A 56804-nucleotide genomic window follows, 5' to 3' on the forward strand; every position below is an offset into this window, starting at 1 on the left:
CAAAAAGGTGGGCAGGATAATAGCTTCGGTGTATTCGATAGTGTCCGGGTCGGCCAGCAAGCGGACCATTTCGTCATATTTCTCCTCTCCGTAGGCCATGATAACCTGCTGCTTGCGCTCATCCGTGAGCATGTAGCGGAGCATGCCTTCGCCGTCCGCTTCGGGATGGAACTGAGTTCCCAACACTTCCGGCGTGAAGCGAATGGCCATCACGGCCCGCGCCAGTGGTACGTGCGGACGTTCTTTTTCCAGGCACAGCACTTCCGCGCCCAGCTCGGCGAGGCGGTCATTATTGAGATGCGCCAGCTGATAATCGCGCGAATCGACCACGTAAAATGGCTCGGGCAGGTCCTGCAGCACGGGCTCGGCCATGCCGGCAGCCGTGAGGTGTACGGGCAGCACGCCAAACGACGTGGATTTGCGGCGGCTCACTTCACCAATGCCCAGGTGCCGGCTCACCAGCTGAAACGAGTGGCAAATCAGGAGCAGGTGTTTCTTTTGGTCGTGGGTCTGGTTGTAGGCCAGCAGCGAATCAATAAACGCAAAATACTGCGTTTCCCATTCTTCAGCCGAAGCCAGTGGGCTGCCGGGGCCGCCCGTGGAAATATAGATATCGTAGTTCAGGCCGGGCACTTCATTCTCAGCCCGAACATTGAACGTGTCGACGCTGAATGCCAGCCCATGCTCAATTGCCCCACGGCCGAGCAGCTGCCGAATGCAGCGCATGCCTTCGTTGGGAGCGTTGTTGTACATATCGAGGATGGCGATGCGAATAGCAGACATAGAAATAAGGAATCAAGTAGCCGGGCGATGCGGGCTACTAGTGAAGAGGGAAGTGGCTAGTGCCACGTAAAACGATGAATAATATTGAGTTAATGAACCAGATGCGTGACGATAACATGCCCGGAGGGCTGGCTGAAACAGATAACGCCAACCGGAAGGTTGGCGTTGCCCCGAACAAAGATAATTGTCTTACAGCCCGTAGGCTGTTTCGGTTAAAATATAGTCCACTACTTTATGCAGGTCGTTGGTTTCGCGGAATACCTTCAGCTGCCGGTCGGCTCCGGTGCCCATCTCCATCATTTTCAGCACGTATTCAACTTCGTGGCGGCTGCCGAGCTCATCCACGACGTCGTCGATGAAATCGAGCAGTTCCAGAATGAGGTTGCGGGTTGGGACTTCTTCCTGCTTGCCAAAATCAATCATCCGGCCATCGATGCCGTAGCGGGCGGCCCGCCACTTATTTTCCTTAATAAGGGCACTACGGTAGATGCGAAAATTGAGATTCTGGGTTTTGAGCTTGTAGATTTTGGCCACCAGGGCCTGCATAATGGCAGCCACGGCAATGGTTTCATCGGCGCGCATCATCATATCGCAAATGCGATATTCGATAGTATCGAAGAAGGGGTGCAGGCGCAAATCCCACCAAATTTTCTTGCCGTTGTCGATGCAGCCGGTCTTCACCAGCAGGGTAATAAACTCGTCGTAGTCGCTGGCGCTGTGAAAATAACCGGGGATGCCCGTGCGCGGAAACCGCTCGAAAACCTTGGTACGGAAGGACTTGTAGCCGGTTTCACGCCCTTCCCAGAACGGGGAGTTGGTGCTGAGGGCGAACAAATGCGGCAGGAAATAGCGCAGCGCATTCATCATATACACGCCAATATCCCGGTTTTCGATGCCGATATGCACGTGCATGCCAAACACGAGATTGGAGCGGGCAGCTTCCTGCAGCTCCTCCACAATCTTGTCGTAGCGCACATCGGGCGTGATGGGCTGGTCCTGCCACCGCGAGAAAGGGTGCGTACCGGCGGCCCCGATTTTGAGGCCCTGCTTATCGGCGAGCTCAATAACGTGGCGACGGAGCAGCAACACTTGGTCGCGCGCTTCCTCGATATTATTGCAGATGGTGGTGCCCACTTCCACCACGGCCTGGTGCATTTCGGCCTTCACCTGCTCATGCAGCGTCATCTGGCCGCCCTCCACTATTTGCGAGAGGTGCGAGCGCAGCTCCCGGGTGGTGGGGTCGATGGTTTGAAATTCTTCTTCGATTCCGAGCGTGAACTTGGGCAGAGACATAAGCGACAGGAATTACAGGACCGGGCCTGTGGAATCAGGACTGGCCGGAAATGAAGCTATTACGAAAAATAACAGGGAAAACGAGCAACCCCGGCCCAAAATCCCTAGCTGGCGCTTTTGGTCGATTTCTTTGCCGGAGCCGATTCTTTAGCGGCTGCTTTGGGGGTAGCGGCTTTCTTAGCGGCCGGAGCTTTGGCCGCTGCTGGTTTGGCCGCGGCTTTGGGCCGGGCGGCTGCCGTGCTGGGATGCACGAAGGTGCCCCAGGTCAGGTTATCCTGGCCGGGTTTCTGCGCTTTAGCCCGCGCGATAGCCAGGTTGGCGGCAGCTTCTACTACCCACTCGAAGTTTTGCTGGCCCACGGAATTGATATCAGCATCGGGCGCGGGGTTGCCGAAGTCAATGGCCAGCGGAATGCCATCGCGCACGGCAAACTCCACGGTGTTAAAGTCATAGCCCAGGCCTTTGTTCAGCTTGAGCACGTAGTCCTTCATCGTGGCTAGCAGCTTGCGGCCGGCCTCACCGGTCGTCTTCATCTCGGTGGCGTAGCGCAGGTGGGGCTCGTTGCGGGGCTCGTAAGGCATGATGAGGACGTCTTTGCCCCCAATGCAGTAGCAGCGGAAATAATCGGTGAAGTCCACGGCTTCCTGCAGCAGCATGACCAGTTGGCCGGTTTCGGCGTAGGCGCGGTGGAAATCATCAGATGATTCCAGCTTGTACACACTCTTCCAGCCGCCGCCGGAATGGGGCTTCATGTAGGCCGGGAAGCCAATGTGCTGGAAGGCCGCGTCCCAATCCATCATGCCCAGGTTGCGGAAACTACGCTCGCTGGTGTCGGTGGGCCGCTCTTTGCTGGGTAGCAGCAGGGTTTTGGGCACGGGCACGCCGAGGCGCACGGCCAGGGCATTGTTAAAGAATTTTTCATCGGCCGACCACCAGAAGGGGTTGTTAATCACGGCCGTACCCATGAGGGCAGCGTTCTTGAGGAAGGCGCGGTAGAAGGGCACATCCTGCGAAATCCGGTCGATGATGACGGCGTAGTCCGACGCGACGTGCTGTTCAACCTGGTGAATATGCACGAATTCGGCGCGAATGTCGGCCGGAGCCTTCTCGTTCACGCGGTCGACGAATGCCTGGGGAAAGGTGTTTTCCTGGCCGAAAAGAATGCCGATTTTTTTCATAACTGTGGGGTATTGAAGCGGGAGGGTCTGAATGGAAAAACGCGAAAAAGGGGTGGCTTACAGCGGTTTCCAAGTCCATGGACAGAGTTAAAAGTTGAGAGTTAAAAGTTAAAAATCAGACGTAGTAGGTTTTAACTTTTAGCTCTCAACTTTTAACTGTTTTCAAAAATGTACACTGACTCGGAAACTGCTCTAGCCGATGGTGTTGAGATATTGCGGGAACATTTCGCGCCACACCGGCCAGTCGTGGTCGCCGAAAGGCTTCACATCCAGGGTGTAGTGAATGCCTTTCTGACTGAGCAGGCGGGCCATTTGAAAATTCGCCTCCTTGCAGAAATCGTGCTCTGCCGTGCCCAGGATGATGTTCATCCACTGAAAATGCTCGCTCTGTGCGCCGGGCAGGTACTCGGGCGGGTTGTTGAAGTACACGTTGTCGTCGTGGTAGCCATCCACAAACTGGCGAATGTCGAAAGCGGCTCCCATGGTGAAGAGGTGGGCCACCAGATTGGGATGGCGAAAAGCAAAATTCAGCGCCTGATAGCCGCCGAAGCTGCTGCCGGCTACACCAATCTTATCGACGTGGCATTCCTGCTGAAGCATCGGCACCAACTCCTCGCTCAGGAACTGGTCGTAGAAAACGTGATTTTGCACGCGCACGGCCGGGGGCAGGTGCTTGGCGTACCACGAATGCTGGTCGATGCTGTCGATGCAGTAGAGTTTCACGCGGCCGGCGTCAATCAGCGGGCGGGCCGCCTCGATGAGCTTGAAGTCGCGGGCTTCGTATTCGCGGCCGCCGGAAGTGGGAAAAAGTAGAACCGGGTACCCCCATGTACCAAAAACCAGCATGTCGATGTCTTGGCCGAGGTGGTGCGAGTAAAAGCGGCGATGTTGTTCCTGCACGATGATGGGGGATAAGGGCGGAGGGCTTTCTCTAGCGGTGCGGCAAACTAGCACAGAAATAATGGACTGCCAGTGGGCTGCGCCAAATAAATTCCACGCGGCGGCTAACTGCGACCGGCGGCGTTACTTTGCCTGATGCTTTCAGAAATCCTCAGCCCCCATACGGCAACTTCCGGCCCCCGGCTGGTTCGGGCGATACTTTCTTCCCAATTTTTGGGACGTGAAGTAGAGCTGAGCGTGCTGCTGCCTCCGCTGCCGGGAGGCACGGCTCCCTATCCGGTTTTGTACCTCAACGACGGCCAGGACCTGGAGCAGCTCCAGCTGCCGGCCACGCTCGCGGCCCTGTACTCCCGCCAGGCGGTGCGGCCCTTCGTGCTGGTGGCCATTCACGCCAATGAGCAGCGCGTGCAGGAATATGGTACGGCCGGTTACCCCGATTTCAACGGCCGGGGCAGTCAGGCAGCTACTTATTCCGATTTTATTTTGCGAGAGCTATTGCCCTATTGTCAAGGTAATTACGAGGTTTCTGCCGCGCCGGAAGACGCGGTGATGGCGGGCTTCTCATTGGGCGGGCTCTCGGCCTTCGACCTGGTGTGGCACCACCCGGAAGCATTTACCAGAGCCGGGGCTTTCTCGGGCTCGTTTTGGTGGCGGCGGCGTGCCGTGGGGGCTGGCTACACGCCCGCCGACCGCATTATGCACGGCCTGGTGCGGGCGGGCCGGCCGCATCCGGCGCATAGCTTCTGGTTCCAGACCGGTAGCCTCGACGAGCGCAACGACCGCAACGAAAACGGAGTCATCGACTCGATTGAGGACTGTCTGGATTTGATGGAAGCCCTGATTCACAGTGGCCTCAACGCCCGGCAATCCATCCGCTACGTGCAGGTGGAGGGTGGCCACCACCACCCCGATACCTGGGGCCGCGTCCTACCCGATTTTTTGCTCTGGGCTTTTGGGCAGGCGGAAGCTTCGGCCACGCTGCCCCAACCGCTGCCCGTGGTGCGGCTGCAGCTCGACCCGACTCTGGCGCCCGCTATTCTGCCCCCTACGGCCACTGTTGCGCCAGAACCGGCCGCAGTTCCGCTGGTTTTGTCCCCGCCCGCCAGCCCGGCAGCGCAAATTTTGCCGGCCGATGCCATCTTTGCGTCTCATCTAATAACGTCCGTTATGCCCATTACCCGCCCCGTCGAAGGTGATTTTTTGCCGTATTCTGCCGGCTACATCAACCTGGTGCCGCTCGACGCGGACCCACGCCAAACTCTCCGTACCCAGCCTCAGGAAATTCACGCTGCATTTGCTGGTCTGAGCGAGGAGCAAGCGGAAAAAACCTATGCTCCCGGCAAATGGACCCTCAAGGAAATGCTGCTGCATCAGATTGATTCTGAGCGGGTATTCGCCTACCGGGCCATGCGCTTTGCCCGGGGCGACAGCCAGGATTTGCTCGGTTTCGAGCAGGATGAATATGTGGTCCACAGCGCGGCCAATGCCCGCACCGTGGCCAGCCTGCTGGCCGAGTACGATGCTACCCGCGCCGCCACGGTGGCCCTGTTTGACAGCTTCACCGAGGAACAGCTGAACCGGCGCGGCACGGCCAACGGCGGCCCCGCCACCGTGCGGGCCTTGCTCTACATCGTGCCCGGCCACGAGCGGCATCATCTCAATATCATTCGGGAGCGTTATCAGCCCATCTTGTAGGTATTTTCAGTAAAGTTTCTACCTTCGCCCGGTACAACACCACGGCTCGGCCGTGCGTTGAAATACTCAGAATAGTACTTTCACCTTCATACACCTTTCAATCATGGCCAAAGCGCAGGACGCCCGCAAAGAAAAAAAGAAAGAACCCGTTAAAACCACCAAAGAGAAAAAGGCAGACAAAGACGAGAAGAAAGTGGCCCGCGCCCGCAAGCAGGAGTAGTTTGAACCGCGGATTCATCGGATTTTCCGGATTTTGTGGCTGGCATCGTTCTCAATCAGCCGCGAAATCCAACCGCAAAAGAAAAGCCTGCTCAACGAGCAGGCTTTTCTTTTGCCCCTCGGCACCAAGTCTGGCGGCCACAAAATCCGAGTAATCCGAGTAATCCGAGTAATCCGATAAATCCGCGGTTCAGACAAAGGTCTAGAGCGTGTAATACGGCTCCTTTTCCTTGTCGTGATGGCGGAGGTAGCCATGCAGCACCAGTTTAATCAGGGTCTGGTAAGCGCGGCGCTTGCCAAAGTTCACCAGCTTCATATACTGGGCCAGGGTGATGCGCGGATGGGTTTTTAAGTAGTCCAGCACCGTCAGCTCCTGTTTGCTGAGGGGAATTTGTTCGAAGCGGGACTCCTCCGGCTGTTGGCGGGCCAGTAGTTTTTCGGTGAGGCCGCTGGTTTGCACGCTGGCGTCGCGCACGCGCACGTAGCCGCGCCAGTCGCCGGGGGCTACCTGGGCCCGGTGCGGCTTGTCGGGACTTTCGGGCACGGTCACGACCAGCACGGTGCGGCCATCTTCCTCCAGCTCGCGGTAGTGCAGGGTGGTCAGCGGCGGCTCGATATAGTGCTGGGCGGCATCGCGCAGCACAAATAATTCTTCCTCGGCGTCGCGCACGCCCACCACGCGGCCGGCGTCGTCGACTCCGACCAGCACGTGCCCGCCCCGGGTATTGGCCAACGACACCAGGGTCCGGGAAATTCGGTGGGGATGCGTGGTTTTCTGCTTGAATTCCAGCTCCTCGCTCTCGCCCCGCGCTATTAGCTCCAGTAGATTCATGCGCTGGTTTACGAAGTATCGGCCAATAAAAATGCCGTCTCTTCTTACAGAGACGGCATTTTTAGTCAGGATGCCGGGCCGCGAAACGGACCGAACGGGTGACGCGCCTTAGAAGGGCAGGTCGTTGTCGTCGTCGCCCGCGATGGGAGCGGCCGAAGGCTGGGCGCGCAGCGTGGGGTTCTGGTTCTGAGCGGCCGGGCGGGGAGCCGCCTGCTGCTGCTGACCACCGCCGTAGCTGGCACCACCGGCACCGGCAGTCTCAATCTTCCAGGCTTCGAGGTTGGTGAAGTACAGCATCTGGCCGTTTTTGTTGAAGCCACGGCCGCGGAGGTTGAAGGTCACCTTCACTTCGTCGCCCATTTTGAACGGGTCGATGAGGCTGGTTTTATCCTGAACCATCTGAAACTTAATATGCTCGGGATACTGGCCGTCCTGGACTTCCAGCACGAACTCACGCTTGCGAAATTTCTCGCTTACCTGCTGTTCGTCAAAGATTTCGTGCAGCCGGCCGGTTACGTCGTATGCCATAAAAATGGGGTGTTTTTTGATTTGTAGACTTGAACATCAAACCTACGAAAAAAAACGTAAGCGGCCCGCCTGCCGTTCCCTGCGGCTACCTTTGAAACTTCATTTCTTCGCTTTTTCACTCCTTATTATATGTTCGCACTCGCCATCCACGGCGGAGCCGGCACTATTGCCCGCGCCTCGCTTTCGCCCGACGACGAAAAGCGCTACCGCACCGCCCTCGAAGCCGCCCTCGCCACGGGCTACGACTTGCTGCGTGACGGAGCCGCTGCCCTCGATGCCGTGGAAGCCGCCGTGCGCAGCCTCGAAGACTGCCCGCTGTTCAATGCCGGCCGCGGGGCCGTGTTCACCCACGAGGGCCATCATGAAATGGATGCCGCCCTCATGAGCGGGCACAACCGACTGGCCGGGGCCGTGGCCGGCGTGCGCCGGGTGCAGAACCCCATTAGGGCTGCCCGGCTGGTGATGGAGCAGACCGAGCACGTACTGCTCAGCTACCCTGGAGCCGATGAGCTGGCCCGCGAACACGGCCTGCCCCTGCAGCCCGTGGAATATTTTTTCACTCAAAAGCGCTATGACCAATTGCAGGATGCCCTTGCGGTAGGTAAAATGCAGCTCGACCACGCCGCTGACCCCAACTGGAAAAAAGGGACCGTGGGGGCCGTGGCCCGCGACCAGCACGGCCACCTGGCCGCCGCCACCAGCACCGGCGGCATGACCAACAAGCGCTATTCCCGCATCGGCGACACGCCGCTCATCGGGGCCGGTACTTGGGCCGACGAGCGTTGCGCCATCAGCTGCACCGGCAACGGGGAGTATTTTATTCGGGCCGTGGCGGCCTACGACGTGGCCTGCCTGATGGAGTACAAAGGCCTGTCGCTGGAAGAAGCGGCCCGTATTGTGGTGCAGGACAAGCTGGCGCCGGTGGGCGGCGAGGGCGGCCTGATTGCCGTGGACGCGGCCGGCAACGTGATGCTGCCGTTCAACTCGGAAGGCATGTACCGCGCCAGCCGGGTAGAAGGTGGTGCGTCAACGGTGGCTATCTATAAGGAGTAGAAGGTCGCAAAAAAAGGTGAGCGGCTGAATCAGCCGCTCACCTTTTTTTGCGAGTTATTGCGGTAGCTCGTGGATTGGTTACGCCACGGGCGAGCTGGGGGCAGCGGCTACCGGCTGCGCCGAATGAGTGACCTGCGCTTCTTTGCTGACGTAGAATTTCCGCTCGCGCATATCGTACACATTGCCTTTGGCCAACACGTGCATCGTCACGTTCTCGATGGAAAGCACCGTACCCTTCTTGGCGGCCGCGGCGTTGTTGTGCTGGATATGATGGCCGTCGAGGATGATAACGAGGTTAGAGCCAATGGTTTCTACCAGGTTTCCTTCGGTGATGAGCACCCCGGTGTCTTCGCCCAGACCAATGCCGATGAGCTTGGGATGCAGCGCCACCGACTCGATGAGCCGGCCGAAGCGGCCGCGCTTCACAAAGTGCGAGTCGATGATGGCGGCGGGCAGCAGGCCCAGTCCGGTGCCCATTTTCACGGCTCCTTTGAGAAGGGCATCGGGCACGGAACCGCCGCGAATCATGAGCTGCGACATGGCCATGGCCCCAGCGCTGGTGCCGGCAATCACGAAGTTGGGCTCGGCGAAGTAGCGCCGGGTCATGTTGGTGAGGAACTCCGTGTCGCCGAACATCTCGCGCAGGCGCGACTGGTTGCCGCCCGAAAACATGACCACATCGGCGGCCAGCAGCCGCTCCAGGTACTCGGGCTGCCGGGCATCTGCGGGCGTGCGAATGTCCATGATGCCCACGTTCAGGCAGTTGAGCATGGCGTAGGAGCCCGTGTAAACCGGGCCGACTTCCTCGGGAATCATCGAAGCCGTGGTGATGACTTCGATACGGGGGTCGAGCTTGCCCGTTTCGAGCACGATACGCTTGAGAATGCCCAACTCAAAAAAGTTGAGGTAGTATTTGCGGCGGGTCCGGGGGTTGGGGTACGTGCCCTTGTCCTCGTTGCCGCCGATGGCGATGAGCTTGCCGAGCGGGATGATGGTTTTCAACGGATAGCGGAAATTACTGAAAGATGCGGAACAGGTGGCGCTCACTAGCAGCCGGTGGGAGTGGAGTGCCGGGCAAAGTTCGGGCCGGATGACCAAACGGCCACGCTAGCTAGGGCCGGGCCGCCAGCAACGCATCGAGCGTGCCGGTCGCTACGGAGTGATAGTTGGGGCGGGCTTCCTTGTAGATAGCCCAGGCGCGGGCCGCCCCATCGGGCCGGGCAATCAGCGCCCGGTAGAGCGGCACCAAAAACTTGCGTCGCCCCACGTGCCGCAGAAATTTTTCCAGGGCTGGGGCCGCGGCAGCGTACTCCGCCCGGATGGTATGCGGAAACCAGGCCGTCAGGATTTCGGCATTGCCAGAAGTCGTAAAGTGGAATGCCGTCTCCAGCGTCTCCAGTTGCCCGGCCGTCAGGGTAGGCGGGAGGCCTTGGAGGAAATACACCCACTCGTGGCTGCTCCATTCGGCCGTGTCGGCCCGGAGGGTGATGGGGGAGGTGCCGCTTTTCAGGCGGGCCAAGGCGTCATCTACCAGCTCGAAGCGGTGCGACGTAACGGCCGGCGCATTGGGCGGCAGGCCGGGGCCATCGACCCAGGCGGCCAGCTGCAGCCGGTCTTCCAGGCCGGGCTCCTTGTCCAATAGCTCGGCCCGGAGGTAGTGCAGAAAGGTAGCCGTATCCATGGCCTGAAAGCTGAAGCGGGCGAAGTACTCCTTAATAAAGGTGTCGAGGCGCGGCCGGCCGATAAGGGCTTCCAGCGTCAGCAGGAGGGAGCAGCCTTTCTCATAGGCTATTTCGGTAAGGCCCTCATCGGGGTCACGGCCGGCCAGCGCCAGGTGCAGGTGGGTGTCGGGGCTGGCCACCCCAATTTCTGCGATGGTGTGGTGCAGGGCTGCCCGCCCCAGCACCTGCAGCATGTCGGCATACTCGCGGCCATACAAATGTTCCATGATGCGCCGCTCGAAATACACCGTGAATCCTTCATTCAGCCAGAAATCATTCCACGTTGTATTTGTAACCAGGTTGCCCGACCACGAATGCGCCAGCTCGTGCGCCACCAAACTGGTGAGGCTGCGGTCACCGGCCAGAATAGTCGGTGTTACAAATGTTAATCGAGGGTTTTCCATGCCGCCGAATGGAAAGCTGGGTGGCAGCACCAGCAAATCGTAGCGCTCCCAGCGGTAGGGGCCGTACAGCTCTTCGGCCGCCGCCACCATGTGTTCGAGGTCGGCAAACTCGTGGGTGGCTACCGGCAGCGTGGCCGGCTCGGCGTAGATGCCGGTGCGGTTGCTCAGCGGCGCGAACACGAGGTCGCCCACGGCCAGCGCCATGAGGTAGGCCGGAATGGGCTGGCTCATCCGGAAATGATACGCGCCAGTTGCGTTCAGCTGCTGCGGGTTCTCGGCGCTCATCAGGGCCAGCAGGTGGGCCGGCACCCGCACCCGGGCCTCGTAGGTGAAGCGGATGCCCGGCGAGTCCTGACACGGCAGCCAGGTGCGCGCCAGAATAGCCTGCGACTGCGTGAACAGGAAGGGCTGGCTACCGGCCGTCTGGGCGGGGAGCAGCCATTGCAGGGCCGCCGCCGTGGGTGCCGTGTGGTAGTGAACGCGGAGGGCGGTGGTGCCGGGGGCCAGCGGCACCCGGAGCGCCTGCCCCAGGGTGGGGTCGGGAGCGTCGAGCGAGAAAGCCGTTTCGAGGGCCTGACCGGTTTCGTCGATGTGCTCCACCTTCTCAATGGTCAGGTCGCGGGTGTCGAACACCACCTCCGTGGCTGCGACCGATGGGGCGAGGTGCCAGGTAGCGCTGCCCGCCAGGGTGCGGCTTTCAAAATCAACCGTCAGGTCGAGGGCCAGGTGGTGGGCCCGGATTGGGCTACTGCCGGCATAGCTGTGCGGGTCGGTGGGCAGGCTGATGGGGAGCGAAGCGGGAGTTGACATAAACTGAGGGGATGAGCGAACAGAGGTGGCAGCCAAAAAAAGGGGCATAGGCCGCCAAAGTAAGCAGCCGCTAGTTATCAGTGTTTGAAAACCTGAATGCGTCGGCCGCTTTAACGTCTCATTTTTTGGTGATTAACCCATAGCCATGCCATGCCTTGCCTGGTGATTTAGAGCCGTTCGCAATTACTCCTGATTCGGTTAACTCACTGACCCAAGGGCTCGCAGCCCGAAGTTGGCATGATTACGGCCCTGGCATGGGCGGGCTGTGCACCATAGTGACGTACTTTGTGACCGGACTACTGACGAAGCAGTCCGGCGCAACCCCACGTTTGGCTTGGCAGTACAATGCCCGGCTTACGGCGAATGCCGGAGCTTCTTTTCGTTCGCTTTATTTTACTCAATGTCCCTGTTCCTTCGTTTTACTTCCCTGCTGTGGGTGCTGCTGCTGGCGGCCATTGGCAGCGCCACCTTGCAAGCCTGTGGCTCCGGCTCCGATGGGGGCCAGTCGGCCTCCGGTGCCAGTGCCGGCAACTCATCCGGAACGGCCGGTGCGCAGCCACTCATGGATAGCACCTACCTCATCAAGACCTTTCGGGCCGAGCCAGCTTTTAAGGCCCAACTCCTGCCTGCCCTCCGCTTTTACCGGGAGCGGGGTTTCCGTCTTGGGTGGTTCAAAGACCACAAGCCCGTGCCGAAGGCCCAAACCCTGCAGGATATTATAGCTAAAGCGGCCGATGAAGGCCTTAATGCTAAAGACTACCAGGTTAAGGATTTAAAGCAGCTTTTTTCAGAATTGGCCAAGGTCAGTGACGACTCTGCGCGTCGTACTGCCCTGGAACGCCAGATTGATGTAGCCCTGACCGGGACGTACATGAAGTGGGCAAACGACTATTACCGGGGCATCGCCAACCCCCGCGATACCAAGAGCACGGCCTGGCAGGTGAAGCCCAATAAAATTAAGCTCAACAAAGCCCTGCTGACGTTTCTGGGCGACCGCAAAAGCCGCTACAACTACTACGAGTTTGCCCCGCTGCACCCCGAATACGACCAGCTGAAAAAAGCCCTGGCGGCCTACCGCGCCCAGGAGCGGGCCGGTGGCTGGCCCACGCTGCCCCCCACGCTTGCCCTAAAGCCCGGCGATACTTCGCCGGCCGTTGCCTCCCTGCGCAAGCGCTTGCTCAATAGCGCTGGCGGCTCCGAAGCCAGTACGTCAGCCGCGCCCGCTACGGCCCCAGCGACCGGAGTGGCCCCAGCGACCGCAGCTGTTCCGCCTGCCCAGACGTACGACCCCGAACTGGTAGGTGCCGTGAAGCAGTTTCAGCAGGATGCCGGCCTGAAGGCCGATGGCATCGTGCGGGGCGAAACCCTGCGCCAGCTCAACGTGCCCATCGGCTCGCGCATCGACCAGCTTATCCTCAACATGGAGCGCTGGCGCTGGCTTCCCAAGCGCTTCGAGCCGAGCTACCTTTTGGTCAATATTCCGGAGTACACGCTGCACGTAATCGAGGACAACAAGGAAGCCTTCAACATGCGCGTGATTGTGGGCAAGGTGCTGCACGAGACGCCCGTATTCAGCGACATGCTGGAGTATGTGGTGCTGGCCCCGTACTGGAATGTGCCCTTCAGCATCATCGACAAGGAGCTGCGCGGCAAGCTGACGGCCAACCCCAACTACCTCGACCGCCTCGATATGGAAGTGGTGAAGGGCTACGGTCGCAAGGCCGAAGCCATTGACCCCAGCTCCGTCGACTGGGCCAACGTCACGCAGGAGACGTTCAAATACACCCTACGTCGGCGGCCTGGGCCTAAGAATGACCTAGGTGACGTGAAGTTTATCTTCCCGAACTCCAACGATATCTACCTGCACGACACGCCCCACGACGAGCTGTTTTCGCAGAGCAGCCGCAGCTTCAGCCACGGCTGTGTGCGCGTGGCCGAGCCGATGAAACTGGCCAGCTACCTGCTTCGCAACCGCCCCGAGTGGGACCAGCAAACCATCATGGACACCATCGCCACGCGCCGTGAAAAGTACATTACCCTCAAGGAGAAGCTGCCCGTGTATTTAGTCTATTTCACCGCCTGGGCAGATGAAGCCGGCCATCCCCGCTTCCGTGATGATATCTACGGTCTGGATAAAAAGCTTGCCCGCGAATATTTTGATTAATCGATAAACTGCGCTCCATCGACTGCTGCCAATGGGGTTGCGGTCGGGGGTGAGTTACCTGAAGAGCCCGGCAACTGTGAAGTTGCCGGGCTTTTTTGTTCCCGCGACTGAGCCGAAGTACTTCCTGCGTGAGTGCGCGGAACTCACCTTGCCGGGCCTTCGGGATAATCGTTGCCAAGCCGATTTACAGCGCTTTTCTGGTGGTAACAAATGTATCATTCGTGGCTTATATCAGCTGTTTACATTTATGCCAATGTATATGTGTTCTGTTTATGGTATCAAATGTAAATTATTATTGGTGGCAGCAATCCGTGCTGCCAATGATTTTAAGCTCTACATTTGTAATCTAACAGATTGAAATGGTTGAGCGAATCAGAACCTTGCTGGAAACCCGGCAGCTAACTCCTACCCAGTTTGCCGACCTCATCGGCATTGCCCGGCCCATCGTGAGCCATATTCTATCGGGTCGGAACAAGCCCAGCCTGGAGGTAGTGCAGCGTATTCTGGCAGCCTTGCCCGAACTATCGATGCCCTGGCTGCTCAATGGTACCGGCTCCATGTATGGCGTGAGTGCGGGCACGCCCCCAAGTGTGCCCCAAAAGCCGGAAATAAAGGCTGTTGCAGTAGCGGACGAGGCTCTTGGTGCAGCATCAGTTACCGTGCTCCCCGCGCCTGCCGTTGTCTCCCCACCGGTTTTGCCGCTCCCAAATCGCGAAAAGCAATTTAATGCCTCATTATCAGCTGGTAGCCCTGCCTCAGGCCGGGTGGGAGAAGGAGCCGGAACTCCGAAGCGTTTCACTCGCAAAGCCGTTTCGCCCCCATCAGCACCGGCAGGTATTATCACTGAGCCATCGCAAGCCGCGCCGGTTCCAACTGTTCAAGCTCAGCCTTCCACCCAATCACAAGCCACTTCGCCGGTAGTGCCTGTCGGTGCTCCCACGCCTGCTGCCGAAGCGTCCCCTGCACTGGTGGCTAATTCAGAATCCATTGCTACAGCGCTGTTTGCCGGGGCTGAAAAGCCTATTCGGAGGATTGTGATTTTCTACCGCGACGGTTCCTTCGCCGACTACCAGCCCGAATAAGGCCGCCATTTTTCAGGCTTGAGCCAGACGCTATTTATAGCTGAAGGAATATGGCTGTGTGGTAACCTTTCCGCAGCCCCTGGAGCGCCAAGCTGCCCTGAAAAAACGGATTATTCACCGGGGGATTTAGCCTGGCGCGATGAGGCAACTCATGTCTGCTGGCAATGATAAGCGGAGTATTATGCTCTGCCAGTTGAACTCATGGCAGCTGGTAGAGTCTTCATGTCCGAGGCCGAAATCACGGGCCTTGGTCGGGGAAAGTATAAGTTGTCATGGTATGTTGGCAGCGTCTGGGAAAAGATTTTCTGGTTTCGTTTTTCATCCTAAAATTACTAATAAATACTATATGTAGTTGCATAGTTTGCTAACGCTTGAGGCCTTATTTTAGGGAATGAATATTTTTTAATAAAAATTTCATAACTACTTAATCGTGAATTATTTCGTGTATACTAATAAAATGCTTGGTTTAATAGTAAATCAATCAAATGCCGGATTTTAGCTGGCTGGAATCAGAGGTAGAATCATCATGTTATTAGTAGGCTTGCCACTGTTGGGACAGGCTTAGCCTAAAATTCTGTGCTAAGCTTATTGACATATTGCTGCATGATAAAAGTCATAAATGCATCTGGGGTAGTGACGACCCAATGCTAATGAGCTGAGCCCACTCTCCTGCATAAAGGCCTGCCACAAAACCCTTCGTTGAATTGGAAGCAGAGAATATGCGTTGTTCAGGCTCCTCTGTCTGAATCTACCGGTGATATGCCGCACCCATACCAGTTGAATTCCTTGGTTGACAATTGTAAATGGCAGGTAAAGCACCGGAATTCTTTACCCTTCGTAGCACTGTAGGCAGGTGCTCACGGCAGCGAGTGGTTGTTCGTTTGGCGACGAGAGGTTACCTTCGTGGTATGAAACTGACCCGCACGAATCTCTGGTTGGCCGCCGCCGCGGCAATGCTCCTGACGGCCTCTTGCTCCCAGGCCCCCGATGCCGCTGAGGCCGAGAAAGACCCCAGCGCCGACGCCGCTTACAAGCGCGCCCACCGGGCCGAGGGCTACCGCGAAGCCCAGCGCTCCAACGTTACCCGTAACTAAACTATCCATCCGGTCGGCATCTGCTCAGTCGATGCTGTTCGGTGCGACATGAAAAAGCCCCCGCCAAAATCTGGCGGGGGCTTTTTCATGTTTTCTCTATTTGGTTTTTTCTAGCTGGCAGCCACCAGAGCCGGAGTGGGTACCGGAGCCTCATCGAAGCTGGGCAGGCTAATTCCCGCGAGAAGGTCGTGCTCCAGCAAGTCGGCCCAGGTGCGGAGGTAGAGCACCACGTCGTCGCGCTGGTTGTGGCGCAGAGCGTCACGGCGCTCAAAGGGGATAGCGGCTCGGATAGTGGGGTCGGATATGCGTTCGAGGTGGGTTAGGTCGGCGCGGGAAAAGCCGAGGGCCAGCATCTCGTCAATGGTCTGGTCGATGGGCAGGCCGCTGGTGGGGCAATAGTCAATAATCTGACGCTCCCAGTCGCCGTAGCGCTGCATGGCGCGGGCATGGATTTCGGCCTTGGTGAGCCGGGTGATGGTCTGGGCGAGATGGCCGCAGTTGCAGCTGCCCATGTGGCCCCACTGGTAGGGAGCAGTAGCGAGGCGGTGGGCCGTGGCGCGCAGGGCCTGGATAACGGGAAGCGTGGACTGAGCCATAAGGAACGACGGGGGATGAATCAGGAGCGAATTAGCACGTAATCTGCCCTAAAAAGCAACACGGCCCGGAAAAAGTTTTCCGGGCCGTGTTGCTTTTTTATCAGTCATTGGGGGCATCGTTCATGCCTGGCTCAGCATGGCCAGCGAGCTTCCTTAGAAGGAGCCCCGGCGCGTGCCGCCCGCATCGCCGCGACGACGGCCGCCCTGGTCGCCACCTTCGCGGCTGCCGCCCACGTTCACGCGGGCCCCGCCGCTACCGAAGCGGCGGGCAGTATCCGACTGGCCACCGCCGGCCGGAGCCGCCGGTCGGCTACGCTCGCCGCCGCCGCTGGGCCGACCGCCACCCTGGCCGCCACTCGGGCGCCCGCCGCCCTGGCCACCGCCCGAACGACCGCCGCCGCCCTGGCCGCCTTCGCGGGGGCCGGAGCGGGCCGGACGACCAGCCGGGCCCTTGGGCCGGATGATGCGCTCGTTGCCGTGCAGCATAACGGGCTTGACGCGGCCCGTCACGAACGGATGCTCGGCCTCGATGTCAATCTGGCGGCTGATGAGCTTCTGGATATCCTGGAGATAGGCGCGCTCCTCATCCTCCACGAAAGAGAAGGCGGTGCCGAAGGCCCCGGCCCGGCCAGTGCGGCCGATGCGGTGCACGTAGGTTTCGGGCTCGTTAGGGATTTCGTAGTTGATAACGTGGGTCAGCTCGTCCACGTCGATGCCGCGGGCGGCGATGTCGGTAGCCACCAGCACGCGGGTGCTGCCGGCTTTGAAGTTGGAGAGGGCGCGCTGGCGGTGGTTCTGGCTCTTGTTGCCGTGGATGGCTTCGGCCGGAATCTGGTTGGCGGCCAGGGCTTTCACCACTTTATCGGCCCCGTGCTTGGTGCGGGTGAAGACGAGCACGCGCTTGATTTCCTTGTCCTGCAGGATGTGGCGGAGCAGGGCGGGCTTGTCGTTGTTCTCAACGAGGTACACCGATTGCGTCACCGTATCGGCGGTGCTGCTGACGGGCGTCACGGCCACGCGCACCGGGTTGGGGCGCAGGATGGTACCGGCAAGCTCCTGAATCTGGCCGGGCATGGTGGCCGAGAAGAACAGGGTCTGGCGCTTGGTGGGCAGCTTGGGCAGAATACGCTTGATGTCGTTGATGAAGCCCATGTCGAGCATGCGGTCGGCTTCATCAAGCACGAAAACTTCCACTTGGCGCAGGTCCACGAAGCCTTGGTTCATGAGGTCGAGCAGGCGGCCGGGAGTGGCGATGAGTACCTCTACGCCGCGCTTGAGCTGCGCAACCTGCGAGCCCTGGCTCACGCCGCCGAAAATAACGGTGTGGCGAATCTGGCTCAAGTGGCGGCCGTAGGCGCCGAAGCTTTCGTTGATTTGGATGGCCAGCTCACGGGTAGGCGTGAGCACGAGGCAGCGGATGGCGCGCTGGGCGTGGTTCGAAACCTGGGCCGTGCGGTGCAGCACCTGCAGGATGGGCACGGTGAAGGCCGCCGTTTTGCCGGTGCCGGTCTGGGCCACGCCGAGGAGGTCTTTGCCTTCCAGAACGTGGGGAATGGCCTGCTCCTGGATAGGAGTAGGGGTGGTGTAGCCTTCTTCTTTGAGGGCTTTAAGAATGGGGTCAATCAGGTTTAAATCGTCAAACGTCATGTTGAGGGGGTAATTGGGCGCACTACAAACCGTTTCTTCCGGCACGTCATGCTGAGCGGAGTCGAAACATCTCGCGTGTGGCAGCAATCCTTTTCTTGCGATTGAATTACTGCCCCGAGCGAGATGCTTCGGCTTCGCTCAGCATGACGTGCCTTTGGCTACAGGCGCTTCGTGCTGAAATAAATTGTTGGTGGACAGTCGTCCACAAAATGGGGGTTGAGCCTGCGCGGTTGCACAGGCGGGCATGGCCACGCCGGACGAAGCCAGGCGTGGGCGGGGTGGGGCGGCTCGTCGGAGGCCGACCGATTCCCTGAATGAAGAGGAATTGGAGTGAGGTGCGCTTACTTCGCGGAGACAGCCGAGGCGCGGGGCTTTGCCCGACGCGGCCGGGCAGCGGGCTGCTCCGACGGCGGCCCTGGTGTCGACAAAGGTACAACACAGTAATCCGAACATGCAGATTATCGAGCGCAGCCGGGTCTTCAATGGCCACTACAAAGTCAACCAGCTAATCGTTCAGGACGGCGAGCACCAGCTCCGGCGCGAGCAATTCGCGCCCGGCAAAGCCGTGGCCGCGCTGGTTTACGACACCGCCCGGCAGGTGTACGTGCTCACCCGCCAGTTCCGCATCGGCCCGGAAGCCGACATCCTGGAAATCGCCGCCGGCATGATTGACGGCGAAGAAGCCCCCGAAACCGCCGTGCGCCGCGAGATTCACGAGGAGCTGGGCTACGAAATTGATAAGCTGGAAGAAATCGTGTGCATCTGGCCCTCGCCGGGCACCAGCTCCGAGGAAATCACCGTGTACTACGCCGAAGTGAGCCACCGCACCGGCGAAGGTGGCGGGCTGGCCGAGGAACACGAGCACATCGAAATGGTGGAGCTGAGCTGGGAAGCTTTGGTAGCGGAGCCGCTGCGCGATGCGAAGACGGTAATTGCGGTGCAGTGGGTGCGGCTGCGGGGGTAGCAGGAAGGCAGCCTCTTTTTGGCTGGCCTGCTTTAAGGGGAAGCTTACAAATAGGCTGTATGAACCGACTTACGGCCAAGTGTACCTCGACCGTCAGCGGAAAGCCCAGAACCAGGAAAATAGTAAAACTGCCACTTCTGAATACGTGAAATGATACAAAACAAACTTTGGAAAAAAGTGGTGGCCGCATACCTGCCTGTGGTAGTATTCTTACCAATTTATGTTTTTTATTTAGATATATATTATACATATGTTGAAGATGTGCCCCTCGAAAACAAAAATTTTGGCTTTGTGCTACTTGCCGTTTTATTCATTGTTAGAAGCATAAATTTATCAAAGCTTCCAAAATCTAATTCTTATATGGATTTATATAATTTGAATAAAGTGTTCTTTAATATGGTTTGCCTTTTAGCGTCTTGGTTGCTGATTGGTAACATTATGGCCCTAATGGAGTTAATTGCTCCATTCAGAGATAATATGATTGTTCACATATTTATAATATTTTTTGTATCATTTATCTTGTCAGGCTTCGCTTCATCAACTCTTATGCGTGGAAGTGATTGAGCAACGTACGGTCTGTAAGCTTCCCCAAAAGCAGGCCAGCCGAAACCAGAGGTTCTTGGAGCAGAAGCTCTCGACAACCTCACTACTGCGCAGCGGGCAAATTCAGCAGGTACTCAAACGTCTGGTACAGCTTGGCGTCACAACTGTTCGCCTCCCGCTCCTGCAGGTCCATTTTGGGCTAAGGAGCAGGCACTGGGCTTGGTAGAGGTCGCGGCGCTGGTGCCAGTGGCACGGCGGCGGGGGCAGTGGCTCAACTAATGGGCTGGCGCAAAGTGCCGCCACGGCGTCATCGTCTACGCGTGAAGTAGCAACGCCTTGGGAAGGGGGCTGAACCTGGAGGGCAGCCAGCATTCACTGGGCATTGAGCACAGCATATATTTATAGAAGCTAAGCCAAAAAATATAGTAGTAATCAGTTTTATCGCAAATGTGGCTATAGCCTCTCTAGCAATCATAATCGACTTCTATATAAATTAAAATAATGTTCCATTTTTATATTTTGCAGCTATCACCATGAGAATGAAGCCAATGACTAGTAGGATTATAAAAGTGCGCTGCCCCCGTTGAATTATATTTTGGTTTTCATCATCTGATACGAAAAACTCTACCTCATCAATTTTCCAAGTGAGGAGATTCACAGGCAAATAAATAATTGCTAAAACAAGAACATAATATATTCTAGAATTAGGGATATCTACCATCAACTCATACTTACCAGAAATACCAATGTATACGCTAACTACAGTCAGAAGGTATATCCAAAGCACTACACAAAATGTTGCTTTAGCAATAAACAATACAGCACTATTGCCTGAGTAAATCATTGTTACTCTAGAACGAACGTATAGTGAAGCGATAAGGATATTAATTTGTCTCATTGTAAATTAACTCTATTAGGGTCTACGCGCAAAGTGTCTAATACCCGGTTTGACTGGAAAGTATCAATTTCTTGATCCAATTTACGAAACATTGCATCCTTGGCTCCGGAAACGTCGAGGAACCCAGCCGCCACTCCAATTAATGGATTAACCTTTGCGGCTACAAGTGTTATGTCAAGGGTTGCTTTTAAGATATTTCCTGTGGTAGGATTCTGAACAGCTTCATAAGTCGATTTTATAACAGATACAATTCCAGTCGCCTTACCTACTTTATCAATCACTTTACCAACAGTCTCAAATCCTTTAGCACCTTCACTGGCTTTATCCAGAGCTTTAGCAGCCCCCATAATGACAGCTTGAGTATCATTCGAAAGACCAAGAGTGTAAGCTTCCCCATAAAGTGGGCCAGTCAAAAGTAGAGGTCCTGCGCAAGCATTGCTGCGCGGCTGGCAGCGTCAGCTTGTAATCGAACGTCTGAAAAGCTTCGAGTCGCGGATGCTCACGGTTAGCTCCTGCGGGTCTATTACGGAAAAGGGGATGAGGGCTTTGGCCTGATTGAGTTCGCGGCCGAAGAAACTGTTGGCACCGAGAAGTAGATTCTTAGTCACTTGGAAACGGTAAAGCCTCAATTTTGGTAGTCAATGCCTACCTCAGATGAATAACTTTGTATTGCAGATGGTTGGCTTTATACGAGCCCGTTTTTTGGAAACTAGCGGCAGTTTTACTGCTACACCCAAAACAGATACTCAAAACACGTACCACAGCACCGCGCAATGTGCTGAAATTGAACCACCCACCACCACCTAGAAGTAATGACCAAAATCAAAGTAGCTAACCCCGTAGTGGAGCTTGATGGCGACGAAATGACGCGCATCATCTGGAAATTCATTAAGGACAAGCTGATTACCCCGTACCTGGAGCTGGATATCAAGTACTACGATTTGGGGATTGAGTACCGCGACGAAACCAACGACCAGGTGACCATCGACGCCGCCAATGCCATTAAGCAATACGGCGTGGGTATCAAGTGCGCCACCATCACGCCAGACGAGGAGCGGGTGAAGGAGTTCAACCTCAAGCAGATGTGGAAGTCGCCCAACGGCACCATCCGCAATATTCTGGACGGCACCGTATTCCGCGAGCCGATTGTGATGAGCAACGTGCCCCGCCTGGTGCCGAACTGGACCGCGCCCATCTGCATCGGTCGCCACGCGTTCGGCGACCAGTACCGCGCCACCGATTTCGTGACCAAAGGCAAGGGCAAGCTCACCATCACCTTCACGCCCGAGGACGGCGGCGAAGTGCAGTCGTTCAACGTCTTCGACTTCCAGAGCGACGGCGTGGCCCTGGCCATGTACAACACCGACGAGTCCATCCGGGGCTTTGCCCACGCCTGCTTCAACCAGGCGCTGAGCAAAGGCTGGCCGCTGTACCTGAGCACCAAAAACACCATTCTGAAGAAGTACGATGGCCGCTTCAAGGACATCTTTCAGGAGATTTACGAGCAGGACTACCTCGCCAAGTTCAAGGCCGCTGGCATCATTTACGAGCACCGGCTGATTGACGACATGGTGGCCTCGGCCCTGAAATGGAACGGCAACTTCGTGTGGGCCTGCAAAAACTACGACGGCGACGTGCAGAGCGACACCGTGGCCCAGGGCTTTGGCTCGCTCGGCCTGATGACCTCCGTGCTGGTGACGCCCGACGGCGGCACCATGGAAGCCGAAGCCGCCCACGGCACCGTGACCCGCCACTTCCGCGACCACCAGAAAGGCAAACCCACTTCCACGAACCCCATCGCCAGTATCTTCGCCTGGACGCGGGGCCTGGAGTTCCGCGGCAAGCTGGACGATAACCAGCCGCTCATCGACTTCTGCCACGCGCTGGAAGCGGTGTGCATCGAAACCGTGGAAAGCGGCAAAATGACCAAGGACCTCGCGGTCTGCATCCACGGCAACAAGGTGGAGCACGGCCGCGACTATCTCTACACTGAGGAATTCCTGGCTGCGCTGGATGAGAATCTGAAAGCCAAGCTAAGCAAATAGTACTTCCGGTTTATTGCGAAAAAGCCCGTCTGGAGAACCAGGCGGGCTTTTTTGGTTTATGAGTAAGCCGTTGGAACGCTCCGGTCTGACCGCCCTAGGCGGTCCGACCGGTCGTCGTTGTTTACCGGAACGTGCTTACGACAACCGGTCGGACCGCCCAGGGCGGTCCGACCGGCGCAACGCCTTGTTACTGCGCGGCGGGCAGCGCCAGCGTGTAATCATAGGTTTGGTAGAGCTTCGCGTCGCGGATGCTCACGTTGAGTTCCTGCGGGTCCATTTTTGGGAAGGGGATGACGGCTTTACCCTGGTAGAGGTCGCGGCCGAAGAAGCGGCCGGTGGCGGGAGCCAGGGTTTGGGCGAAAACCTCCTTACCGGCTTTATCGGTGGCGGTGAGGGTGAGGTTGGACATCTCCACGCCTTTGGGACCCTGGCGGTGGACGATGACGATGAGCGCGCCGCCGGCCGGAATAGCGGTTACGCGGCGCTGGTAGGTGGTATCGGCCCAGTCGTGCAGCTTTTTGAGGGCCGTAATTTCGGTGAGCATGTCATTGTAGGAGCGGTAGCCGAGGCGGGTGAAGGAGCCGTCGACGTCCTGCTCCTCATCGGTGTTTTTAGTTACGTTTTGCACGTAGGGCGACTCGGCGTCCCGCTGGGCGAAGGCGTAGCGCTTGCGGCCTTTGGCGGCTTTGCCAGTGGGCTGGGCCAGGGCAACGGTACCGGCGCAGAGCGTGAGCAGGCCCACAGTAAGAATATGGCGGGCCAGGCGGGGTAAAAACTGCATAATGTGAGGTAAAATGAGGAATGAAATAAGGGGATAGCCGACCTACGAATAATCGGGCCAACAAAGAAACGGAAACCTGGCTAAAATCTGGTGCCTCACCGCTGCTATAAAATTGGACTGCGGGCCTGGCGAGCAGTGTTACTTAACGTTAATATGGCCGTAATGAGGGCTTCACACTAGCCATCGAACTTTGAAAGCAGGATTATCACCGGTTTTTAAACTTCCTGCTATGTACTTCCCGGCTTTGATTTCGGGGCTGCGCCGTCTGGGGCGCTGGCTCGTGTACGAGTTGTTTCATGTGGCACTGTGGGTGGCCTTCGTGCTCCACACTTTGGGCAGCCTGCGCTCGGCCTTTGGGGGCGGGGGCGCGCTGGCTCCGGCCGGTCGGCGGGGGCCCGCCATCCGGCCGCGCCGTTCGGTGGGTCCGGCCCGCGGGGGGCGTTTCACTCAGCCGGCCGCCGCATGAGCGTAGTGTCTGTCGCGATGCCCGATACTATTCTGATTATTCCCGCCGAACCCGCTAAGCCCAAGGCCCGCCGCAAGCGCCGGGTGCAGGTGGCCGTCATCAGCGACGTGCACCTGGGCACCTACGGCTGCCACGCCACGGAGCTGCTGCGCTACCTCAAGAGCATCCGGCCGCAGGTGCTGGTGCTCAACGGCGACATTGTCGACATCTGGCAGTTCAGCAAAAACTACTGGCCGCCGGCCCACATGCGGGTGGTGCGCTACCTGGCCGGTCTGGCCGCCAAGGGCGTCAAAATTCATTACCTGACCGGCAACCACGACGAGCTGCTGCGCAAGTTCGCGGGCCTGAAGCTGGGTAATTTCCGCCTCGCTAACAAGCTGGTGCTCGACCTGCCCCACGGCCGCACCTGGCTGTTTCACGGCGATGTGTTCGACGTGACCATGCGGCACTCGCGCTGGCTGGCCAGGCTCGGCGGCCACGGCTACGATTTGCTGATTCTGATAGACCGCTTCGTGAATTACCTGCTGGCCAAGCTGGGTCGGTCCCGCGTGGCCCTGAGCAAGCTGGTGAAGGAACGGGTGAAATCGGCCGTATCGGCGGTGAGCAAATTCGAGGAAACCGCGGCCGCCATCGCGGCCGATGAAGGCTACCGCTACGTGGCCTGCGGGCACATTCACCAGCCCGAAATCATGACGCTGCACACGGAGAAAGGGGAGGTGATTTACCTGAACTCCGGCGACTGGGTCGAAAACCTGACGTCGCTGGAGTACACGGCCGAGGCCGGCTGGCAGCTCTATTATTACAGCGATGACCCGGCCATGCAGCAAGCCGCGGAGGCGGAAGTCGCGGATGCGGCGGAGGAGCTGGCCAACGCGAATCCGGCGCAATTGCTGGAAGGGTTGTTGGCCGAGTTTAAGATTAGGGCGTAAAGGCAGATGTTCGCCTGTAAAGAGAACGTCATGCTGAGCGCAGGCGAAGCATCTCTACCGCTTCGTTGTGAAAGCAATTAATTACTCTCGCGGTAGAGATGCTTCGGCTACGCTCAGCATGACGTTCTGAAAAAAAACCCCTTTAAATGTCCCGAATACTCTACGCCATCCAGGGCACCGGCAATGGCCACCTTAGCCGCGCGCTCGATGTGGTGCCGCTGCTGCAAGCCCGCTGCGAGCAGCTTGATATACTGGTGAGCGGCCCGCCCGCCGATTTGCCACTGCCTTTTGAGGTGAAATACAAGGCCCAGGGCATGGGCTTCGTTTTTGGTAAAAAGGGCGGCATCAACTTCGTGAAAACCTTTCTGCAATTCAACTCGGCTAAGTTTCTGCACGAAATAAGGCACCTGCCGGTAGAAAGCTACGATTTGGTAATCAGCGACTTTGAGCCGGTGAGCAGCTGGGCCTGCAAGCTGCGCGAAGTGCCCTGCGTGGCCCTCAGCCACCAGAGCGCGGTGCTCAACCCCGCCGCCCCCCGCCCCGACAGCGAGGACCCCGCCGGCCGCGCCGTGCTGAAGCACTACGCGCCCAGTACGGCGCAGTACGGCTTTCATTTCCAGCGGTATGCGCCGGAGATTTCCACGCCCGTTATCCGCCAGCAGGTGCGCGAGCTGAGCCCTGTCAACGATGGCCATTACACGGTGTACCTGCCGGCCTACGAGGAAGAAATTCTGGTGGAGCGCCTGCAGTACCTGAGCCGCAGCGTGCGCTGGGAGGTGTTCAGCAAGCACAGCCACACGCCCGCCGAATACGGCAACGTGCGGGTGTGGCCGGTGAGCGGCACGGATTTTCTCGACAGCCTGGCCCGCTCGGCCGGCGTGCTCTGCGGGGCCGGTTTCGAAACCCCGGCCGAAGCGCTGTTTCTCGGTAAAAAGCTGCTGGTGATGCCCATGAAGCAACAGTACGAGCAGCAGTGCAACGCGGCGGCGCTGGCCAAAATGGGCGTGCCCGTCATCAAACACTTCAAAGACAAAAACCTGGATAAAGTGGACCAGTGGCTGCACCAGGACGATACTATTCCGGTTGACTACCCCGACCAGACCGCCGCCGTGCTCGACCAGCTGCTGCGGGAGCAATTGCAGCGGAAGGGTGTTGGGACGTCTATGCGTTCTTGAAGAGCGAAAATGAACGTCATGACGTTCGGGCTATTCTACTTATTTCTAATTGCTCCGCGCCCCGCGCATGATTAAACTACCCGCCAACTACCACGAGCCGCTACCGGCGGCCTTTTATCCCGCTTCAACTCCACTGCCGTTTTCCCGCTCCGATTTCGGTCTCGATTTTCACTGGGGTGCGGCGGCGGCGGCGTACCAAACGGAGGGCGCGTGGCAGCATCAGGGCAAAGGCCCGAGTATCTGGGACGATTTTACGCGCCGCAAGGGCACCATCCGACGCAATGAGCACGGGCGCGTGGCCGCCGATTTCTACAACCGCTACGAAACCGACCTGGACCTGGCACGCGGCCTGGGCCTGACTGATTTTCGCTTTTCGGCGGCCTGGGCGCGGGTGCTGCCCGAAGGCCTGGGGGCCGTGAACCGCCGCGGTCTCGACTACTACGACCGGCTGGTGGATGCCTGCCTGGAGCGCGACCTGCGGCCCTGGCTCACGCTCTACCACTGGGACTTGCCCAGTGCCCTGCAAGCGCGGGGCGGCTGGACCAACCGCAGCATCGTGGGGTGGTTTTCAGATTATGCCCAGGTCATGGCCCGCCGCCTCGGCGACCGGGTGCAGCACTGGGCCGTGCTCAATGAGCCCATGGTATTTGTAGGGGCCGGACACCTGCTGGGCGTGCATGCGCCGGGCCGGCGGCATCTGGGGGCCTTTTTGGCAGCGGCCCACCACGCCACGCTGGCCCAGGCCGAAGGCGGCCGCGCCCTCCGCGCCATGCTGCCCGACTCGGCCCGGATTGGCACCACGTTTTCCTGCTCGCACCTCACGCCGCACCGCCCCGGCAACGCCCTCGACGAGGCCGCCACCCGCCGCGCCGATGCCCTGCTAAACCGCTTTTTTGTGGAGCCCACACTCGGCCTGGGCTACCCCGTAGCCGAGCTGCCCGCCCTGCGCTGGCTGCTGGAACGGTACGTAAAGCCCGGCGACGACCAGCGCATGAAGTTCAGCTTCGACTTTTGGGGCGTGCAGAACTACACCCGCGAAGTAGTAAAATTCTCGCCCTGGCTGCCCCTGCAATGGGCCACGCTGGTGCCCGCCAAGCAGCGCGGCGTGCCCTACACGGATATGGGCTGGGAGGTTTACCCCGAGTCGATTTACCACATGCTGAAGCAGTTTGCCGCTTACCCCGATGCCCCAAAGCTGCTGGTAACCGAAAGCGGCTCAACGTTTCCGGACGTGGTGCAGGATGGCCGCGTGCCCGACGCCGCCCGCCGCGCCTACCTGCAAGCGGCCATCGGCCAGGTGCTGCGGGCCCAGCGCGAGGGAGTGGACGTAGGCGGCTATTTTGCCTGGAGCCTGACCGATAATTTTGAATGGGCCGAGGGCTACGGCCCGCGCTTTGGCCTGATTCATGTCGATTATGAAACCCAGGAGCGGACGGTGAAGGACTCGGGGCGCTGGTATCAGGCGTTTCTGGGCGGGGCAGGGATGAACCAGGAGCGGACTGCGGATAATGCGGCCCGTACCGGCAATCAGTCTCATGCACAATGAGTTTGCTGTAGAAACACGATGCGGCGCAGCGCTACAGCAGCATAGCGCGGCTGCTCAGGAAATGTTCAATCAGCTGCTCCGGCTGCTGCTCATCAAACTCGCCGAAACCCAGCACGAAAGCCGGCGCGGGCTGCACAAATTTGATGGCCTCGTGCACCGCTTTCAGGTAGGGACTGATTCGGGCTTTATCACCTTCGGCGGCGACAAACTCCTTGTCCCAGCGCAGCAGCTCGGGGTCTTTGCGCACCAGGAACGGGATGACGAAGGGAATAAACCGGCTGAAAATCGGGTTTTCGTCGCTGGTCAGCCGAGTATCGGGCCAGACGTGAAACTCCGCGAACGAAGCCGGTGGCACCAGCACGAATTGCGCTTTTTCGAGCGTCATTTCCGCGAACAGCTCGAAGCGGTTAGGCTGGGCGTAGAACTGCGCATAGGCCGTGTACCACACCGAAATGCCGACCGGATTCACCAGTTGGTAGGGATGGAAAGTGCTGGCCACGCCCAGCCCCCCGTGATTCCCGATAATAAGGCTGAACAGTTCCCCAAACTTATCTAAATCAGTCGATTGCCGGTACGGCTGGTTGGTGAGGCCGTAGAGGTAGAAGCAGGCAAAGTCGGCAAGAGCAGGGCCGGTGGGCGGAGTGGCAGGAGTGGAGTCGGGCACGGGAAGCAACGGTAATAAGAGGGGAGAAACGGGCCGAAAAAAGGCTTTGCAGCTCACAAACCTACTTCCCATCCTGCAACCCCGCTGCACGCTGGCCGGGGCCGTGCTACATTCGGGCTCCCGCTTTTCCGGCTTGAACTCATGCTGCTCACCATCACCACCACCTACCAGCCCGCCACCGACCTGGGCTACCTGCTCCATAAGAATCCGGCCCGCCTGCAAAGCGTGGAGGTAGCCGGCGGCCAGGCCCACGTTTTCTACCCCGAGGCCACGGCCGAGCGCTGCACCGCCGCCCTGCTGCTCGACCTCGACCCCATCGGCCTGGTGCGCGGCCGGGGCGGCGCGCCCGGCGAAGGCTTCGCCCTGGAACAATACGTGAACGACCGGCCCTACGTGGCCTCGTCCTTCCTGAGCGCAGCCCTGAGTAAAGCCTTCGGCACGGCCATGAATGGCACCTGCAAAGACCGCCCGAACCTGCCCGCCGAGGCCCTGCCGCTGGCCGTGAAAGTAGCGGTAGTCTCCGCGCCCGGGCCCGACTGGCCCCGCCGCCTCTTCGAGCCGCTGGGCTACGAGGTGGAAATCGAAACCACCCCGCTCGACCCCACCGTGCCGGAGTGGGGCGATAGCCGCTACTACACCCTGCACCTGCGCCACGCCGGCCTGCGCGTGCAGGACGTGCTCACCCACCTCTACGTCCTGCTCCCGGTGCTCGACAACGACAAGCACTACTACATCGGCGAAAACGAGGCGGAGAAACTGCTGCATCGCGGCGGCGACTGGCTGCCTCAGCATCCGGAGCGTGGGTTTATCACGCGGCGGTATCTGCGGTACCTGGCGGCGTATGTGAACCCGACGCTGGAGCGGCTGATGGAAGGGGATGAAGTCGAAATCCCCAACGAAACCTCACCCCCTGACCCCCTCTCCAAAAAAGAGGGGGCACCGGTTCGTGAGGATGATTCTGCTGCTGAACCCGTCAAAGGCATTTCTGGTGCCCCCTCTTTTTTGGAGAGGGGGTCAGGGGGTGAGGTTGACGCGGGGGAGCGCCTGAGCCTCCACGACCAGCGCCTCCAGCAAGTGGCCCACGAAATCTACCAGCTCGCGCCCAAGCGCGTACTCGACCTGGGCTGCGGCGAAGGCAAGCTGCTGCGCCTGCTCCTGCGCCAGTCCAAAATCGAGTACATCCTCGGCATGGACGTATCGCACCAGGCCCTCACCCGCGCCGCCCAACGGCTGCACCTCGACGAGATGCCCCCGCGCCAGCGCGCCCGTATCGACCTCATCCAGGGCTCGCTGCTCTATCGCGACGAGCGCCTCGCCGGCTTCGATGCGGCGGCCCTGGTCGAAGTCATCGAGCACCTGGACGAAAACCGCCTCGCCGCCCTCGAAGCCGTGGTGTTTGGCCAGGCCCGCCCGGCGCATGTCTTCGTCACCACCCCCAACGCCGACTACAACCAGCTCTTCGAAAAGCTCAACGCCGGCGAATTCCGCCACACCGACCACCGCTTCGAGTGGTCCCGCGCCGAGTTTGCCGCCTGGGCCGTCGGCGTGGCCGGGCGGCACGGCTATCAGCTGCGGCTGGTGGGCATGGGGGAGGAGGTGGCAGGCGTCGGCGCGCCTTCGCAGATGGCGGTATTTGGGTTGGATGCGAGCTAGAGAATGCCGATGACTTCCCAGCCGCGTATGCAGGAACTGCGGGTGGTTGAAGGATTGTTTTTAACTTGCTACCTCAAGCCAGAAATTATGAAAGTTGCTCAGACCTCAACCAGTAAAGCAGCCAAACGCCAGGCAATAGCCGAAGCCATGCGCGCTTCCTTTCGCATCGAGGGCATCACAATTTCGGCGGAGCAAGCCCGTGCCACACTGCGCAAGGTGGAGGCTAGCCTGGGTAAAGCGAGCGAATAAGCGTTTGCATAGGCGCGTAATTGCCCAGGCCGCTTTGCTGCACCGCCGCCACGTAGCGCGGAAAAGCAGTTTCGTCAATTATTTCCCAGCGCAGCCGCTCATGCCCTTGCTGTTCCAGCATCAGGTTGGCCAGCAGGCGGGCGGTACGGCCGTTGCCTTCGCGGAAGGGGTGAATAAACAGGAGCTCGCCGTGAATTGCCCCCACCAAGTCCAGTAAATCGTTTTGGTCAGTTGGCAAAGGCTTATGTAGCCATTCCTGCTCAAACTGTTGCATTGAAGCCGGTAAGAACCGGGCCGCTGGAAAAGCAAATCCGCCTTTGGAAATATTTACTTCGCGGTAGCGGCCTGCAAAGGTATAGAGGTGGTCCAGCGCCAGCCGGTGCATATCCAACAGGTATTTCAGGGTGAATTTAGTAGCAGGAGTGAGGTCTTCCGTCAGTAAGATATCGGCCCGCAGAAAACCTTCAAACTCGGCCAGGCCAATGGCCGCGGCATCGGTTAGTCCTAGCAGGTTCGGCAGGATTTCGCTTTCGTGAGCAGAGGCGCGGTATTTATCCATACCGGAAATTATTCCTCCAAAATTCTTTGAGTCATAATTTGATGCTCAGATTTTCTGTCTCGTTTATGTCGCTTAGCTTTTAATTCCCTAGACCAGCTACAATTATCCGAACCGAAGCCCATTCCTCCGCTACCATAATAAGCTAGGGTAGAGCCCTGTTTAGTCATCAGTCCATGCATATAGCAAGTATCAAGACCGCAATCATGCTTGGAGTACGTGCCAAAATTCCGATGGCTCAGCCGTTTGCTCTCTAGAATTTTCTGCTGGTTATGCCGGATATCATCCCAAGCCTGATTCTTATCAGCTACCGTCAAGTTCTCACCCAAATTAGTCACTTGAAAATAGGGCGGTGGTCCAAAGAAGGGTGAAATGTTAATTTAAGCAGGTTATACTTAGCTGTTAATTACTATTGGTCAATAACTTGCAAAGAAATTTAATTTGTTTGACCAATTGTTTGTCACCCTACTTTGGACCACCGCCGAAAATAGGTCTGCGGGTCTTTCAATTGCAGAAATTCAAACGTCTTCGCAAACGCCGCAATAGCAACTTTGCGCAGCTCCAGTTTCTCTTCAATACCCAGCTTCGTGGTTTCTATGATGGAGCGAAATAGCCCTAGCGTATTGAAGTCCGTGAACTTCTTATGGTTCTCAATCAGGTGCAGATATTCCCCGTAGGTGAGTGTATTGAATTACTTTTCGACTTTCATAATAATGCGTCAATAGTGGGTAGTTGTGGCTAATCTTGCATTCCGCAATTCCACCTGCGTTCATTCCAATGCCCCAAGATACCCTCAAGCTCCCCGAACTCTCCCTTGTCCTGCTCATCGGCAGCACGGGCGCGGGCAAGTCCACCTTCGCCCGGCGCTTATTCAAGCCCACGGAAATTATCTCCTCCGATGCTTGCCGGGGCCTGGTGGCGGATGATGAAAACGACCAATCGGCCAGCAAAGACGCCTTTGAGCTGCTGCACTACCTGGTGGCCAAACGCCTGAAGCGCGGGCTGCTCACGGTAGTGGATGCCACCAACGTGCAGGAGGAAGGTCGCAAGCCCTTGGTGGCCCTGGCCCGGCAGTTTCATGTGTTGCCCGTGGCCATCGTGCTCGACGTGCCCGATGCCGTGGCCCAGGAGCGCAACGCCCAGCGCCCCGACCGCCGCCACCTGGGCCGGCACGTCATCGCCAGCCATCGCCAGCAGCTGCGCCGCAGCCTGCGCCACCTCAAGGAGGAAGGCTTCCGGCACATTCACCACCTGCGCAACGTGGGCGAAATCGACGCCATCCAGCACATCACCCGCGACCGCCTCTACAACAACCGCAAGGAAGAAACCGGCCCGTTCGACATCATCGGCGACGTGCACGGCTGCTACGAGGAACTGCGCGCGCTGCTGGAGAAACTGGGGTATCAGGTGACGGAGGAGCCGATTTTGGATGTGCGGGATTTGGGCGTGCGGGTCACCTCACCCCCGGCCCCTCTCCCGCGGAGAGGGGAGCCTGACGACAGTAGCAAATCGCTAGGCTCCCCCTCTCCGCAGGAGAGGGGGCCGGGGGGTGAGGCACGCCGCAAGGCCATCTTCCTCGGCGACCTCGTGGACCGTGGCCCCGCCTCCCCGCAAGTCCTGCGCCTGGTGATGAGCATGGTGCGCGACGGCAGCGCCATCTGCGTGCCCGGCAACCACGATATCAAGCTCCTGCGCCACCTCAACGGCAAGAAAGTCACCGTCAACCACGGCCTGGCCGAAACCCTGGCCCAGCTCGAAGCCGAGCCCGAAGCCTTCAAAAGCGAGGTGCGGCGCTTCCTCGACGGGCTGGTGAGCCACTACGTGCTCGATGGCGGCAAGCTCGTCGTGGCCCACGCCGGCCTCACCGAGGAGATGCACGGGCGCGGCTCGGGGGCCGTGCGGGCCTTCGCGCTGTTTGGCGAAAGCACCGGCGAGATTGATGAATTCGGCCTGCCCGTGCGCTACGAATGGGCCCGCGAGTACCGGGGCCGGGCCCTGGTCGCCTTCGGCCACACGCCCGTGCCCGATGCCGAATGGCTCAACAACACCATCGACCTCGACACCGGCTGCGTGTTCGGCGGCCGCCTCACCGCCCTGCGCTACCCCGAGCGCGAACTCGTGGCCGTGCCCGCCGCGCAGGTCTACTGCGAGCCCGTGCGCCCCCTCAACTACCGCGTCCTCCAGCTGCAAGCCGAACTTCAAAACAACCTAACAACTGATAACGAACAACTAACAACTGCGCAGCAACAGCAAGACGACCTGCTCGACATCCGCGACGTCACCGGCAAACAGTTCATCGAAACGCGCTTAATGAAGGGTGTCATCATCCGCGAGGAAAACGCCGTGGCCGCCCTGGAGGTGATGAGCCGCTTCGCCCTGCACCCCAAGTGGCTGCTGTACCTGCCGCCCACCATGTCGCCCACCGAAACCTCGGCCCTGCCCGACCTGCTCGAACACCCCGCCGAAGCCTTCGACTACTACAAACGCCTTGGCGTGGAGCGCGTTGTCTGCGAAGAAAAGCACATGGGCAGCCGCGTGGTGCTGGTTTTGGGCCGGGATGAAGCCGCCATCCAGCGCCGCCTGGGCCTCGTGGGGGAGGGCATCGGCAAGTGCTACACCCGCACCGGCCGCAACTTCTTTACCGACGCCGCCCTCGAAACCGCCTTTCTCGCCCGCCTGCGCGACGCCTTCACCACGGCCGGCTTCTGGGAGAAATTCGACACCGATTGGGTCTGCCTCGATGCCGAGCTGCTGCCCTGGTCGGCCAAAGCCCAGGAGCTGGTGAAAACCCAGTACGCCGCCGTGGCCGCCGCCGCCAATGCCGCCCTGCCCCAGGTCGAAGCCGTGCTCCAGGAAGCCGCCGCCCGCGACCTCGACGGCATCGACGCCCTGCTGGCCCGCACCACCGCCCGCCGCGAAGCCGCCGCCCACTACGCCGATGCCTACCGCCGCTACTGCTGGCCCGTCCACTCCCTCGACGACCTCAAGCTGGCCCCCTTCCACCTGCTCGCCACCGAAGGCCGCACCTACTTCGACCGCGACCACGCCTGGCACATGGAAACCCTGCGCACCCTGGCATTGGCCGATTCTACCGAACACGGCCCCGGCCTGCTCCGCGCCACGCCCTACCGCGTCGTTCCCCTCAGTGACCCCGCCGAAGTCGACGCCGCCATCCAGTGGTGGACCGACCTCACCGCCGCCGGGGGCGAAGGCATGGTGGTGAAGCCCTACGACTTCATCCCCCAGGGCAAAGGCGGCCTGCTCCAGCCCGCCCTCAAGTGCCGGGGCCGCGAGTACCTGCGCATCATCTACGGCCCCGATTACCTGCTGCCCGGCCACCTCGACCGCCTGCGCCAGCGCAACGTGAAAGCCAAGCGCAACCTCGCCCTGCGTGAGTTCGCCCTCGGCGTGGAGGGCCTGGAACGCTTCGTGGCCCGGCAGCCCCTGCGCCAGGTGCATCAGTGCGTCTTCGGCGTGCTCGCGCTGGAAAGCGAGGCCGTGGACCCAAGGTTGTGATGCGACATTTCGTGCCGCGTCGTTGAACATTCGGAATTGAATTGCAGAACGATTGTAGAGACGCGACACTTCGCGTCTCGTCGTTGAACATTCGGAATTGAATTGCAGAACGATTGTAAAGACGCAACACTTCGCGTCGCGTCGTTGAACGACCCGCATTAAATTACCTTGCCGCCATACATTCGTCGTTCACGCACCGAAACGCGAAGTGTTACATTTCTACATTTCACCCATGCAGGAACCGCCTCTCTACCAGGATAAATATCGTATTCCCTCCACGCGCTTACCGGGCTACGATTACGGACAAAGCGGGATGTATTTTATCACCATTTGCACCCAGAATTGCCAGCCATATTTTGGTCGAATCGAAGTGACTGCGGGCAATTGGGATTCAGCCTTTTTAAGGCCAACTGAAACGGGAAAATATGCAGTCGAATGCTGGGCTAAAATTCCGGATTTTGCCTCGTTTGTGCAATTGGACGCTTTTGTACTGATGCCGGACCATCTGCATGGAATATTGATTTTTGATAAGGAAAATGCTGACGGCGCGGACGCCGAGACGCGAAGTGTCGCGTCGCTAAAATTTCTGGCTGAGCGTCCGCTCAATGCGGCGGTCCGGCACCAGCCACATCAGCGCCACGGCCACGTAGATGGCCCCGCCACCCACGGGTTCCAGAAGCTGGCCGCGATACCGACCACGTAGCGCGGGGGCGAGGAGAGGCCCTTCACGTCGCGCCCAATGGCGTAGGCACCAGCACCGAGCCCGGGCCCGGGCCGTCGTGCGCGACGATGCGGGCTTGCAGTATCCAGTAGGCCACGCCCGCCAGGAGCAGCACCGCGCCGCAGGTGGCCAGCGGGGCCTGGCGAAGTGGTTTTCGCCCATCCAGCCCGTCACCACTGGCACCAGCGACAGCCAGAACAGCAGGTGCAGGTTGGCCCACAGCATAGCCCCGTTCACGCTTTTAGTGCTGCTGAGTATGTGGTGGTGGTGGTTCCAGTAAATGCCGATGTAAATGAAGCTCAGCAGGTAGCTCAGAAACCTGGGCAGTAGCGGGCGTAGGGCGGCGAAATTGGCTCCGTGCGGCACCTTGATTTCCAGCACCATGATGGCGAGGATGATGGCCAGCACGCCATCGCTGAAAGCTTCGAGCCGTCCTTTGTGCATGAGGGAGGGCGGCGGGCAGCCGCGTGCTGCGGGTGAGCCGCTAAAGTAGCGCCATGCGGCGGCTCCTGCTACTTTCGTGGCATCGCACAATCTTACTGAACGTCATGCTCCCCCGCATCCAAACCGCCCTGCGCCAGCTCGAAGCCACCCACGGTATTCGCATCCTCTACGCCTGCGAGTCGGGCAGCCGCGCCTGGGGCTTCCCCTCGCCCGATTCTGATTTCGACGTCCGCTTCATCTACTGCCACCCGCCGGACTGGTACCTGACCCTGGACGAAGGCCGCGATACCCTCAACTTCCCCGTCGACGACGAGCTGGACCTGGCCGGCTGGGAGCTGCGCAAGGCCCTGCGCCTGCTGCGCGCCTCCAACGCCGCACTGTTTGAGTGGCTGCAATCGCCGGTGCTCTACCACGAGGCGCTGGATTTTCGGGCGCGGCTGGCCCCGCTCATGCCGGCCGCCTTCAACCTGAAAGCGGGCCTGCACCACTACCTGGGCCAGCTGCGCCACGGCGTGGAAGATGACCTGAACGGCGACGAAATCCGCCTGAAACGCCTGTTCTACGCCTTGCGCTCGGCCCTGGCCGCTCGCTGGATTTGGAGTCAGCACACGCTGCCGCCCATGGAATTTGCGCCGTTGCGGGAGTTGCTGCCTGCCGGGCTGCAGGGCGAGGTAGACGAGCTGCTGGCGCGCAAAGCCGACGCAAACGAGAAAACCACAGTGCCTTCCCCAACGGCGCTGGTCGGGTTTCTGCAAACGGAATTGGCCGCCGGCCAGGCGGCGCGGGAGCTGCTGGCGGTGCCCCGGCACGGCCGGGTGGCAGAGGAGCTGGATGTGGTTTTCCGGGCGCTGATTAGCGAAGCGTTTACAAGGTAAAAAAACCGAATAGCATTTATGACCATCGCCGACCTGCGCCGCCAAAACCTCATTCTCTTCGAAGCCATCAGTGGCAGCCGGGCCTACGGTACCAATCTGCCGCACTCCGATACCGACCTGAAGGGCGTATTTATTTTGCCCGAAGACCAGTTTTTTGGTCTTGACTACGTGCCGCAAGTAGCCAACGAAACCAACGACGAAGTTTTTTATGAGCTGCGTCGATTCGTGGAATTATTGCTGAAGAATAACCCCACGGTACTCGAATTACTGGGCACGCCGGCCGACTGCGTAATTTATCGGCATCCATTATTCGAGCAATTCCAGGCTGCTGATTTTCTCTCGAAGCTTTGCCGCCAGAGTTTCGCGGAATACGCCGTGGCCCAGATTCGCAAAGCCAAAGGGCTGAATAAGAAAATTAACCATCCCGAGCCGCCGGCCCGCAAATCGGTGCTGGATTTCTGCTACGTAACGGTGGGTGCGGGGGCCCAGCCGGTGGGCACCTGGCTGGCCCGCCACGACTATCAAGCTCCGCAGTGTGGCCTGGCCAACGTGCCACATCTCACCGACTTGTACGCGCTGTTTATTGACCCCACGCCGGCGCGGAGCCACGGCTACCGGGGCCTCGTGCGCGACGCCGAAACCTCGCAGGATATTCTGCTTTCCGCCGTGCCGAAAGGGGAGGAGCCAGTGGCCTATCTGTCCTTCAACCGCAACGGCTACAGCGTGTACTGCCGCGCTTTTCGGGAGTATTGGGAATGGGTGGAAAAACGCAATGCCGAGCGTTATCAAAATACCGTGCAGCACGGCAAAAATTACGACGCCAAAAATATGCTGCACGTATTTCGACTGCTGCAAATGGCGGAAGAAATTGCCGAAACCTGCCAATTAAACGTGCATCGGCCCAACCGGGAATTTCTGCTGCGAATTCGGCGCGGCGAGTTCGAATACGAAGAATTGGTAGCCGAAGCCGAGCAGCTGGTAACGCGCGTGGAAGCGGCATTTGCCACCTCTGCGCTGCCCGATGCGCCGGATAGAGTTGCTGCGGAGCTCCTGTTGAAGCAGGTAAGGCAGGCATTTTATGAAATAGCGGAATAGCCAAGTCGGACAAGGGGAAAAATAATGTATCACAAGTTTCAATAATTATTGAAACTTGTGATACATTTGTCCCGTCCAACAGGCGAAGGACCGGAGCTTACCGGATTCGTGCTGCCTGCTGGCCACTATATATGCCACAGCAACAATTAGTTATTGCCGGAGGGAATGGGTTTTTGGGCCAGGAGCTGGCCCGGTACTTCCGGCAACTGGGCTACCGGGTGGTGGTGCTCGGGCGAGGTGCCAGCGCCGGGCCCGACTACCAGCGCTGGGATGGCCGCACCCTTGGCCCCTGGGCCGCCGCCCTGGAAGGAGCCGACGCGCTGATAAATCTCGCGGGCCGCACCGTCGACTGCCGTTATACGGCCGCCAACAAGCACGAAATCATGGCCAGCCGGACCGAGAGTACCCGCGTGCTGGGTGCGGCCGTGGCTGCCTGCACCGTGCCGCCCCGGGTCTGGCTCAACTCCTCCACCGCCACTATTTACGCCGATACGCCGGGCGACCAGCCAGCCAATACGGAGGCGGCGGGCATCATCGGCGAAGGGTTTTCGGTGGAGGTGGCGCAGGCCTGGGAAGCCGCTTTCGCAGCCTGCCCGGCCCCGGCCACGCGCAAGGTGGCGCTGCGCACGGCCATTGTGCTGGGGCGCGATGGCGGCGCTTTCCCGGTAATGGCACGGCTGGCGCGGCGGGGGCTGGGCTCGCCGCATGGCAACGGGCGGCAGTGGATGAGCTGGCTGCACATCACCGATTTTTGCCGGGCCGTGGAGTTCCTGCTAATGAAGCCCGACGCCGCGGGGGCCTTCAATTTGTGCGCCCCGCAACCAGTGCCCAACCATACGTTTATGGCCCTGCTCAGTCACGAGCTGCGCCCGTGGCTGCGGCTACCCCAGCCGCAATGGCTGCTGGAAATCGGGGCCTTCGTGCTGCGAACCGAAACCGAGCTGATTCTCAAAAGCCGCAAAGTGTACCCGCAGCGCCTGCTGGAGCTGGGGTTCGCCTTTGAATTCCCCACTTGCGAAACGGCGGTGCGCGACCTGCTGAGTCCTTCCTGACGACTTCCTATGCAACCATCTGACAACCAGTTGGATATCACGCTGACTGAGGCCAAAGCCCAGTTCATTCACCTCTGGGGCGTGTCGGGCAGCAGCTGGGGCGTGAGCAAAACCCTGGCCCAGGTGCACGCCCTGCTGCTGGTGAGCCTCAATGCCCTGAGCACGGAAGATATCATGGAGCAGCTGACCATCTCGCGCGGCAACGCCAGCATGACGGTGCGCGAGCTGCTCGATTGGGGCCTGATATACAAGGAGCTGCGCCCCGGCGAGCGCCGCGAATACTTTGTGGCCGAGAAGGACATGCTGCAGGTCACGCGCTGCATCATCCGGGCCCGCAAGCGCCGCGAGCTCGACCAGATGAAGCGCAGTCTCGACCAGCTGGCCGCCCTGCCCGGCGACCCCGCCGATGCCGAGTACCGCGCCTTTCACGCCACGCTGACGGATATTCAGCAGCTGGCCATCGTGTCGGACAAGCTTCTCACGCGCCTCATGCAGGCCGAAAAAAGTTGGTTCTGGGACAAGTTTCTGAAGCTGTTCATGTAGCACCGTCCGGCGGTCGGCCCGGCCGTCATCTCCACTCTTTCAGGTTTTATCAACATGATGCCGTTTGAGAATCAACCCGAGCCTGCCAACCCCACACCGCCTGCTGGCCCAACGTCGCCGCCCGCGTCGTCAATTCCAACGTCCGATGAGCGTGGCAGCCGGTGGGGGGCGGCCCTGCTGGGCGTGGTCGGAACCGCGCTGGTCGGTGGCGGCCTCGGCGCGCTGCTGATGTCGTTTTCGCTGCGCCAGTACGAGTCATATGGCGCTACCTTATTCTGCCTGTCGCCCACCATCAGCAGCTTCGTGGCGGTGCTGCTCTACAAGCGCGGGCGGCCCGGCCGGTCGGGAGGCATCTGGTCGGTTTCGTGGGCGGTGGTGGCTGTTATGGCGGTATTGGCTTCCATGCTGATGCTGGTATCGACGAAGGGGGAAGGCATTATCTGCGTGCTGATGGCTACGCCTTTTGCCTTGATTATGGCCCTGGTGGGTGGTTTGTTGGGGCAGGCGGTGGTGGAGCTGCGCGGCTCGCGCCGGCCCCTGCCCGTGGTGGCCGTGGTGGTCCTGTTGTATCCGGCGGCGCAGGAATACGAAGCGCGGCATCCTGCCCCGGTACTGCCGCGGCGGGTGGCTACGCAGGTGCTGGTAGCTGCTCCGCCGGCCGCCGTGTGGGCAGTGCTGATGCGCCCCGTCGTGTATCCGGCCGCCAACAATTGGTTTCGGGCGGGGGTGGTGTACCCCACGCGTACCGCTTTCGCGCTCGATTCGGCTACCGGCCAGCGCACGCTGGTGTGCCGCTACTCGCACGGCCTGGCCCGCCTGCCGGTGGTGGGCTGGGAGCCCGGCCGCAGCCTCACGTTTGCCGTGCCGCCGCCCACCATGCCCGCCCCCATGCGCGAGCTCAGCCCCTACCCGGATGTGCATGCGCCCCACCTGCACGGGTTTTTCCGGGTCGATAGCGGCACGTTCCGGCTGCGGCCGCTGCCGGGCGGGCGCACCCTGCTCGAAGCCCGTACCGTGTACCGCCACGCCATCGGCCCGCAGTTCTACTGGCAGCTCTGGAGCGATTATCTGCTCGACGCCATGCACGGCCAGGTGCTGGCCACCCTTAAAGCCGAGGCCGAGGCCAGCGCCCTCCATGAGTAGCGACCTGTTGCTAAGCAGGTCCGTCGCGGCCCTGAATGCTCCAACTGCGGCGGTGCCGTCGGCCAGTGGCCGGCGCTACGCTCCCGTTCGGGTGCGGGCGTTATTCGATGCCATGGCCGCCACGTATGGCTTCGCGCCCTGGCTCTCGGGCGGCTTGCTGGGCCGCTGGCGACGCCAGCTGGTGGCCGGGCTGCCCGTGCCGGCACCCGGCCAGCCCGTGGCCGTCGTGGATTTGATGGCCGGCGGGGCCGACCTGTGGCCGGCCCTGCGCCGTCGGCTCGGCTCCGGCCTGCACCTCACGGCCGTTGATTTTTCAGTGCCCATGCTCGCCCGGGCAGCCCGGCACGCCGCCGGGGCAGACCTGGTCCTATGGCCCGCCGACGCGCTGGCCACGGGCCTGCCGGCCGGTAGCGCGCACGTCGTCACCAGTGCCTTTGGCCTGAAAACCCTGGCCCCGGCTGCTTACCCCGCACTTGCTCAGGAGGCCGCTCGCTTGTTGCGGCCCGGCGGCCGGCTGGTCCTGCTCGAAGTGGCCCTGCCGGCCCGGGGCTGGCTGCGGCGGCTGCTGCCCGCCTACCTGGCTATCCTGCTGCCCGTGGCAACGTGGCTGTGCCCGGCAGCGGCCGTGCACGCCGCCCTGGCCGGCTACCTGCGCCGGGGCCCCGACCTGGCCGCCCTGCGCCAGGCCCTGCGGCGGGCGGGTTTCGGGCAGCTGCGCCAGCAGCGCCTGTGGCCCGGCTGCGCCGTGCTGCTCACGGCCGAGCGGATTGCCCGGCCGCCGCGGTAGCTTCGCGCTAAATTCTTCCTCAGTTTATTTCCGATGGCAGCTGCTACCCTTACCGATTCGGCCCGCGCCACCCTGCTGGGCCTGGCCGTGGGCGACGCTCTCGGCGTTCCGGTGGAGTTCCAACCCCGTGCCGCCCGCCTCAAAGACCCCGTGACCGGTATGCGGGCTTTCGGCACGCACCAGCAGCCCGCCGGCACCTGGTCCGATGACTCGTCGCTGACGTTTTGCCTGGCCGAAACGCTGGCCCGCGCTGGTGGCATGCCCGATTTGGGCGACTTTGCCCGGCGCAGCATCAACTGGCTCTACCAATCTTACTGGACGGCTACGGGCGAAACCTTCGACGTGGGCAACGCCACCCGCACCGCTATCGACCGATTGCAGCGAGGCATAACGCCAACTTCCGCTGGCCCAAATTCCGAATTCGATAACGGTAACGGTGCGCTGATGCGGATTCTGCCGCTGGTATTTCACGAAACCTGGCAAGCTGAAAAGCTGGACCTGGATGTCGCCTGGGCGCTCACGGAAGCGGTGGCCAGTGTCACGCACGGGCATGCTCGCTCCACTTTGGGCTGCTTTCTCTATTTGCTGGTGGCGCGGGGCCTGCTGGCGGGAAACGTTCCCGCCGGCGCTTATGCGCAAATGTGCCAGCAGGCTAAACCCTGGCTGGCCGCTGGTAGCATCCCGGCCGTAGTGCAGGACATTCATTACGCAAGGGTATTAAATGGCGCTTTGCCCGAGCTTTCCGCAGACGAAATCAAAAGCTCCGGCTACGTCGTTCATACCCTGGAAGCGGCCCTGTGGTGCCTGCTGACGCACAATGACTACGCTGCCACGGTGCTGGCCGCCGTGAACCTCGGCGAGGATACCGATACCACCGGGGCCGTGGCCGGTGGTCTGGCTGGTCTGGCTTACGGCGAAGCCGGTATTCCGGCCGAGTGGCTGGCCGTGCTGGCGCGCCGCGCCGATATTGAAGAATTAGCGACGCGCCTCGCGCATCGGAACTCCGACCGGTGAGGCCCGCAGAGAGGCTTGAAATCAGGATTTTACAGTTGTCATCATTTTGCTAACTTGCTTTATGAATACGACTCCCACTCCCCGTCCACTACCCAATTCCTATTGGGCCACCCCACTACTGCTCGCCTCCGAATATCCGGGAGCCAAGGAAGAAGCCAATGCGGCGCACCGGCTCGATGCGCTGCTGGCGGCCGGCATTCGCGACTTCTACGACCTGACCGAAGCCACCGAGCCCCTGCAACCCTACGAAGCACTGCTGCGCGACCGGGCCGTGCACCTGGGGCTTGCGGCCGAAAGCGTCCGTTTTCGCCGTTTTCCGATTTCCGATGTGAGCGTACCCACCCCCAAGCGCCTCGCCGAGGTACTGGCCGCTCTATCCGATAGTGCCGCGGCGGGCCGCCGCGCGGTAGTGCATTGCTGGGGTGGTGTCGGTCGCACGGGCACGGTGGTGGGCTGCCACCTGCGGCATCAGCACGGCCTGAGCGGCGATGAGGCCCTGGTCCGCATTGCCGAAGAATGGAAAGGTGTTGAAAAAAGCCGCCGCGTGTCCCGCTCTCCGGAAACCGACGAGCAAGCTGAATTCGTGCGCAGCTATCAGCCTGAAATGCCCGCGCCCATCGCCTAAGTTGTTAGTCATTAGTTGTCAGTTGTTAGTAGGATGGCAATCGGCTGACTGACAAATAACAACGAGCAACTAATAACCCGTTTACTTTTGAACGACTGCTTAAAGCTCCCCGCCGGGGCCACGCCTGACGCGAATGAGCACGTCCGTTATTGGGCTGGTACGAGCTTCACGCCGGTATACAGTTGCGGGTTGGCCACCGAAGCCATGGGCTCGATACTCAGGCGCTTGTCGTACTGGCTGACGTTGGCCAGCTTGAGCAGGCTGGTGTAATCAGAAGTGAGACCGTGCCTGGTTTTGAGGAAAAAGTTATTCACTTTCAGCGTAGTAGGATTGTAGCTTACTACTAAGGCAGTGGTATCGTGCCAATACGTATAAATTGCCTCTGTGACCCCCGTAGGCAGGTCGCGGGGCGTGCGGTCATGGTCGGGCCGAATAGCCTGGCCGGTCAGGGGCTTGGCAATCTGGTCGGCATTCATGCCGATTAGTGCCGGCACGTCGAAGGCTCGGTTTAAAGTTAGCGCTGGCGTAACTGACGGGCTTTCAGCAGCGGGTTGTTCGGTACTGGCACAGCCCAGTAAAAGAGCCAGCGGTAGGAGAAAAGCGTAACGCATTGGTCAAATCAGTTAAGGTGAACAGAAGTAATACGGAACGGAGCCAGAAAGCGCCATATTTCTCACTCTCGACATAACTGTGACGCTTATGCATAGCAGAGATTTTGAGGTGGTCCACTCAGAGGCTATCCGAATAGGCCGTCATACCGAGCGCAGCCGAGGCATCTCGCCCGCTTTGTTGAGGTGGCGGCTGATTGCTGCTGCACGCGAGATGCCTCGGCTGCGCTCGGCATGACGGCCTTTTCGGATAGGCTCTTAGGCGAGCAGCGCCCGCTGCAAGGCGGTTGTGACGAGCTCTTGGGCATGGTGGCCCCCACGTGCCAACCGACCACATGCTTGGTGCGCCCGTCCTGAAACGCGCCTAAATAGGCCCAGTAGCCATTGGCGAGCGGCAAATATGTGATGTCCGAAACCCATACCCGGTTGGCTTGGGTGGGCTTGGGCTGGTCGAGCGGCTGGTTGGGGGCGCAGCTGCGTTTGGGGGGCGATGTTGAGCGCCCGTGCGGCGGCTTGGGTCGAGCGGCTTTGCTCGGCCAGGCGCAAGGCTTCGGCACGGAAGGCCGCATCGTACTTGCGGTGTTTGTCAGGTTTTGGCGTGTCTTTCATGACGAAGGAAAGATGCCACCCGGTTCTGTTCAGGGTTAGCCGACCACCTCAACTTTTCGAAGTGGGCCACGCCTGTAACCCTCTCTCAGCGGTTCACGAAGCGCACTTCCCAGCGTCCGTGCTGGTGGCGCAGCCCCGATACCGACGCGAAGTCGATGACCAACTGGAAGGCCTGCGCCAGCGGCAGCCCCAGCGCGTGGCATAGCAGGCTGCGCACCGCCCCGGCGTGCGTCACCAGCGCCACCGGCCCGGCCGCGGGCGTGGCCAGCAGCGCGGTCAGCAGCGCGCCCGTGCGCTCGTGCAGGTGCGCAAAGGTCTCCCCGCCGGGCGGGGCCTGCGCCACGAAATCCGCCATCCAGGGGTTCAGCTCGGCCGCGGGCAGTTCCGCCCACGGACGGTTTTCCCAGGTGCCGAAATGCAGCTCGCGGAGCCGGACATCTTCCTCCACGGCTGTTGCCGGCCAGAGGGTTTCGGCCAGGCGGCGGCAGCGGGCCGCGGGGCTGCTGAGCACGCGCCAGGCGGGGGCATCGGGTGGGAGGGCTACGGGCAGCCTGGCCCGCAGCCGCGTGGCTTCGGCCGCGAAGGTGTCGGCCAGCGGCACGTCGGAGTGGCCGTAGCACAGGCCAGCAGCGGCCACGGCCGTGTGCCGGATTAAATAAAGCTCCATGCTGATAAGATTAATAGGAACAAGTACACCGCCACCTCAGCCACCTGCTGAATGGCCCCCAGGCAGTCGCCGGTGTAGCCCCCAATCCAGCGCTGGAAGTAGCGGGTCAGGTACCATTTCACGGCCGCCAGGGGCAGCACCACCGCCAGCACGGCCGGCCGGCGCGTCCAGGCGGCGTACAGCAGCAGCGGAAGTGCCCCCAGCAGCAGCCCGGTGGCCAGCTCCGCCCGGCCCAGCTTCTTGGCCACGGGCTTGGCTTTGCTATCCTCGTTGTCGCGGGCGTAGTCGTGGCTGAAAATGCAGGTCAGGGCCGTGGTCCGGCTCAGCGGGTGGGCCAGCAGCAGCGCCGGCACCACCAGGGCCGGCGGCAGTCCGCGCAAGGCCAGAAACTTGAGGGCCAGCAGCAGCCCCAGCCCGGCCGCCCCGTAGGTGCCCAGGCGGCTGTCTTTCATGATGTCCAGAATTTTCGACTTGGTCCAGCCGCCCCCGAACCCGTCGCACACGTCGGCAAAGCCGTCTTCGTGAAATGCCCCGGTCAACAGCACGCTGGCCACCATGCTCAGCAGCAGGGCCACGTCGTCGTTGCGAAACAGCAGCCGTGCCCCCGCGTACACGGCCGCCGCCACCGCGCCCGCCAGCCAGCCGATGACCGGGAAATACACCGTCGCCTTGTTGAGCAATTCCTCCGAATGGTCGACCCAGGCCGGGCAGGGCAGGCGGGTGTAGAACATGACGGCCGTCAGGAAGATGTGTAGTTGGCGGCGCATTGGAAGTTAAAAGTTAAAAGTTGAGAGTTAAAGGTTTAGGAATTACGCATTTGTATTAATAAAGTGTTGATTTTCAGAATATTATGCTTTCTTCACTTAAAACATAAATTATTGTCAATCAATGATATAACTTTAAAAGTGCGTAAGTCCTAAGGTTAAAGCGACTCCGGCTTTTTAACTTTTAACTCTCAACTTTTAACTCACTCTGCGAGACGCCGGCGCTTTCAAACGAAGCCATTTCAGTGAAAAAGGCCACGGCGGCCTGCACCAGCGGGTAGGCCAGGGCGCAGCCCGTGCCCTCGCCCAGGCGCAGGTCCAGGCGCAGCAGCGGCTGCACGCCCAGCACCCGCAGCAGGTGCGGGTGTCCGCCCTCGGCCGACTCGTGGCTGAAGATGCAGTACGGCAGCACGGCCGGCACCAGCCGCCAGGCCACCAGCGCCGCCGCCGAGCCAATGAAGCCGTCGATGAGCAGCACCATGCCCAGTTCGGCGGCCCGGAGCAGAGCCCCGCACAGCTGCGCGATTTCAAAGCCCCCAAACGTGGCCAGCACCGCCAGCGCATCCGTGCCATCCACGGTGGGGTGGGCGGCCACGGCGGCGGCCAGCACCGCCTGCTTACGGGCCAGCCCGGCCTCGTCGAGGCCGGTGCCCCGGCCCACGCAGCGGGCCAGCGGCACGCCGCCGAGCAGGTGCAGCAGCACGGCCGCGCTGCTGGTGTTGCCGATGCCCATTTCGCCGAAGCCCACGACGTTGCAGCCGGTGCGGTGTATTTCGTCCACGAGGGCCGCGCCGAATGCCAGCGCCTGCCGGCACTCGGCCGCCGTCATGGCCGGGGCGTGGCGGAAGTTGCGGGTGCCCTCGGCTATTTTCTGGTCGATTACCGTCGGCACGTCGGCGAAGGAGCCGCGCACGCCGGCATCCACCACGCGCAGCGTGAGGCCATAGAGGCGGCAGAACACGTTGATGGCCGCTCCGCCCGCCGCGAAGTTGCGCACCATCTGGTGGGTCACGTCGGCCGGGTAGGCGCTCACGCCCTCGGCCGCGATGCCGTGGTCGGCGGCAAACACCAGCACGTGGGGCTGGCGCAGGGTCGGCGTCAGGGTTTGCTGGATGAGCGCCACCTGCCGGGCCAGGGTTTCGAGCTGGCCCAGCGCGCCCAGCGGCTTGGTTTTGGCGTCGATTTTGGCCTGAATGGCCCCGGCCAGCGCCTCATCGGGCGGGCGCGGCGTCGGAATAGTAAACTGGCTCATCTAGGCGCGGGCCAGGCGCGGCCGGGCCAGTACCGCCGGAAAGCGCCACTGCGCCAGCTCCAGCCCGCCAAACAGCACGGTGCAGTAGAAGAGGTTGCTCAGCAGCGAATGATTGAAAAACGGCCAGCCGGCCGCGTAGCAGGCCGCCAGTCCCGTTCCCGTCTGCGGGTACGTGGCCGAGCCCAGCCACACGCCAAAGTTGGTAATCAGAAAGAACAGCACCGCCGCGCCCACGCCGGCCCCGGCCACCCGCAGCCCCGACACGCGCCCGTGCAGCCCCGCGTGGGCCAGCAGCGCCAGCAGCGCGTAGGTGCCGTACTGCCAGTAAAAGCCCGAATAAAACAGCTGCACGTGGCCCAGGTACTGGTAGTTCAGCACCAGGTCGCTCAGCCACACGCCCAGCAGGGGCACCGCCACGGCCCAGCGCCGCCGCGCGAAGTAAGCGCCCCCAAACAGGGCCATCGAATCGAGGGGAGCAAAGTTGGGCAGATGCGGCCAGTGGGGCAACGCCACCCGGCCCAGCACGGCCAGCAGCACAAACAACAGCAGTACCCAGGGGCGCGGCGTCAACAGGTTTTTCATAAAACGACAAAAAAAGGGAAGTGGTCAGTGAGAAAGTGGGGGAGTGGTGCAGGCGGTCGGGGCGGCGGGCCCCGCGGCTACCGGCCGGACGGGCACCGGGCGGCGGTGCTCATCGACGGGGCCACGAAGGTGAACAGGCCCGTGACGGCCAGCTGCCGGTCCTCGGAGTACATCTGCTCGACAAATAGCTCGACGCGCACCGGCAGGCTGGTGGTGCCCACCCGCACCACGTTGCCAATCAGCTCGACCAACGTGCCGCCGGGAATGGGATGGGTGAAATCCACTTTGTCGGACGACACCGCCACCATTTTCAGCCGCGAAAAGCGCGTGGCCGTGATAAAGGCCACTTCGTCCGTCAGGTGCAGCGTAGGGCTCCCAAACAGGGTGTCGTAGTGGTTGGTGGTGTTGGGAAAGACGGCTTTGAAGATGCGGGTTTCGGCGCGGGCAAGCTGCGGGTCGGGCGGTATCATCGGGTGGCGGGCACGGGCAAAACGGACAAGGCGATACACTGCCGGGCGGCGTTCATGCCGTCCGGGCCACGCCCGCTGTCCCCTGCTGGTTGCTCTCCTCGGTCGGCCCACTCCCGCCTCGGCCACGCGGCGGCAGCTACGGGCGGAGAACGAAGGGGCCACACCTGATAAGAGCCCCAAAGCGCGGGGGCAGCATCAGCCAGCGGAAGGCAGGTCTCCTGACTTATAACCGGGGTTCCGCCTTCTCGCCCAAGCCGGGCAATGGCTGCGTGGAACGCCGCTGCCGGCCCCGAAGGACCGGCGGTTATTTACAGTAGCGCGTCTGTCCGGGAGTTGCACCCGGTTCCCTTTTCATCCCGGCCGAAGCCGGAAACCTTCCGTTGTTGGAAACGGGCAAACGGCCCGTCTCGCGTAACGGCCGCCAAGGTACGGGTTTTCCAACCGCCAGTACGGCACCCCGGCTCCTGGTCCGCTGTTTGCGCCAGGCCGTTTCAGCGTGCGTAGGGGCAGCCCCCGCCCGCGCCGCCGGGATTCAACGTGCCGTCCACGCGGGCACGAAACGGCTCCACGTACGCAGTCCTGCACCGCCACCCGCAAGCGCATCCGGGCCGAGTTGCGGGGCATCGGCCAGCTTATTCAATTGGTGCGCGACCATCCCAAGCCACCGAAAGCCCCCGTCCAACCCAAAATCCTCAACACAGACGGCGCGGAGCCAGTGGCCCACCCACCCGACCCCACCCAGGACCAGCAGACCCTTCCATGCAAAAAAGGCCGGCCCCTTATTAAACAGCAGCTTGTTCTTACCCAAGTCTTTTTCCGACTCCCTGGAGGTAGCGCCAGGACCTTTTTTTGCTGACTGACACCATTTGAAAAGCGACCCAATGAATAGGCAACCGCTCAAAAAAGCCCTGCCGGCCACATGGCCGGCAGGGCTTTTTTGAGTTTTGGTTAAGGACAACGCCGCTGCGGCGGCCGGGGGCTTTTTCTTGCTTTGCTGAGGCGCGGTCCGGCCTTAGGCCGCCAGCCCCAACGCCAGTCCCAACGAGCAAGGCGGCCCGCAGGCCGCGCCACGCCGCAAAAAAGGCCAGTAGTTTGCTAGTCGTGCTAGTGCTTAGGGGCTTCTTCGGCGGCCGAAACGGCCGCCGTGCGGAAGGCGGGCAGGTTTTTCAGGGTTTCGGGCAGAAACTCCACCTGGCCGCCGTGCAAGCGGTATACGGCCCCCACAATCAGCACCTCGCCGTTCTTATACTTTCGGCTCAGGATGGGGTCGAGGTCGCGCAGCTCTTCTACCTGGTCGAGGACGTTTTGCCGGATGGCGTTGTCGAGCGGGTCGCCGGGCTTGCCCTTGCTTTCGGCCACGGCGTGCTTGATGCTGTTGATGAGCGTGACGATGTGGCCCGGCACGTCGGGGCGCTTCAGGGCCGCGTCCACGGCCCCGCAGCTCTGGTGGCCCATCACCACCACCAGCTTGGTGCCCAGTACCAGGGTGGCAAACTCGATGCTGCCGTACGAAGCGGCGGCCATCACCTGCCCGGCCGTGCGTACGATAAAGAGGTCGCCCAGGCCCTGGTCGAAGAGGATTTCGTGCGGCACCCGGCTGTCCGAGCAGCCCACAATCACGGCGAAGGGCTTCTGCTTCTTCTCGACTTTCAGCAGGGCGGCCAGGTCCTGACGCGGCCGGATACTCTTGTTTTCCACAAAGCGGCGGTTGCCGCCCCGGAGCGTGCGCAGGCCTACGCGCGGGTCGAGGAAGGCCGAGTCGCGGTTCACAACGTAGTGCTCGCGCCGCCACTGCACCGAGTCGATGGCCCCGGCGCGGCGCTTGGCGTTGGCGTTGCTTTTGACGGGGGCCGCCGGGCGGCTCTGGGCGTTGGCCCCCTGACGCAGGGCGCTTACCAGCAAGAGTAAAACAAGGGACCGAAGTACGAGCATGGGAATGGGAATGGGAATGGGAATGGGAATGAGGGGTTGAGGGTGAGCAACGGCGACTGCTGTAGCGAGCAAGACTTTCTTCTTATGCCGAAGAAAAACCAAATCTAAACTTATTGGCCGGGCGCTTACGTGTACTGCACGAGGGCAAAATATAGTGGCATGCCCAGCGTGATATTGAAGGGAAACGTGACCCCCAGGGCCATGGGCAGGTAGAGGCCGGGGTCGGCTTTGGGCGCGGCCAGGCGCATGGCCGCCGGCACGGCAATGTAGGAGGCGCTGGCTGCCAGGATGGCGAAGATGAACCGGTTGCCCACGCTTTCGGTAATGCCGTGGCTGGCCACGGCTACCACGCAGCCGTTGAGCAGCGGCACGAGCACGGCGAAGGCCGTCACGAAGCGCCCGTAGCGCAGGAAGGCAGTGAAGCGCCGGGCGGTTACCATACCCATTTCGAGCAGAAAAATGGCCAGAAATCCCTTGAAGATATCCGTGGTGAAGGGCTTGATGCCATCGGCCTGCTTCGTGTCGGCAATCAGGCCAATGACAAGGCTGCCGAGCACCATCAGCACGCTACCGTTGGTGAAGGCGTGCTGCACGATGGGGCCCAGCCGGGGGGCGGCTCCGGTGTCGTCGGCTTCGTAGCGCCGCATGAGCATCACGCCCACAATAATGGCGGGGGCTTCCATCAGGGCCATTACGGCCACCATGTGCCCGCCAAAATGCACCTGCTGGGCTTCCAGAAACGATACGGCCGCCACAAACGTGACGGCGCTCACCGAGCCGTAGGCCGCCGCCACGGCTCCGGCATCGGCAATGCTCAGCTTCCGCTTAAGGATGAAGAACGTGTACGTCGGAATCAGCGCCGACACCAGCAGCCCAAATCCCAGCGAGTACAGTATTTCGGTGTTAAACGGGCTGTGGGCCAGTTCCTGCCCGCCCTTGAAGCCAATGGAAAACAGCAGATACAAGGAAATAAACTTGACCGTGGTCGGCGGGATTTCCAGGTCGCTTTTTACCGCCGTCGCCACAATGCCGAGCACGAAGAACAGCAGCGTCGGGTTGGTCAGATTTAACAGCAGTAAGTGTGCATCCATGCAACAAGAGAAAAAGAGAAGGAATAAATCAGATAACCCATGAGACCTAAAGCTTGCCTATCGCACGCGGCAATGGGCAAGTGGCAGCTTAAAAGTGGCACAAAACTACCTACCGTTTTTAGTTAAACAACCACAAAAAATATATTGGCTATTAACTGTAGTAGTAAAACTATTAAAAAATAGAGTCTTGTCTTCCTCGCGAGGCGCGAAGGAATTTTGACACCAGCGCGTTTGGCTCCCTAATTGAGCCACGTAGCGTACAGTCGATAGAAAGTAGCATGAGGCTACTTCTTGCGGCAACCTACTTGGTTTTCAGAAGGCCATGCTCCGTCATCGACCTCATTCTGCCAGCCTGTTGCTTTGAGCGGGGGGTGGTGACAGGGGTGGTCCACCGACTGGCGTTGCGTTGCGTTACTACCTGCTAATAGGTGAGCTACAATAGCTCTACCAACGTCTCCAGGGCTATACCGCGGCTGCCCTTCACCAGCACCTGCCGGGGGTGCAATTCAAATTGTCGCTTACCCGATTGTTCGATTTTTAAAAAATCTCATTATCAATACTTTACACAAGGTCGTTATGAGAGAGAGTCTCCTAAATCATGCTTCGTATCTTGTTTAAAAGGCTGCTTTTTATTGCAATATGCTTGTTATCAATGAATTGTACTCAAGCGACAATTTGAATTGCACCCCCTGCCGGTTGAGCACCGGGTGTTGACGCAGCCACGCACTCGTTGCCCATCACATATGCCTGCACCGGGTTTGCATCTGTGAGTTTTCCCTACTCGTTTTAACTTGTAAATTTCGTTCCTATCAAGGGTTGCAATAGTTGCAATACATCGGGTCTTCGACGGTTTTTTTATGCGGATACAATTCTTCGGTTGTGTACTGACAATACTGGCAAACGTAAATGTGGCTGACTATCGAATTGGTCGGTAAACCGCACAAACGACACGCTAACCCTCTCTTAGCATCGGTAACGCCAAAGCCCGGTTTGCTGCATTGTGGGCAGATAGAATTTATTTTACTTATTAATTTATGGGTTGCTGCTTCAATTACCTTCATCCGGGAGGGATTGTACAACGCCCTCATATCCGTTTCAGCATAGACGGTATTAAAGTCGCTCATCAGTCCATAAAATGCGTCTTTTAATTGTTTTATATCCGTAATGCCTTTAATAATATCGCTGTTTTCATCTTTTGCCTTGCGGAGGATTAGGCCGTGAGATGGAAATTGCACGGAATAGGCAAATTCCAAAAGCTCTTCTTCCGTTTTAACTTCTCTGCCGTTAAAGTTCGTTTCGACACTCAACTCCCGCACGATAATTTCGAAATTATTCTTTTTGTCAATAAAAACTAACAGCTCATCATCGGCACTTACGAAGAACATGGAGGGGTGAGGTCCAAAAGAACCTTCGCTTGCGACGCCCAAATCGCAATCAGCTAATTCCATTGCCATCAAGCATTTGCGCCTGGCTGTTGCAACAGGGTCAAGCTCTCGCGCTATCTCCCCCGTAAAAGTGCCCAGGATATCAGTGTCAAAGTCTTCCGCTACAAAGCAGCTCACTCCCAACGCTGTTTCTAAAAGCGGGGCTATCACCTGTTCCTTGCTGTGCTTGGTGGCTATGACAAGTCTCCGGTTGCTAAAAAAACTCATTTCTATCTGGTGTTATTAGAGCCTGTTAAAAATTAGCGAACCTCAATGTTTTGAAATACCTTACGCAGCATCAAAAGACCCTTTTGATGCTGCAAGCTTACTTAGAGGCCTGCTAAAAACAGCTATTTTTGGTCCATTTTAAGCGGTGTAAGCATTCAGAATTCCTAAATTTTAACAGGTTCTTAATGCTTCATTTTGCAATCAGATACTCTTGGAGCTTCAGTTTCCAGCATTCTGGTAAATCTGTGTTTTGCATAATATTTAGCTATACGCGGACTACAAAGTCCGCGCTACATCGCCTTATACTCGTTCCAGCTCTTAATCTTCAAATCCTTCATCTCCAGCGTACAAAACGCCTTAATAAACGCCTTGGCCAGCCGCGCATTCGTCAGCAACGGCACGCCGGAATCCACGGCGGTGCGGCGGATTTTGTAGTCATTATCCAATTCGCCTTTCGAGAGGTTTTTGGGGATATTAATTACTAAATCGATTTTCTTCTCTTTCAGATAGGTCAGTACGTTGGGCTCCTGCAGGTCATCGGGCCAGAAGAGGAGGTGGCTGGGGATGCTGTTTTCGGCGAAGAAGCGGTGGGTGCCCTGGGTGGCGTAAATCTGGTAGCCGCGCTTCACCAGCAGCCCGGTGGCGGAGAGCAGCGCCACTTTCGACAGGATGGGGCCGCCGGAAATGAGCACCGTTTTCTCGGGGATTTTGTAGCCCACGCTCAGCATCGATTTCAGCAGGGCTTCCTCGGCGGTGTCGCCCAGGCAGCCTACTTCGCCGGTGCTCACCATGTCGACGCGCAGCACCGGGTCGGCACCGGGCAGGCGGGTGAAGGAGAACTGCGGGGCCTTCACGCCCACGAAGGGCAGGTCGTAGATTCGCTCGCTTTCGTCGCGCGTTACTTCCTTGCCCAGCAGCACCTGGGTGGCCTTTTTGATGAGGTTGTTGCCCGAGATTTTCGACACGAAGGGGTAGCTGCGCGAGGCGCGCAGGTTGCACTCAATCACGCTGATGGCCCCGTTTTTTTCCAGAAACTGAATGTTGAACGGACCGCTGATTTCGTAGCGGCGGGCCACCTTTTCGGCAATGATTTTGAGCTTGCGGATGGTGCCCACATACACCCGCTGGGGCGGGTAGTACATGGTGGCGTCGCCGGAGTGCACGCCGGCAAACTCGACGTGCTCGGAAATGGCGTAGCTCACGATTTCGCCCTTGTCGGCCACCGCGTCCAGCTCGATTTCCTTGGCTTCCTGCATGAACTCGGACACCACGACCGGGTATTCGGCGCTGACTTCTTTGGCCGCTTTCAGGAATTCTTCCAGCTCGAAGGCGTTGGAAACCACGTTCATGGCCGCGCCCGACAGCACGTAGCTCGGCCGGATGAGCACCGGGTAGCCCACTTCCCGCACGAACCCGTGCATGGTTTCCAGCGAGGTCAGCTCCTGCCAGCGCGGCTGGGCAATGCCCAGCTCGTCCATGATGCGGCTGAACTTGTGGCGGTTCTCGGCCTCGTCGATGTGCGCGGCCGTGGTGCCCAGAATGGGCGCGTGGGCTTCTTCGAGGCGCATGGCTAAGTTGTTGGGAATCTGGCCGCCGGTGCTCAGAATCACGCCGCCGGGCTGCTCAAAATCCAGAATGTCCATCACCCGCTCGAAGCTCAGCTCCTCGAAGTAGAGCCGGTCGCTCACGTCGTAGTCGGTCGAAACGGTTTCGGGGTTGTAGTTGATGAGGATGGTTTTGTAGCCCTCCTCGGCGGCCGTTTGCACGGCCTGCACGCCGCACCAGTCGAACTCGACCGACGAGCCAATGCGGTACACGCCCGAGCCCAGCACTACGATGGACCTGGCGGTTTCGCGGGCGAGGTCATTTTCGGTGCCGTGGTAGGTGGTGTAGAGGTAGTTGGTTTTGGCCGGGAATTCGGCGGCCAGCGTGTCAATCTGCTTCACTACGGGCAGCACGCCCAGGGCCTTGCGGCGGGCGCGCACCAGCAGCTCGTCGGCCTTCACATCGCCTTCGCCCAGCAGCTGCACGGCAATCTGTTGGTCCGAGAAGCCGGCCTTTTTTACCTCGCGCAGCAGCTTGGTTTCCAAGCCATCGAGGCCGGTGGCGCGGCCGGCGGCCAGCTGCTGGCCCAGCTCAAAAATATTGAACAGGCGCTGCAAAAACCAGTGGTCGATGCGCGTGAGCTGGTGCACCTGCTCCAGCGAGTAGCCGGCCTCAAAGGCGTTGTTAATGGCGAAAATGCGCTCCTCGTTCGGCTCGCTCAGGAGCTGGTCGATGGTGTCGCGTTCGATGTTTTCGGGCCGGTTAGCCACGAAGCCGCGCTTGCCGGTATCGAGCATCCGCAGGCCCTTTTGAATGGCTTCCTCGAACGTTTTGCCGATGGCCATCACCTCGCCCACGCTCTTCATGGCCGAGCCAATCTGCCGGTTCACGCCCGAGAATTTGCCCAGGTCCCAGCGCGGCAGCTTCACCACCACGTAGTCGAGGGCGGGCTCGAAAAAGGCCGAGGTAGTCTGCGTGACGCTGTTTTTCAGCTCGGCCAGCGAGTAACCCAGGCTCAGCTTGGCGGCCACGAAGGCCAGCGGGTAGCCCGTCGCCTTCGAGGCCAGCGCCGACGAGCGCGAGAGGCGGGCATTCACCTCAATCACGCGGTAATCTTCGGAATGCGGGTCGAGGGCGTACTGAATGTTGCACTCGCCGATGATGCCCAGGTGCCGGATGGTTTTGATGCCGATGGTGCGCAGCTTGTGGTACTCGCGGTTGCTCAGCGTCTGCGACGGGGCCACCACGATGCTCTCGCCGGTGTGGATGCCGATGGGGTCGAAGTTCTCCATGTTGCAGACCGTGATGCAGTTATCAAACTGGTCGCGCACCACTTCGTACTCCACTTCCTTCCAGCCCTTCAGCGATTCTTCCACCAGAATCTGGTCCGACGTCGTGAAGGCCTGCCGGGCCAGGGGGCGCAGCTCGTCCATATTATTGGCGAAGCCGCTGCCCAGTCCGCCCAGCGCAAAGGCCGCCCGCACGATGATGGGGAAGCCGATGGTTTCGCCGGCGGCCAGGGCGGCGGCCATGGTCGTGCAGGCCACGCTGCGGGCCGAGAGCACGCCAATCTGGTCGAGCTTGACCTTGAAAATCTCCCGGTCTTCGGTGTCGATGATGCTCTGCACGGGCGTGCCCAGCACGCGCACGCCGTACTGCTCGAACACGCCGGCGCGGTACAGGGCCACGGCGCAGTTCAGGGCCGTTTGGCCGCCAAAGGCCACCAGAATGCCATCGGGCCGCTCTTTTTTGATGACCTCCTCCACGAAGTAGGGTGTCACGGGCAGGAAGTACACGTCGTCGGCCATGCCGTCGGAGGTCTGCACGGTGGCGATGTTGGGGTTGATGAGGATAGTAAGGATGCCTTCCTCCTTCAGCGCCTTGAGGGCCTGCGAGCCGGAATAATCGAACTCCCCGGCCTCGCCAATTTTCAGCGCGCCGGAACCGAGGATGAGTACTTTGTTGGGTTTGTTCATTAGGTCGTGCAACGTTCGCCTCACCCCCCAGCCCCCTCTCCGAAAAGGAGAGGGGGAGCCTGACGATTAAGGAGATACTTTTGAAGTGTTTATTGGTTTGCCTTCTTGCTTATATATCTTATGTTCATTGTTTCGCACTCATAGAATATCATTTCAGCGTCACCAAAAACTAGCATTGTGCCCAATCCATGACCTACTGTTGCAGCTATAGCCTCTTTTGTATTTAAAAATTTAGCATCTATCTTTTTGTTCTCACTGATGACATAGCAAGTAGTATTAGCTACGCCGTTCTTTTCAGTAGACGTTAGAATTATATCTTCTTCAATTCCATTCACAGGAGTAAATAGCGAGGGTTCAAGAAAATTAAAATGAGACAAGTCTTTAATAAATTTCACCCTGTTCTTTTCCGAAGAAACAAATTGGATATAACGGTCGCGCTTAGACTTATTAACGAACCTTTTAATTACCTTAACTTCCAAGCTGATATTTGAAGCCATAATGCAGGCAAGTAATTAAATGGTAGATATTTATGCAGTCTCAGCTCCCCTTCTCCTTTTCGGAGAAGGGGCCGGGGGATGAGGCGTTTCGTTATGCTGTCTGGCCCTGCTTATACGCCACCACCGCTTTCAAAAAGTCATCAAACAGAAACTCAGTATCCTCCGGCCCGCCAGCGGCTTCGGGGTGAAACTGCGTCGAAAAGAACGGTTTTGAATTATGCTTAATCCCTTCGCAAGTTCCGTCGTTCAGGTTCTCAAATAGTATTTGCCACTCAGCGGGTAGCGTTGCGGTATCCACCGCGAAGCCGTGGTTCTGGCTGGTGATATAGCAGCGCTGGGTGCCGGTGAGCTTCACGGGCTGGTTGTGGCTGCGGTGGCCGTATTTCAGCTTGAAGGTGTCGCCGCCCGCCGCCAGGCCCATGAGCTGGCTGCCCAGGCAGATGCCGAAAATAGGCTTGTCCTGGGCCAGGGCCTTTTGTAGGTGCCGGATGGTGGCCTCGCACATTTTGGGGTCGCCGGGGCCGTTGCTCAGGAACAGGCCGTCGTAGGCTAGGGTCGTGAAATCGTAGTCCCAGGGCACGCGAATCAGCTCCACATCCCGCTCCAGGAAGCAGCGGATGATGTTGGTTTTGGTGCCGCAGTCCACGAGCACGATTTTGTGCTGGCCGCTGCCGTAGTGCCGGATGCCGGCCGGGCTCACCTGCGCGACCAGGTTGTCGCGGTTGGGGTCGTGGAAGGGCACGTCGTCCTCGGCCACGATTTTGCCCAGCATCGCGCCTTTTTCGCGCAGCTTCTTGGTGAGCATGCGGGTATCGACGCCGCAGATGCCGGGGATATTGTACTCCTTTAGCCAGTCGCCGAGGCTTTTGGCGGCGT

The 56804-nt window shown here is 59.8% G+C and carries 51 protein-coding genes and 1 riboswitch (2 of these 52 cut by a window edge); of the genes, 23 read left to right on the plus strand and 28 right to left on the minus strand.

Annotation, left to right across the window (positions count from 1 at the left end; all coding sequences use genetic code 11):
• The 4 genes from ABD819_RS06435 to ABD819_RS06450 form a co-directional block, all read right to left on the minus strand.
• Positions 1–783: the 5' portion of a type 1 glutamine amidotransferase gene (locus ABD819_RS06435; protein WP_345122243.1), read on the minus strand. Its footprint begins 42 nt before the window's first position; only the first 783 of its 825 coding nucleotides appear in the window; the start codon lies at positions 781–783; its stop codon lies off the left edge, out of view.
• A gap of 189 nt (positions 784–972) precedes the next feature.
• On the minus strand, positions 973–2070 hold the full coding sequence (locus ABD819_RS06440; protein ID WP_345122432.1) for a carboxylate-amine ligase: 1098 nt from the start codon (positions 2068–2070) through the stop codon (positions 973–975).
• 110 nt (positions 2071–2180) lie between these two features.
• Positions 2181–3254: an ATP-grasp domain-containing protein gene (locus ABD819_RS06445; protein WP_345122245.1), complete on the minus strand. Its 1074-nt coding sequence runs from the start codon at positions 3252–3254 to the stop codon at positions 2181–2183.
• A 192-nt stretch (positions 3255–3446) separates the two neighbouring features.
• The gene (locus ABD819_RS06450) at positions 3447–4154 is read right to left on the minus strand and encodes an alpha/beta fold hydrolase (RefSeq protein WP_345122247.1); all 708 of its coding nucleotides are present in this window, start codon (positions 4152–4154) and stop codon (positions 3447–3449) included.
• A gap of 213 nt (positions 4155–4367) precedes the next feature.
• On the opposite strand from ABD819_RS06450, the gene ABD819_RS06455 reads away from it, so the two are divergent.
• Positions 4368–5849, plus strand: a complete 1482-nt coding sequence (locus tag ABD819_RS06455) for an alpha/beta hydrolase-fold protein (RefSeq protein WP_345122249.1) — start codon at positions 4368–4370, stop codon at positions 5847–5849.
• Between the two features lie 421 nt (positions 5850–6270).
• On the opposite strand, the gene ABD819_RS06460 is transcribed toward ABD819_RS06455, so the two are convergent.
• Positions 6271–6900, minus strand: coding sequence for an AlbA family DNA-binding domain-containing protein (locus ABD819_RS06460; RefSeq protein WP_345122251.1), 630 nt, complete (start codon positions 6898–6900; stop codon positions 6271–6273).
• A gap of 108 nt (positions 6901–7008) precedes the next feature.
• Positions 7009–7428, minus strand: coding sequence for a DUF3127 domain-containing protein (locus ABD819_RS06465; protein WP_345122253.1), 420 nt, complete (start codon positions 7426–7428; stop codon positions 7009–7011).
• A gap of 129 nt (positions 7429–7557) precedes the next feature.
• Here ABD819_RS06465 and ABD819_RS06470 point away from each other — a divergent pair, with 129 nt between their 5' ends.
• Entirely contained in the window at positions 7558–8481 is a 924-nt protein-coding gene (locus tag ABD819_RS06470) for an isoaspartyl peptidase/L-asparaginase family protein (RefSeq protein WP_345122255.1), read from the plus strand.
• A gap of 78 nt (positions 8482–8559) precedes the next feature.
• Here the strand turns inward: ABD819_RS06470 and ABD819_RS06475 are convergent, their stop codons facing one another.
• On the minus strand, positions 8560–9483 hold the full coding sequence (locus tag ABD819_RS06475) for a cyanophycinase (protein WP_345122257.1): 924 nt from the start codon (positions 9481–9483) through the stop codon (positions 8560–8562).
• A gap of 109 nt (positions 9484–9592) precedes the next feature.
• A complete protein-coding gene (locus ABD819_RS06480) occupies positions 9593–11416 on the minus strand; it encodes a M1 family metallopeptidase (RefSeq protein WP_345122259.1) in 1824 nt (607 codons plus the stop codon).
• A 400-nt stretch (positions 11417–11816) separates the two neighbouring features.
• Here ABD819_RS06480 and ABD819_RS06485 point away from each other — a divergent pair, with 400 nt between their 5' ends.
• The 3 genes from ABD819_RS06485 (at position 11817) to ABD819_RS06495 (ending at position 15756) form a co-directional block, all read left to right on the plus strand.
• Positions 11817–13580, plus strand: coding sequence for a L,D-transpeptidase family protein (locus ABD819_RS06485; protein ID WP_345122261.1), 1764 nt, complete (start codon positions 11817–11819; stop codon positions 13578–13580).
• 359 nt (positions 13581–13939) lie between these two features.
• Positions 13940–14662 (plus strand): helix-turn-helix domain-containing protein, encoded by a 723-nt coding sequence (locus tag ABD819_RS06490; RefSeq protein ID WP_345122263.1) that lies wholly within the window; start codon positions 13940–13942, stop codon positions 14660–14662.
• 908 nt (positions 14663–15570) lie between these two features.
• The gene (locus ABD819_RS06495; protein ID WP_345122265.1) at positions 15571–15756 is read left to right on the plus strand and encodes a hypothetical protein; all 186 of its coding nucleotides are present in this window, start codon (positions 15571–15573) and stop codon (positions 15754–15756) included.
• Positions 15757–15866: 110 nt separating this feature from the next.
• Here ABD819_RS06495 and ABD819_RS06500 read toward each other — a convergent pair whose 3' ends face one another.
• On the minus strand, positions 15867–16352 hold the full coding sequence (locus ABD819_RS06500; protein ID WP_345122267.1) for a hypothetical protein: 486 nt from the start codon (positions 16350–16352) through the stop codon (positions 15867–15869).
• A gap of 153 nt (positions 16353–16505) precedes the next feature.
• Positions 16506–17999: a DEAD/DEAH box helicase gene (locus ABD819_RS06505; protein ID WP_345122269.1), complete on the minus strand. Its 1494-nt coding sequence runs from the start codon at positions 17997–17999 to the stop codon at positions 16506–16508.
• A gap of 451 nt (positions 18000–18450) precedes the next feature.
• Here ABD819_RS06505 and ABD819_RS06510 point away from each other — a divergent pair, with 451 nt between their 5' ends.
• Positions 18451–18963 (plus strand): NUDIX domain-containing protein, encoded by a 513-nt coding sequence (locus ABD819_RS06510; protein ID WP_345122271.1) that lies wholly within the window; start codon positions 18451–18453, stop codon positions 18961–18963.
• 150 nt (positions 18964–19113) lie between these two features.
• Positions 19114–19527: a hypothetical protein gene (locus tag ABD819_RS06515; protein WP_345122273.1), complete on the plus strand. Its 414-nt coding sequence runs from the start codon at positions 19114–19116 to the stop codon at positions 19525–19527.
• A gap of 472 nt (positions 19528–19999) precedes the next feature.
• On the opposite strand, the gene ABD819_RS06520 is transcribed toward ABD819_RS06515, so the two are convergent.
• Together ABD819_RS06520 and ABD819_RS06525 are read right to left on the minus strand one after the other, a co-directional pair.
• Positions 20000–20404: a hypothetical protein gene (locus ABD819_RS06520; RefSeq protein ID WP_345122275.1), complete on the minus strand. Its 405-nt coding sequence runs from the start codon at positions 20402–20404 to the stop codon at positions 20000–20002.
• The gene (locus tag ABD819_RS06525; RefSeq protein WP_345122277.1) at positions 20401–20817 is read right to left on the minus strand and encodes a hypothetical protein; all 417 of its coding nucleotides are present in this window, start codon (positions 20815–20817) and stop codon (positions 20401–20403) included. The genes ABD819_RS06520 and ABD819_RS06525 overlap by 4 nt, the downstream gene beginning before the upstream one ends.
• 399 nt (positions 20818–21216) lie before the next feature.
• Between ABD819_RS06525 and ABD819_RS06530 the strand changes: the two genes are divergently transcribed.
• The gene (locus tag ABD819_RS06530; RefSeq protein ID WP_345122279.1) at positions 21217–22449 is read left to right on the plus strand and encodes an isocitrate dehydrogenase (NADP(+)); all 1233 of its coding nucleotides are present in this window, start codon (positions 21217–21219) and stop codon (positions 22447–22449) included.
• Between the two features lie 187 nt (positions 22450–22636).
• On the opposite strand, the gene ABD819_RS06535 is transcribed toward ABD819_RS06530, so the two are convergent.
• Positions 22637–23230 carry a hypothetical protein gene (locus ABD819_RS06535; RefSeq protein WP_345122281.1) on the minus strand — a complete coding sequence of 198 codons (594 nt, stop codon included), beginning with the start codon at positions 23228–23230 and terminating at the stop codon, positions 22637–22639.
• 229 nt (positions 23231–23459) lie between these two features.
• On the opposite strand from ABD819_RS06535, the gene ABD819_RS06540 reads away from it, so the two are divergent.
• The 4 genes from ABD819_RS06540 (at position 23460) to ABD819_RS06555 (ending at position 27346) form a co-directional block, all read left to right on the plus strand.
• Positions 23460–23696: a hypothetical protein gene (locus tag ABD819_RS06540; protein ID WP_345122283.1), complete on the plus strand. Its 237-nt coding sequence runs from the start codon at positions 23460–23462 to the stop codon at positions 23694–23696.
• A gap of 17 nt (positions 23697–23713) precedes the next feature.
• On the plus strand, positions 23714–24625 hold the full coding sequence (locus tag ABD819_RS06545) for a UDP-2,3-diacylglucosamine diphosphatase (protein WP_345122285.1): 912 nt from the start codon (positions 23714–23716) through the stop codon (positions 24623–24625).
• A gap of 146 nt (positions 24626–24771) precedes the next feature.
• Complete coding sequence (locus ABD819_RS06550) at positions 24772–25800, plus strand: glycosyltransferase family protein (protein ID WP_345122287.1); 1029 nt, start codon at positions 24772–24774, stop codon at positions 25798–25800.
• Positions 25801–25867: 67 nt separating this feature from the next.
• On the plus strand, positions 25868–27346 hold the full coding sequence (locus tag ABD819_RS06555) for a GH1 family beta-glucosidase (protein ID WP_345122289.1): 1479 nt from the start codon (positions 25868–25870) through the stop codon (positions 27344–27346).
• A 31-nt stretch (positions 27347–27377) separates the two neighbouring features.
• On the opposite strand, the gene ABD819_RS06560 is transcribed toward ABD819_RS06555, so the two are convergent.
• On the minus strand, positions 27378–28010 hold the full coding sequence (locus ABD819_RS06560) for a hypothetical protein (protein ID WP_345122291.1): 633 nt from the start codon (positions 28008–28010) through the stop codon (positions 27378–27380).
• Positions 28011–28151: 141 nt separating this feature from the next.
• Between ABD819_RS06560 and ABD819_RS06565 the strand changes: the two genes are divergently transcribed.
• A complete protein-coding gene (locus ABD819_RS06565; protein WP_345122293.1) occupies positions 28152–29663 on the plus strand; it encodes a 3' terminal RNA ribose 2'-O-methyltransferase Hen1 in 1512 nt (503 codons plus the stop codon).
• Between the two features lie 27 nt (positions 29664–29690).
• Positions 29691–29912, plus strand: coding sequence for a hypothetical protein (locus tag ABD819_RS06570; RefSeq protein ID WP_345122295.1), 222 nt, complete (start codon positions 29691–29693; stop codon positions 29910–29912).
• Here ABD819_RS06570 and ABD819_RS06575 read toward each other — a convergent pair.
• Positions 29887–30471, minus strand: coding sequence for a Fic/DOC family protein (locus ABD819_RS06575; protein WP_345122297.1), 585 nt, complete (start codon positions 30469–30471; stop codon positions 29887–29889). The genes ABD819_RS06570 and ABD819_RS06575 overlap by 26 nt on opposite strands.
• Positions 30472–31245: 774 nt before the next feature.
• Here ABD819_RS06575 and ABD819_RS06580 point away from each other — a divergent pair.
• A complete protein-coding gene (locus ABD819_RS06580; RefSeq protein ID WP_345122299.1) occupies positions 31246–33984 on the plus strand; it encodes a polynucleotide kinase-phosphatase in 2739 nt (912 codons plus the stop codon).
• 577 nt (positions 33985–34561) lie between these two features.
• On the opposite strand, the gene ABD819_RS06585 is transcribed toward ABD819_RS06580, so the two are convergent.
• Positions 34562–35149, minus strand: coding sequence for a TMEM175 family protein (locus ABD819_RS06585; protein WP_345122301.1), 588 nt, complete (start codon positions 35147–35149; stop codon positions 34562–34564).
• 104 nt (positions 35150–35253) lie between these two features.
• Between ABD819_RS06585 and ABD819_RS06590 the strand changes: the two genes are divergently transcribed.
• The 8 genes from ABD819_RS06590 (at position 35254) to ABD819_RS06625 (ending at position 42283) form a co-directional block, all read left to right on the plus strand.
• A complete protein-coding gene (locus ABD819_RS06590; protein WP_345122303.1) occupies positions 35254–36024 on the plus strand; it encodes a nucleotidyltransferase domain-containing protein in 771 nt (256 codons plus the stop codon).
• Between the two features lie 18 nt (positions 36025–36042).
• Positions 36043–37119: a DNA polymerase beta superfamily protein gene (locus tag ABD819_RS06595; RefSeq protein ID WP_345122305.1), complete on the plus strand. Its 1077-nt coding sequence runs from the start codon at positions 36043–36045 to the stop codon at positions 37117–37119.
• 131 nt (positions 37120–37250) lie between these two features.
• Positions 37251–38171: a TIGR01777 family oxidoreductase gene (locus ABD819_RS06600; RefSeq protein WP_345122307.1), complete on the plus strand. Its 921-nt coding sequence runs from the start codon at positions 37251–37253 to the stop codon at positions 38169–38171.
• Positions 38172–38180: 9 nt separating this feature from the next.
• Positions 38181–38714 (plus strand): GbsR/MarR family transcriptional regulator, encoded by a 534-nt coding sequence (locus ABD819_RS06605; RefSeq protein ID WP_345122309.1) that lies wholly within the window; start codon positions 38181–38183, stop codon positions 38712–38714.
• Between the two features lie 54 nt (positions 38715–38768).
• Positions 38769–39857 (plus strand): hypothetical protein, encoded by a 1089-nt coding sequence (locus ABD819_RS06610; RefSeq protein ID WP_345122311.1) that lies wholly within the window; start codon positions 38769–38771, stop codon positions 39855–39857.
• Positions 39850–40644 carry a class I SAM-dependent methyltransferase gene (locus ABD819_RS06615; RefSeq protein ID WP_345122313.1) on the plus strand — a complete coding sequence of 265 codons (795 nt, stop codon included), beginning with the start codon at positions 39850–39852 and terminating at the stop codon, positions 40642–40644. The genes ABD819_RS06610 and ABD819_RS06615 overlap by 8 nt, the downstream gene beginning before the upstream one ends.
• A 33-nt stretch (positions 40645–40677) precedes the next feature.
• Positions 40678–41658, plus strand: coding sequence for an ADP-ribosylglycohydrolase family protein (locus tag ABD819_RS06620; RefSeq protein WP_345122315.1), 981 nt, complete (start codon positions 40678–40680; stop codon positions 41656–41658).
• Positions 41659–41719: 61 nt separating this feature from the next.
• Positions 41720–42283, plus strand: a complete 564-nt coding sequence (locus ABD819_RS06625; protein ID WP_345122317.1) for a protein-tyrosine phosphatase family protein — start codon at positions 41720–41722, stop codon at positions 42281–42283.
• A gap of 146 nt (positions 42284–42429) precedes the next feature.
• Here ABD819_RS06625 and ABD819_RS06630 read toward each other — a convergent pair whose 3' ends face one another.
• The 12 genes from ABD819_RS06630 to carA form a co-directional block, all read right to left on the minus strand.
• Entirely contained in the window at positions 42430–42777 is a 348-nt protein-coding gene (locus ABD819_RS06630) for a hypothetical protein (RefSeq protein WP_345122319.1), read from the minus strand.
• Positions 42778–43585: 808 nt separating this feature from the next.
• Positions 43586–44167, minus strand: a complete 582-nt coding sequence (gene cobC / locus ABD819_RS06635; RefSeq protein ID WP_345122321.1) for an alpha-ribazole phosphatase family protein — start codon at positions 44165–44167, stop codon at positions 43586–43588.
• Positions 44152–44934 (minus strand): adenosylcobinamide-GDP ribazoletransferase, encoded by a 783-nt coding sequence (locus ABD819_RS06640; RefSeq protein ID WP_345122323.1) that lies wholly within the window; start codon positions 44932–44934, stop codon positions 44152–44154. The genes cobC and ABD819_RS06640 overlap by 16 nt, the downstream gene beginning before the upstream one ends.
• A 181-nt stretch (positions 44935–45115) precedes the next feature.
• A complete protein-coding gene (gene cobT / locus ABD819_RS06645; protein WP_345122325.1) occupies positions 45116–46183 on the minus strand; it encodes a nicotinate-nucleotide--dimethylbenzimidazole phosphoribosyltransferase in 1068 nt (355 codons plus the stop codon).
• Positions 46184–46765 (minus strand): DUF6580 family putative transport protein, encoded by a 582-nt coding sequence (locus ABD819_RS06650; RefSeq protein WP_345122327.1) that lies wholly within the window; start codon positions 46763–46765, stop codon positions 46184–46186.
• Positions 46766–46842: 77 nt separating this feature from the next.
• A complete protein-coding gene (locus ABD819_RS06655; protein WP_345122329.1) occupies positions 46843–47235 on the minus strand; it encodes an acyl-CoA thioesterase in 393 nt (130 codons plus the stop codon).
• A gap of 191 nt (positions 47236–47426) precedes the next feature.
• A riboswitch (cobalamin riboswitch) is annotated at positions 47427–47628 on the minus strand.
• A 711-nt stretch (positions 47629–48339) separates the two neighbouring features.
• Positions 48340–49167, minus strand: coding sequence for a carbonic anhydrase (locus tag ABD819_RS06660; protein WP_345122331.1), 828 nt, complete (start codon positions 49165–49167; stop codon positions 48340–48342).
• A gap of 125 nt (positions 49168–49292) precedes the next feature.
• Positions 49293–50258 carry a sodium-dependent bicarbonate transport family permease gene (locus ABD819_RS06665; RefSeq protein ID WP_345122333.1) on the minus strand — a complete coding sequence of 322 codons (966 nt, stop codon included), beginning with the start codon at positions 50256–50258 and terminating at the stop codon, positions 49293–49295.
• Positions 50259–51067: 809 nt separating this feature from the next.
• On the minus strand, positions 51068–51910 hold the full coding sequence (locus tag ABD819_RS06670; protein ID WP_345122335.1) for a DUF6671 family protein: 843 nt from the start codon (positions 51908–51910) through the stop codon (positions 51068–51070).
• Positions 51911–52200: 290 nt separating this feature from the next.
• A complete protein-coding gene (carB, locus tag ABD819_RS06675; RefSeq protein WP_345122337.1) occupies positions 52201–55431 on the minus strand; it encodes a carbamoyl-phosphate synthase (glutamine-hydrolyzing) large subunit in 3231 nt (1076 codons plus the stop codon).
• 89 nt (positions 55432–55520) lie between these two features.
• A complete protein-coding gene (locus ABD819_RS06680) occupies positions 55521–55928 on the minus strand; it encodes a hypothetical protein (RefSeq protein ID WP_345122339.1) in 408 nt (135 codons plus the stop codon).
• Positions 55929–56019: 91 nt separating this feature from the next.
• A protein-coding gene (gene carA / locus ABD819_RS06685; RefSeq protein ID WP_345122341.1) for a glutamine-hydrolyzing carbamoyl-phosphate synthase small subunit crosses the window boundary here: on the minus strand, positions 56020–56804 show its 3' portion. 301 nt of this gene lie beyond the right edge of the window; 785 of the gene's 1086 nt are visible here — the last part of the coding sequence; the start codon falls outside the window, past its right edge — the gene reads right to left on this strand; its stop codon occupies positions 56020–56022.

Origin of the sequence: Hymenobacter antarcticus, from assembly GCF_039539545.1 — a bacterium.
Classification (GTDB): domain Bacteria; phylum Bacteroidota; class Bacteroidia; order Cytophagales; family Hymenobacteraceae; genus Hymenobacter; species Hymenobacter antarcticus.

Bases quoted from the DNA above. Each gene is read 5' to 3' on its own strand.
- ABD819_RS06545 (WP_345122285.1), top strand. From the start codon at position 23,714: ATGCCCGATACTATTCTGATTATTCCCGCCGAACCCGCTAAGCCCAAG.
- carB (WP_345122337.1), bottom strand. From the start codon at position 55,431: ATGAACAAACCCAACAAAGTACTCATCCTCGGTTCCGGCGCGCTGAAA.
- ABD819_RS06600 (WP_345122307.1), top strand. From the start codon at position 37,251: ATGCCACAGCAACAATTAGTTATTGCCGGAGGGAATGGGTTTTTGGGC.
- ABD819_RS06615 (WP_345122313.1), top strand. From the start codon at position 39,850: ATGAGTAGCGACCTGTTGCTAAGCAGGTCCGTCGCGGCCCTGAATGCT.
- ABD819_RS06495 (WP_345122265.1), top strand. From the start codon at position 15,571: ATGAAACTGACCCGCACGAATCTCTGGTTGGCCGCCGCCGCGGCAATG.
- ABD819_RS06590 (WP_345122303.1), top strand. From the start codon at position 35,254: ATGCTCCCCCGCATCCAAACCGCCCTGCGCCAGCTCGAAGCCACCCAC.
- ABD819_RS06480 (WP_345122259.1), bottom strand. From the start codon at position 11,416: ATGTCAACTCCCGCTTCGCTCCCCATCAGCCTGCCCACCGACCCGCAC.
- ABD819_RS06520 (WP_345122275.1), bottom strand. From the start codon at position 20,404: ATGAGACAAATTAATATCCTTATCGCTTCACTATACGTTCGTTCTAGA.
- ABD819_RS06605 (WP_345122309.1), top strand. From the start codon at position 38,181: ATGCAACCATCTGACAACCAGTTGGATATCACGCTGACTGAGGCCAAA.
- ABD819_RS06680 (WP_345122339.1), bottom strand. From the start codon at position 55,928: ATGGCTTCAAATATCAGCTTGGAAGTTAAGGTAATTAAAAGGTTCGTT.
- ABD819_RS06535 (WP_345122281.1), bottom strand. From the start codon at position 23,230: ATGCAGTTTTTACCCCGCCTGGCCCGCCATATTCTTACTGTGGGCCTG.
- ABD819_RS06470 (WP_345122255.1), top strand. From the start codon at position 7,558: ATGTTCGCACTCGCCATCCACGGCGGAGCCGGCACTATTGCCCGCGCC.
- ABD819_RS06640 (WP_345122323.1), bottom strand. From the start codon at position 44,934: ATGCGCCGCCAACTACACATCTTCCTGACGGCCGTCATGTTCTACACC.
- ABD819_RS06465 (WP_345122253.1), bottom strand. From the start codon at position 7,428: ATGGCATACGACGTAACCGGCCGGCTGCACGAAATCTTTGACGAACAG.
- ABD819_RS06625 (WP_345122317.1), top strand. From the start codon at position 41,720: ATGAATACGACTCCCACTCCCCGTCCACTACCCAATTCCTATTGGGCC.
- ABD819_RS06655 (WP_345122329.1), bottom strand. From the start codon at position 47,235: ATGATACCGCCCGACCCGCAGCTTGCCCGCGCCGAAACCCGCATCTTC.
- ABD819_RS06490 (WP_345122263.1), top strand. From the start codon at position 13,940: ATGGTTGAGCGAATCAGAACCTTGCTGGAAACCCGGCAGCTAACTCCT.
- ABD819_RS06565 (WP_345122293.1), top strand. From the start codon at position 28,152: ATGCTGCTCACCATCACCACCACCTACCAGCCCGCCACCGACCTGGGC.
- ABD819_RS06550 (WP_345122287.1), top strand. From the start codon at position 24,772: ATGTCCCGAATACTCTACGCCATCCAGGGCACCGGCAATGGCCACCTT.
- ABD819_RS06540 (WP_345122283.1), top strand. From the start codon at position 23,460: ATGTACTTCCCGGCTTTGATTTCGGGGCTGCGCCGTCTGGGGCGCTGG.
- ABD819_RS06650 (WP_345122327.1), bottom strand. From the start codon at position 46,765: ATGAAAAACCTGTTGACGCCGCGCCCCTGGGTACTGCTGTTGTTTGTG.
- cobC (WP_345122321.1), bottom strand. From the start codon at position 44,167: ATGGAGCTTTATTTAATCCGGCACACGGCCGTGGCCGCTGCTGGCCTG.
- ABD819_RS06510 (WP_345122271.1), top strand. From the start codon at position 18,451: ATGCAGATTATCGAGCGCAGCCGGGTCTTCAATGGCCACTACAAAGTC.
- ABD819_RS06665 (WP_345122333.1), bottom strand. From the start codon at position 50,258: ATGGATGCACACTTACTGCTGTTAAATCTGACCAACCCGACGCTGCTG.
- ABD819_RS06595 (WP_345122305.1), top strand. From the start codon at position 36,043: ATGACCATCGCCGACCTGCGCCGCCAAAACCTCATTCTCTTCGAAGCC.
- ABD819_RS06575 (WP_345122297.1), bottom strand. From the start codon at position 30,471: ATGGATAAATACCGCGCCTCTGCTCACGAAAGCGAAATCCTGCCGAAC.
- ABD819_RS06670 (WP_345122335.1), bottom strand. From the start codon at position 51,910: ATGAGTTTTTTTAGCAACCGGAGACTTGTCATAGCCACCAAGCACAGC.
- ABD819_RS06570 (WP_345122295.1), top strand. From the start codon at position 29,691: ATGCAGGAACTGCGGGTGGTTGAAGGATTGTTTTTAACTTGCTACCTC.
- ABD819_RS06460 (WP_345122251.1), bottom strand. From the start codon at position 6,900: ATGAATCTACTGGAGCTAATAGCGCGGGGCGAGAGCGAGGAGCTGGAA.
- ABD819_RS06610 (WP_345122311.1), top strand. From the start codon at position 38,769: ATGATGCCGTTTGAGAATCAACCCGAGCCTGCCAACCCCACACCGCCT.
- ABD819_RS06500 (WP_345122267.1), bottom strand. From the start codon at position 16,352: ATGGCTCAGTCCACGCTTCCCGTTATCCAGGCCCTGCGCGCCACGGCC.
- ABD819_RS06485 (WP_345122261.1), top strand. From the start codon at position 11,817: ATGTCCCTGTTCCTTCGTTTTACTTCCCTGCTGTGGGTGCTGCTGCTG.
- cobT (WP_345122325.1), bottom strand. From the start codon at position 46,183: ATGAGCCAGTTTACTATTCCGACGCCGCGCCCGCCCGATGAGGCGCTG.
- ABD819_RS06445 (WP_345122245.1), bottom strand. From the start codon at position 3,254: ATGAAAAAAATCGGCATTCTTTTCGGCCAGGAAAACACCTTTCCCCAG.
- ABD819_RS06620 (WP_345122315.1), top strand. From the start codon at position 40,678: ATGGCAGCTGCTACCCTTACCGATTCGGCCCGCGCCACCCTGCTGGGC.
- ABD819_RS06505 (WP_345122269.1), bottom strand. From the start codon at position 17,999: ATGACGTTTGACGATTTAAACCTGATTGACCCCATTCTTAAAGCCCTC.
- ABD819_RS06580 (WP_345122299.1), top strand. From the start codon at position 31,246: ATGCCCCAAGATACCCTCAAGCTCCCCGAACTCTCCCTTGTCCTGCTC.
- ABD819_RS06660 (WP_345122331.1), bottom strand. From the start codon at position 49,167: ATGCTCGTACTTCGGTCCCTTGTTTTACTCTTGCTGGTAAGCGCCCTG.
- ABD819_RS06555 (WP_345122289.1), top strand. From the start codon at position 25,868: ATGATTAAACTACCCGCCAACTACCACGAGCCGCTACCGGCGGCCTTT.
- ABD819_RS06515 (WP_345122273.1), top strand. From the start codon at position 19,114: ATGATACAAAACAAACTTTGGAAAAAAGTGGTGGCCGCATACCTGCCT.
- ABD819_RS06530 (WP_345122279.1), top strand. From the start codon at position 21,217: ATGACCAAAATCAAAGTAGCTAACCCCGTAGTGGAGCTTGATGGCGAC.
- ABD819_RS06585 (WP_345122301.1), bottom strand. From the start codon at position 35,149: ATGCACAAAGGACGGCTCGAAGCTTTCAGCGATGGCGTGCTGGCCATC.